Annotated in this window: 56 protein-coding genes (2 of these 56 running past the window's edge); 30 read left to right on the top strand and 26 right to left on the bottom strand. The window is 64.5% G+C overall.

Annotation, left to right across the window (positions count from 1 at the left end; all coding sequences use genetic code 11):
• The 5 genes from C8J33_RS20065 to C8J33_RS20045 form a co-directional block, all read left to right on the top strand.
• Positions 1-45 carry the final stretch of a rhomboid family intramembrane serine protease gene (locus tag C8J33_RS20065; RefSeq protein WP_132665124.1) on the top strand. The gene continues 744 nt to the left of window position 1, outside the view, so 45 of the gene's 789 nt are visible here — the last part of the coding sequence; the start codon falls outside the window, past its left edge; the stop codon is at positions 43-45.
• 271 nt (positions 46-316) lie between these two features.
• The gene (locus C8J33_RS20060) at positions 317-1,066 is read left to right on the top strand and encodes an electron transfer flavoprotein subunit beta/FixA family protein (protein ID WP_132665123.1); all 750 of its coding nucleotides are present in this window, start codon (positions 317-319) and stop codon (positions 1,064-1,066) included.
• Between the two features lie 155 nt (positions 1,067-1,221).
• On the top strand, positions 1,222-2,151 hold the full coding sequence (locus tag C8J33_RS20055) for an electron transfer flavoprotein subunit alpha/FixB family protein (protein ID WP_132665122.1): 930 nt from the start codon (positions 1,222-1,224) through the stop codon (positions 2,149-2,151).
• 173 nt (positions 2,152-2,324) lie between these two features.
• Positions 2,325-3,197: a 3-hydroxybutyryl-CoA dehydrogenase gene (locus C8J33_RS20050; protein ID WP_132665121.1), complete on the top strand. Its 873-nt coding sequence runs from the start codon at positions 2,325-2,327 to the stop codon at positions 3,195-3,197.
• A gap of 147 nt (positions 3,198-3,344) precedes the next feature.
• Complete coding sequence (locus C8J33_RS20045; RefSeq protein ID WP_132665120.1) at positions 3,345-4,661, top strand: hypothetical protein; 1,317 nt, start codon at positions 3,345-3,347, stop codon at positions 4,659-4,661.
• Here C8J33_RS20045 and tlpA read toward each other — a convergent pair.
• Positions 4,641-5,321, bottom strand: coding sequence for a thiol:disulfide interchange protein TlpA (gene tlpA / locus C8J33_RS20040; protein ID WP_132665119.1), 681 nt, complete (start codon positions 5,319-5,321; stop codon positions 4,641-4,643). The genes C8J33_RS20045 and tlpA overlap by 21 nt on opposite strands.
• A gap of 46 nt (positions 5,322-5,367) precedes the next feature.
• Between tlpA and argH the strand changes: the two genes are divergently transcribed.
• The 4 genes from argH to C8J33_RS20020 all read left to right on the top strand — a co-directional run bounded on the left by argH (position 5,368) and on the right by C8J33_RS20020 (position 11,399).
• On the top strand, positions 5,368-6,771 hold the full coding sequence (gene argH, locus C8J33_RS20035) for an argininosuccinate lyase (RefSeq protein WP_132665118.1): 1,404 nt from the start codon (positions 5,368-5,370) through the stop codon (positions 6,769-6,771).
• A gap of 142 nt (positions 6,772-6,913) precedes the next feature.
• On the top strand, positions 6,914-7,270 hold the full coding sequence (lptM, locus tag C8J33_RS27115; protein ID WP_165929845.1) for an LPS translocon maturation chaperone LptM: 357 nt from the start codon (positions 6,914-6,916) through the stop codon (positions 7,268-7,270).
• A 22-nt stretch (positions 7,271-7,292) separates the two neighbouring features.
• Positions 7,293-8,567, top strand: coding sequence for a diaminopimelate decarboxylase (gene lysA, locus C8J33_RS20025; protein WP_132665116.1), 1,275 nt, complete (start codon positions 7,293-7,295; stop codon positions 8,565-8,567).
• Positions 8,568-8,717: 150 nt separating this feature from the next.
• On the top strand, positions 8,718-11,399 hold the full coding sequence (locus C8J33_RS20020) for a TIGR02302 family protein (RefSeq protein WP_245507220.1): 2,682 nt from the start codon (positions 8,718-8,720) through the stop codon (positions 11,397-11,399).
• Positions 11,400-11,604: 205 nt separating this feature from the next.
• Here C8J33_RS20020 and C8J33_RS20015 read toward each other — a convergent pair whose 3' ends face one another.
• From C8J33_RS20015 to C8J33_RS20005, 3 genes are all read right to left on the bottom strand, one after another.
• On the bottom strand, positions 11,605-11,964 hold the full coding sequence (locus C8J33_RS20015) for a response regulator (protein WP_092935466.1): 360 nt from the start codon (positions 11,962-11,964) through the stop codon (positions 11,605-11,607).
• Positions 11,965-12,041: 77 nt separating this feature from the next.
• Positions 12,042-12,593 (bottom strand): hypoxanthine phosphoribosyltransferase, encoded by a 552-nt coding sequence (gene hpt, locus C8J33_RS20010; protein ID WP_110730094.1) that lies wholly within the window; start codon positions 12,591-12,593, stop codon positions 12,042-12,044.
• Positions 12,594-12,654: 61 nt separating this feature from the next.
• On the bottom strand, positions 12,655-13,266 hold the full coding sequence (locus C8J33_RS20005) for a hypothetical protein (protein ID WP_132665115.1): 612 nt from the start codon (positions 13,264-13,266) through the stop codon (positions 12,655-12,657).
• Between the two features lie 244 nt (positions 13,267-13,510).
• On the opposite strand from C8J33_RS20005, the gene ftsE reads away from it, so the two are divergent.
• From ftsE to C8J33_RS19985, 4 genes are all read left to right on the top strand, one after another.
• Positions 13,511-14,170 (top strand): cell division ATP-binding protein FtsE, encoded by a 660-nt coding sequence (gene ftsE, locus C8J33_RS20000; protein ID WP_092935472.1) that lies wholly within the window; start codon positions 13,511-13,513, stop codon positions 14,168-14,170.
• Positions 14,171-14,249: 79 nt separating this feature from the next.
• The gene (locus tag C8J33_RS19995; RefSeq protein ID WP_132448621.1) at positions 14,250-15,200 is read left to right on the top strand and encodes a cell division protein FtsX; all 951 of its coding nucleotides are present in this window, start codon (positions 14,250-14,252) and stop codon (positions 15,198-15,200) included.
• Between the two features lie 153 nt (positions 15,201-15,353).
• On the top strand, positions 15,354-16,073 hold the full coding sequence (locus C8J33_RS19990; RefSeq protein ID WP_132448418.1) for a YdcF family protein: 720 nt from the start codon (positions 15,354-15,356) through the stop codon (positions 16,071-16,073).
• Positions 16,074-16,287: 214 nt separating this feature from the next.
• Positions 16,288-17,088, top strand: a complete 801-nt coding sequence (locus C8J33_RS19985) for a lysophospholipid acyltransferase family protein (RefSeq protein WP_132448419.1) — start codon at positions 16,288-16,290, stop codon at positions 17,086-17,088.
• On the opposite strand, the gene C8J33_RS19980 is transcribed toward C8J33_RS19985, so the two are convergent.
• Positions 17,085-17,630 carry a gamma-glutamylcyclotransferase gene (locus C8J33_RS19980; protein WP_132448622.1) on the bottom strand — a complete coding sequence of 182 codons (546 nt, stop codon included), beginning with the start codon at positions 17,628-17,630 and terminating at the stop codon, positions 17,085-17,087. The genes C8J33_RS19985 and C8J33_RS19980 overlap by 4 nt on opposite strands.
• A gap of 258 nt (positions 17,631-17,888) precedes the next feature.
• On the opposite strand from C8J33_RS19980, the gene C8J33_RS19975 reads away from it, so the two are divergent.
• Positions 17,889-18,890, top strand: coding sequence for a DUF2125 domain-containing protein (locus tag C8J33_RS19975; protein ID WP_132665114.1), 1,002 nt, complete (start codon positions 17,889-17,891; stop codon positions 18,888-18,890).
• A gap of 26 nt (positions 18,891-18,916) precedes the next feature.
• Here the strand turns inward: C8J33_RS19975 and C8J33_RS19970 are convergent, their stop codons facing one another.
• The 3 genes from C8J33_RS19970 to C8J33_RS19960 form a co-directional block, all read right to left on the bottom strand.
• Positions 18,917-19,843, bottom strand: coding sequence for a prephenate/arogenate dehydrogenase family protein (locus C8J33_RS19970; RefSeq protein ID WP_132448421.1), 927 nt, complete (start codon positions 19,841-19,843; stop codon positions 18,917-18,919).
• 8 nt (positions 19,844-19,851) lie between these two features.
• Complete coding sequence (gene hisC / locus C8J33_RS19965) at positions 19,852-20,958, bottom strand: histidinol-phosphate transaminase (RefSeq protein ID WP_132665113.1); 1,107 nt, start codon at positions 20,956-20,958, stop codon at positions 19,852-19,854.
• A gap of 90 nt (positions 20,959-21,048) precedes the next feature.
• Positions 21,049-21,804, bottom strand: coding sequence for a class I SAM-dependent methyltransferase (locus C8J33_RS19960; protein ID WP_132665156.1), 756 nt, complete (start codon positions 21,802-21,804; stop codon positions 21,049-21,051).
• Between the two features lie 145 nt (positions 21,805-21,949).
• Here C8J33_RS19960 and gloB point away from each other — a divergent pair, with 145 nt between their 5' ends.
• On the top strand, positions 21,950-22,720 hold the full coding sequence (gloB, locus tag C8J33_RS19955) for a hydroxyacylglutathione hydrolase (RefSeq protein ID WP_132665112.1): 771 nt from the start codon (positions 21,950-21,952) through the stop codon (positions 22,718-22,720).
• Positions 22,720-23,172 carry a cupin domain-containing protein gene (locus tag C8J33_RS19950; RefSeq protein WP_132665111.1) on the top strand — a complete coding sequence of 151 codons (453 nt, stop codon included), beginning with the start codon at positions 22,720-22,722 and terminating at the stop codon, positions 23,170-23,172. Before gloB ends, C8J33_RS19950 begins: the two co-directional genes overlap by 1 nt.
• On the opposite strand, the gene C8J33_RS19945 is transcribed toward C8J33_RS19950, so the two are convergent.
• Positions 23,157-24,065, bottom strand: a complete 909-nt coding sequence (locus C8J33_RS19945; protein WP_132665110.1) for a DMT family transporter — start codon at positions 24,063-24,065, stop codon at positions 23,157-23,159. The two genes, C8J33_RS19950 and C8J33_RS19945, sit on opposite strands and share 16 nt — an antisense overlap.
• A gap of 52 nt (positions 24,066-24,117) precedes the next feature.
• A complete protein-coding gene (locus tag C8J33_RS19940; protein WP_110730083.1) occupies positions 24,118-24,897 on the bottom strand; it encodes a DUF3108 domain-containing protein in 780 nt (259 codons plus the stop codon).
• Between the two features lie 302 nt (positions 24,898-25,199).
• On the opposite strand from C8J33_RS19940, the gene rpmB reads away from it, so the two are divergent.
• A complete protein-coding gene (gene rpmB / locus C8J33_RS19935) occupies positions 25,200-25,496 on the top strand; it encodes a 50S ribosomal protein L28 (RefSeq protein ID WP_110730082.1) in 297 nt (98 codons plus the stop codon).
• Between the two features lie 150 nt (positions 25,497-25,646).
• Positions 25,647-26,288: a queuosine precursor transporter gene (locus tag C8J33_RS19930; protein WP_132448425.1), complete on the top strand. Its 642-nt coding sequence runs from the start codon at positions 25,647-25,649 to the stop codon at positions 26,286-26,288.
• Between the two features lie 202 nt (positions 26,289-26,490).
• Here C8J33_RS19930 and C8J33_RS19925 read toward each other — a convergent pair whose 3' ends face one another.
• The 4 genes from C8J33_RS19925 to C8J33_RS19910 form a co-directional block, all read right to left on the bottom strand.
• Positions 26,491-27,558: an esterase-like activity of phytase family protein gene (locus C8J33_RS19925; protein WP_132665109.1), complete on the bottom strand. Its 1,068-nt coding sequence runs from the start codon at positions 27,556-27,558 to the stop codon at positions 26,491-26,493.
• Entirely contained in the window at positions 27,512-29,410 is a 1,899-nt protein-coding gene (cobT, locus tag C8J33_RS19920) for a cobaltochelatase subunit CobT (RefSeq protein ID WP_110800702.1), read from the bottom strand. The genes C8J33_RS19925 and cobT overlap by 47 nt, the downstream gene beginning before the upstream one ends.
• A gap of 4 nt (positions 29,411-29,414) precedes the next feature.
• A complete protein-coding gene (gene cobS, locus C8J33_RS19915) occupies positions 29,415-30,410 on the bottom strand; it encodes a cobaltochelatase subunit CobS (protein ID WP_132665108.1) in 996 nt (331 codons plus the stop codon).
• A gap of 65 nt (positions 30,411-30,475) precedes the next feature.
• Positions 30,476-31,114: a J domain-containing protein gene (locus tag C8J33_RS19910; RefSeq protein WP_110800704.1), complete on the bottom strand. Its 639-nt coding sequence runs from the start codon at positions 31,112-31,114 to the stop codon at positions 30,476-30,478.
• A gap of 141 nt (positions 31,115-31,255) precedes the next feature.
• On the opposite strand from C8J33_RS19910, the gene C8J33_RS19905 reads away from it, so the two are divergent.
• The gene (locus C8J33_RS19905) at positions 31,256-31,537 is read left to right on the top strand and encodes a BolA family protein (RefSeq protein ID WP_110800705.1); all 282 of its coding nucleotides are present in this window, start codon (positions 31,256-31,258) and stop codon (positions 31,535-31,537) included.
• 13 nt (positions 31,538-31,550) lie between these two features.
• Here C8J33_RS19905 and C8J33_RS19900 read toward each other — a convergent pair whose 3' ends face one another.
• The 3 genes from C8J33_RS19900 to C8J33_RS19890 all read right to left on the bottom strand — a co-directional run bounded on the left by C8J33_RS19900 (position 31,551) and on the right by C8J33_RS19890 (position 34,634).
• Complete coding sequence (locus tag C8J33_RS19900) at positions 31,551-32,855, bottom strand: HlyC/CorC family transporter (RefSeq protein ID WP_132665107.1); 1,305 nt, start codon at positions 32,853-32,855, stop codon at positions 31,551-31,553.
• Complete coding sequence (gene aroB / locus C8J33_RS19895) at positions 32,852-33,985, bottom strand: 3-dehydroquinate synthase (RefSeq protein WP_132665106.1); 1,134 nt, start codon at positions 33,983-33,985, stop codon at positions 32,852-32,854. The genes C8J33_RS19900 and aroB overlap by 4 nt, the downstream gene beginning before the upstream one ends.
• Before the next feature lie 67 nt (positions 33,986-34,052).
• On the bottom strand, positions 34,053-34,634 hold the full coding sequence (locus C8J33_RS19890) for a shikimate kinase (protein ID WP_132448429.1): 582 nt from the start codon (positions 34,632-34,634) through the stop codon (positions 34,053-34,055).
• Between the two features lie 162 nt (positions 34,635-34,796).
• Here C8J33_RS19890 and C8J33_RS27110 point away from each other — a divergent pair, with 162 nt between their 5' ends.
• From C8J33_RS27110 to C8J33_RS19870, 5 genes are all read left to right on the top strand, one after another.
• Positions 34,797-34,958, top strand: coding sequence for a hypothetical protein (locus C8J33_RS27110; RefSeq protein ID WP_165910729.1), 162 nt, complete (start codon positions 34,797-34,799; stop codon positions 34,956-34,958).
• The gene (xerD, locus tag C8J33_RS19885) at positions 34,955-35,899 is read left to right on the top strand and encodes a site-specific tyrosine recombinase XerD (RefSeq protein ID WP_132665105.1); all 945 of its coding nucleotides are present in this window, start codon (positions 34,955-34,957) and stop codon (positions 35,897-35,899) included. Before C8J33_RS27110 ends, xerD begins: the two co-directional genes overlap by 4 nt.
• Positions 35,900-35,964: 65 nt before the next feature.
• Positions 35,965-36,918 (top strand): acetyl-CoA carboxylase carboxyltransferase subunit alpha, encoded by a 954-nt coding sequence (locus C8J33_RS19880; RefSeq protein WP_132665104.1) that lies wholly within the window; start codon positions 35,965-35,967, stop codon positions 36,916-36,918.
• Positions 36,919-37,138: 220 nt separating this feature from the next.
• Positions 37,139-38,689, top strand: coding sequence for a L,D-transpeptidase family protein (locus tag C8J33_RS19875; protein ID WP_132448432.1), 1,551 nt, complete (start codon positions 37,139-37,141; stop codon positions 38,687-38,689).
• Between the two features lie 16 nt (positions 38,690-38,705).
• Complete coding sequence (locus C8J33_RS19870) at positions 38,706-38,984, top strand: sulfurtransferase TusA family protein (RefSeq protein ID WP_132448433.1); 279 nt, start codon at positions 38,706-38,708, stop codon at positions 38,982-38,984.
• Positions 38,985-39,017: 33 nt separating this feature from the next.
• On the opposite strand, the gene C8J33_RS19865 is transcribed toward C8J33_RS19870, so the two are convergent.
• Positions 39,018-40,199: a CobW family GTP-binding protein gene (locus C8J33_RS19865; protein WP_132665103.1), complete on the bottom strand. Its 1,182-nt coding sequence runs from the start codon at positions 40,197-40,199 to the stop codon at positions 39,018-39,020.
• Between the two features lie 56 nt (positions 40,200-40,255).
• The gene (locus C8J33_RS19860) at positions 40,256-41,353 is read right to left on the bottom strand and encodes a D-alanyl-D-alanine carboxypeptidase family protein (RefSeq protein ID WP_110800928.1); all 1,098 of its coding nucleotides are present in this window, start codon (positions 41,351-41,353) and stop codon (positions 40,256-40,258) included.
• A gap of 146 nt (positions 41,354-41,499) precedes the next feature.
• Here C8J33_RS19860 and C8J33_RS19855 point away from each other — a divergent pair, with 146 nt between their 5' ends.
• The 3 genes from C8J33_RS19855 to C8J33_RS19845 all read left to right on the top strand — a co-directional run bounded on the left by C8J33_RS19855 (position 41,500) and on the right by C8J33_RS19845 (position 44,347).
• On the top strand, positions 41,500-42,663 hold the full coding sequence (locus C8J33_RS19855) for a M20 aminoacylase family protein (RefSeq protein ID WP_132448436.1): 1,164 nt from the start codon (positions 41,500-41,502) through the stop codon (positions 42,661-42,663).
• Positions 42,663-43,127 (top strand): Lrp/AsnC ligand binding domain-containing protein, encoded by a 465-nt coding sequence (locus C8J33_RS19850; RefSeq protein ID WP_092935505.1) that lies wholly within the window; start codon positions 42,663-42,665, stop codon positions 43,125-43,127. Before C8J33_RS19855 ends, C8J33_RS19850 begins: the two co-directional genes overlap by 1 nt.
• 119 nt (positions 43,128-43,246) lie before the next feature.
• Positions 43,247-44,347, top strand: coding sequence for a methyl-accepting chemotaxis protein (locus C8J33_RS19845; protein WP_132665102.1), 1,101 nt, complete (start codon positions 43,247-43,249; stop codon positions 44,345-44,347).
• A gap of 91 nt (positions 44,348-44,438) precedes the next feature.
• On the opposite strand, the gene C8J33_RS19840 is transcribed toward C8J33_RS19845, so the two are convergent.
• Complete coding sequence (locus C8J33_RS19840) at positions 44,439-45,479, bottom strand: NAD(P)-dependent alcohol dehydrogenase (RefSeq protein ID WP_110730066.1); 1,041 nt, start codon at positions 45,477-45,479, stop codon at positions 44,439-44,441.
• 304 nt (positions 45,480-45,783) lie between these two features.
• On the opposite strand from C8J33_RS19840, the gene C8J33_RS19835 reads away from it, so the two are divergent.
• Together C8J33_RS19835 and C8J33_RS19830 are read left to right on the top strand one after the other, a co-directional pair.
• Positions 45,784-46,758: an AraC family transcriptional regulator gene (locus C8J33_RS19835; RefSeq protein ID WP_132665101.1), complete on the top strand. Its 975-nt coding sequence runs from the start codon at positions 45,784-45,786 to the stop codon at positions 46,756-46,758.
• Between the two features lie 85 nt (positions 46,759-46,843).
• Positions 46,844-47,860: an Ldh family oxidoreductase gene (locus tag C8J33_RS19830; protein ID WP_132665100.1), complete on the top strand. Its 1,017-nt coding sequence runs from the start codon at positions 46,844-46,846 to the stop codon at positions 47,858-47,860.
• 28 nt (positions 47,861-47,888) lie between these two features.
• Here C8J33_RS19830 and C8J33_RS19825 read toward each other — a convergent pair whose 3' ends face one another.
• The 5 genes from C8J33_RS19825 to cyoA are packed head-to-tail and all read right to left on the bottom strand — an operon-like array spanning position 47,889 to position 53,056.
• Entirely contained in the window at positions 47,889-48,707 is an 819-nt protein-coding gene (locus C8J33_RS19825; protein WP_132665099.1) for an SURF1 family protein, read from the bottom strand.
• Complete coding sequence (gene cyoD, locus C8J33_RS19820; protein WP_110730062.1) at positions 48,697-49,110, bottom strand: cytochrome o ubiquinol oxidase subunit IV; 414 nt, start codon at positions 49,108-49,110, stop codon at positions 48,697-48,699. The genes C8J33_RS19825 and cyoD overlap by 11 nt, the downstream gene beginning before the upstream one ends.
• Positions 49,107-49,736: a cytochrome o ubiquinol oxidase subunit III gene (gene cyoC, locus C8J33_RS19815; RefSeq protein ID WP_110800717.1), complete on the bottom strand. Its 630-nt coding sequence runs from the start codon at positions 49,734-49,736 to the stop codon at positions 49,107-49,109. The genes cyoD and cyoC overlap by 4 nt, the downstream gene beginning before the upstream one ends.
• 2 nt (positions 49,737-49,738) lie before the next feature.
• Positions 49,739-51,739: a cytochrome o ubiquinol oxidase subunit I gene (cyoB, locus tag C8J33_RS19810; protein ID WP_132665098.1), complete on the bottom strand. Its 2,001-nt coding sequence runs from the start codon at positions 51,737-51,739 to the stop codon at positions 49,739-49,741.
• 48 nt (positions 51,740-51,787) lie between these two features.
• Entirely contained in the window at positions 51,788-53,056 is a 1,269-nt protein-coding gene (cyoA, locus tag C8J33_RS19805) for a ubiquinol oxidase subunit II (RefSeq protein WP_132665097.1), read from the bottom strand.
• 398 nt (positions 53,057-53,454) lie between these two features.
• Between cyoA and C8J33_RS19800 the strand changes: the two genes are divergently transcribed.
• Positions 53,455-54,783, top strand: coding sequence for an MFS transporter (locus C8J33_RS19800; protein ID WP_110800930.1), 1,329 nt, complete (start codon positions 53,455-53,457; stop codon positions 54,781-54,783).
• A 23-nt stretch (positions 54,784-54,806) separates the two neighbouring features.
• On the opposite strand, the gene hutC is transcribed toward C8J33_RS19800, so the two are convergent.
• Positions 54,807-55,442: the 3' portion of a histidine utilization repressor gene (gene hutC, locus C8J33_RS19795; RefSeq protein WP_132665096.1), read on the bottom strand. Its footprint extends 69 nt past the window's final position; only the last 636 of its 705 coding nucleotides appear in the window; its start codon lies beyond the right edge, outside the window; the stop codon is at positions 54,807-54,809.

Here is a 55,442-nt window from a genome sequence, read left to right as displayed (position 1 = left end):
TCAACGCCGCAGGGCGGAACGGGGCCCTGGGGCACGCGACCGTGAACGGAAACCGGACACATCTCCACGAGAATTTTCGCAGGAACTATTGACGTGCACGTAAAGGTCAGTAATTTACGCGTCGGGACCGGGAGCGCATTCAGGCAAGATTGTATTTGTGGAAAAAACGCGTATCGATGTCGCCAATCGACTGACGGGGCGGCAAGGGAATATGCGATCCCATGATGCAGGACGTCTGAAAAGCTTGCGGCTTTAAGACCGGCGTCGAAAGCGCCCCGCTGACATCCACTGCCGAGATTCGATGAAGGAAGGCTCCATGAAAATTCTTGTCACCGTGAAGCGCGTCGTTGACTACAACGTCAAGATCCGCGTCAAGCCGGACGGTTCCGGCGTCGAGCTTGCCAATGTGAAGATGTCGATGAACCCCTTCGACGAGATCTCCGTGGAAGAAGCGCTGCGGCTGAAGGAAGCGGGCAAGGCGACGGAAGTGGTCGTCGTCTCGATCGGCCCGGCCAAGGCCGAGGAAACCCTACGCACCGGCCTCGCCATGGGTGCGGACCGCGCAATTCTTGTCGAGACCGATGCCGCCGTCGAGCCGCTGGCAGTCGCCAAGATCATCAAGGGCGTCGTGGACGCCGAACAGCCGTCCCTCGTCATCGTCGGCAAGCAGGCGATCGACGACGACTCGAACCAGACGGGCCAGATGCTGTCGGCGCTGCTCGGCTGGAGCCAGGGCACCTTCGCCTCCAAGGTCGAACTGGGTGCCGACAAGGCAACCGTGACCCGCGAAGTGGATGGCGGCCTTCAGACGATCGACATCAAGCTTCCCGCCGTCGTCACGACGGACCTGCGCCTCAACGAGCCGCGCTACGCCTCGCTGCCCAACATCATGAAGGCGAAGAAGAAGCCGCTCGACAAGAAGACGCCTGCCGATTTCGGCGTCGACACCACGCCGCGCCTGACCGTGCTGAAGACCGAAGAGCCCGCCGGCCGCAAGGCTGGGATCAAGGTCGGTTCGGTCGCCGAACTCGTCGACAAGCTGAAGAACGAAGCCGGCGTGCTCTAAGCCTCGGGCGAAGCTCCGCCGCCGGTCCGCAGAGGCCGGGCGGCGGCCTTCGATCCAGACGCCCTTGCACGTGATGTGCTGCCGGATGCCCCGTCGAGATCGACAGGATGGTGCCGCAGCGAAGACAGATTGAGACTTTGAGGAGAACATACGACATGGCCATTCTTCTTCTGGCAGATCATGACGGTCAGACCGTTTCGGACGCCACCGCCCGTACCATCAGTGCCGCAACCGCGATCGGCGGCGACATTCACGTTCTGGTCGCCGGCACTGGCGCGGATGCCGCAGCGGCGAGCGCTGCGGCGCTCTCCGGCGTATCCAAGGTTCTGCTCGCCGATGATGCGGGCCTTGCCAACAACCTCGCCGAGCCGCTGGCAGCCCTGCTCGTGTCGCTTGCCGGCAGCTATGACGTGCTGATCGCGCCGGCCACCTCCGTCGGCAAGAACGTCATGCCGCGCGTCGCAGCCCTGCTCGATGTTGCGCAGATCTCGGAAATCACCGAAGTCGTTTCGGCCGACACGTTCAAGCGTCCGATCTATGCCGGCAACGCCATCCAGACCGTACAGTCTGGCGATGCCAAGAAGGTCATCACCGTGCGCACCTCGACGTTTGCGCCCGCCGCCGCCGGCGGTTCGGCACCGGTCGAGCCCGTGTCCGCGGCAGCCGATCCCGGCCTGTCCACCTTCGTCGGCGATGCCCTGTCCTCGTCCGACCGTCCGGAACTGACCTCGGCGAAGATCATCGTCTCCGGTGGTCGCGCTCTCGGTTCGGCGGAGAAGTTTCAGGAAGTCATCCTACCGCTCGCCGACAAGCTCGGTGCCGCCGTTGGCGCAAGCCGTGCCGCGGTCGATGCCGGATACGCTCCGAACGACTGGCAGGTCGGCCAGACCGGCAAGGTCGTCGCCCCGCAGCTCTACATCGCCTGCGGCATCTCCGGCGCCATCCAGCACCTCGCCGGCATGAAGGACTCGAAGGTCATCGTCGCCATCAACAAGGACGAGGACGCCCCGATCTTCCAGGTCGCCGATTACGGCCTCGTCGGCGACATCTTCACGATCCTGCCGGAACTCGAAAAGGCTCTGTGAGTCAGCCACACCGATAATTGAACGGCCGCATCCCCCCGATGCGGCCGTTTTGCATTCGAAGACGCGCAAAGAGCGACGGAAAGCACTGGCAAAAACGACGGCCAGCCGGTATCACTTTCATACAGGCCTTCAGCGGTCCTGAACGTCGGCTGCGATTGGGGAACATCGGCTTGATGATCAAGAATGTCGGAATCGTCGGTGCGGGACAAATGGGCTGCGGCATCGCGCAGGTCGCCGCGATGGCAGGGTACAAGGTACACCTCTACGACATTGCGCCCGACCGCATCGAGGCCGGCCTTGCCACGATCAACGGCAACATGGCCCGCCAGGTCTCTTCCGGAAAACTGACCGAGGATGAGCGCAAGAAGGCGCTGACGCTGATCAAGGGCTCCTCGGACCTGACAGATCTTTCGCCGGCCGACCTCGTGATCGAGGCCGCTACAGAAGACGAGAGCATCAAGCGCAAGATCTACGTCGCCGTCTGTCCGGTGCTCAAGCCGGACGCGATCCTTGCCACCAACACCTCCTCCCTTTCGATCACCCGCCTCGCCTCCGCCACGGACCGCCCCGAGCGCTTCATGGGCATCCACTTCATGAACCCGGTTCCGGTCATGAAGCTCGTGGAACTGGTGCGCGGCATTGCAACCGAGGAGGGCACGTTCGCCTCGGCCCGCCAGTTCGTCACGGCCCTCGACAAGACCATCACGGTTGCAGAGGATTTCCCGGCCTTCATCGTCAACCGCATCCTCCTGCCGATGATCAACGAGGCGATCTACACGCTCTATGAAGGTGTCGGCACCGTCGATGCCATCGACACCGCCATGAAGCTCGGCGCGAACCACCCCATGGGCCCGCTGCAACTCGCCGACTTCATCGGCCTCGACACCTGCCTGTCGATCATGCAGGTCTTGCATGACGGCCTTGCCGACAGCAAATACCGCCCCTGCCCGCTTCTCGTGAAATATGTCGAGGCCGGTTGGCTCGGCCGGAAGTCCGGTCGCGGATTCTATGACTATCGCGGAGAAATCCCGGTTCCGACACGTTAAAACCACTTCAAATTGTATTGACGATTAGGAATATTGAATGCAATCCTGAGTTCGCCTGCTTTACGGCACGGAGTTCTCATGACTGCAAAAACCAGCGCGCGGAACGTAAGCCTGAGAATCCCGTCCTCTCGTCGAGCGAGCGTACGGTTGATCGGCACCCTCGTCGTCGTCCCCAATATCGTCTTCCTGCTCGCGATGCCCTTCTACGTGGCCGTCCGGACGATCTCCCCGCTTTTCTATGTGCTCGCCGGAACGGCTGCCTACTTTCTTCCCGGCTGGGCGGCCTACCCGGTCTTCGTGCTCGCCGCGCTTCTCGATATGGCCCTCGTCGCCATGGTCGCCTTCAATCTGCCGATGGGCGATGCCATCGACACGCTCGGTTTTCTCGCCACCATCGATGTCGCAGCATCCGCCTTCTATGTCGCGCTCATCCTGACGATGGTCGGCATGGCGCTTCTTACAGCCTGGCTGGTCAACAGATTTCGCTCCGATGTGCCGCTTGCCTCCCCCACGGCTGTGGCCTTTGCCGCGCTCTCTGTTGTCGGGCTCGATAGCGCCGTCAACCAGCCCTTCGCGACGGCAAAACCACCTTTCGACAGCGCCATCCTCCAGAACGACCTGACGGCAGCAAGGATCGCTGCATCGGGGCACAACATGCTGTTCATCGTCGTCGAGGGCCTCGGTGCCTTCGCCGATCCGCAGGATCGGGCGCTTCTAAGCCAGATCCTGCAGAAGGAAACCCTCGGCGGGCGCTATCAGCTTACCAGCGGCACGACACGCTATTCAGGCTCCACCACGGGCGCCGCCGCACGGGAGCTTTGCGGACATTGGGGCAGCTGGCTCGATTTTCTTGGCGACCAGCCCTTCGACTGCCTGCCGCGTCGCCTGAGCGAAAAGGGTCTGAGCACGCAGTCCTTCCACGGCTATTCCCGCGACATGTTCCTGCGCCATCACTGGTATCCGCAGATCGGCTTCCAACGCAGCACCTTCCTGGAGGACATGGCGGCAGACGTGCCGAGCCCCACGCCATCGCGCTGCGGCAATGTCTTCAAGGGGCTCTGCGACACGGAAATCGCCGGCGTCGTGGATGCCGCGCTCAAGGCCGATCCGGACACGCAGAAATTCGTCTATTTCCTGACGCTGAACACGCATATTCCCTACCAGCCCTCCGCCAGCGACAGGCTCGGCTGTGCCACCATGGCGCCGGCCATCGACAACCGCACGGTGTGCGACCTGACAAACCTGTGGAGCGACCTCTTCCGCTCGGTGGCCGTCATCGCGCGCGATCCGGATCTGCCGCCGACCGACATCCTCATCGTCGGCGATCATCAGACGCCGCTCTGGGAGCGCGCCGCGCGCCGACATTTCAAGCCCGGTCTTGTGGACTGGTACCTGCTACGAAGCAGTTCGCAGGGAGTGGCCGCGGCAACGACCCCGCCTGCCTCAGGAGCCGGCGCCCGCTGACGCGGCAGCGCGCACCAGCGCCCGCCCCTCCTCACCATCCCAGGCCGCCGGGCCGTTCATCGCCGAGAGCAGGCAGCCCTTGTCGTCGAGCAGCACGGTGACCGGCAGACCGAAGGCGAGCCCCTCCTTCTTCAGAGCGTTGAAGACGCCCATGGAGGCATCGCGATAGGGTTTCAGCGCCGTGACACCGGTCTCCGACAGGAACGCTTTCGGCTTCTCGTCGCTGCCGGTATCGATGTTGACGGCGACCACCTCGAAGCGGTCGTTCCCCTCGGCCCTCTCCAGCCTGTCGAGCGCCGGCATCTCCTCGCGGCAGGGCACGCACCACGTGGCCCAGAGATTGAGCAGCACCGCTCGACCTTTGAAATCGGCAAGCGTCAGGTCCTTGCCGCCACTGTCTTTGAACGTCAGCCCCTCCAGAAGCCGCGGCCGGTCGGCGGGCGCCATGGCAGCGACCTGACCCTTCATCAGCGGCGTCAGACCGGCGATCTTCGGCGCTGCCGCCGCGCATTGCCCGGCGTCATGTTGGGAAGCGACCTCCGGAGCATTGCCAGACCCGCTGTGCCTGACGTATACCGCAGCCGCACCGGCGATCAGGCCCAGAAGGGCTGCAAGCGCCACGAGCCGCAGGGCGGAGCGGGGTTTTCCCGGGTCTGTCATGTCGGTTTTCAAGACTGGTACCTTTTTTCAGGAACGGATATCTGCGATGGCCGACGGCGCTTCCGAGACGAAAACCTCCAACCAGATGTGGGGCGGTCGTTTCGCGTCCGGACCCGATGCCATCATGGAGGAGATAAACGCCTCCATCGGCTTCGACAAGAAGCTCTATGCCCAGGATATCCGCGGCTCCAAGGTCCATGCCGAAATGCTGGCGCATCAGGGCATCATTTCCGTCGCCGACAAGGATGCCATTCTCGGTGGCCTCGACACGATCCGGTCGGAGATCGAAGCCGGTACCTTCGAATTCTCCCGCCGTCTCGAAGATATCCACATGAACGTTGAATCGCGGCTGGCGACGCTGATCGGCCCTGCGGCCGGCCGGCTGCACACCGCACGCTCGCGCAACGACCAGGTCGCGCTGGACTTCCGCCTCTGGGTCAAGGAAGAGCTGCAGCGGGTCGAGACCGCCCTGACGCGCCTGATCGCCGCCTTCCTCGATCGCGCCGAGGAACATGCCGATACGGTCATGCCCGGCTTCACCCACCTTCAGACGGCCCAGCCGGTGACCTTCGGCCATCATTGCATGGCCTATGTCGAAATGTTCGGCCGCGACCGCGCCCGCGTGCGGCACGCCATCGAGCACATGGACGAAAGCCCGATCGGCGCGGCAGCACTGGCCGGCACGGGCTTTCCGATCGACCGCCACATGACGGCGAAGGCGCTCGGCTTCTCCGGCCCGACACGCAATTCCATCGACACCGTCTCCGACCGCGATTTCGCACTGGAATTTCTGTCGATCGCGGCGATCTCCGCCACCCATCTGTCGCGCCTTGCCGAAGAGATCGTCATCTGGTCGACGCCGCAATTCGGCTTCGTCCGCCTGTCGGATGCCTTTTCCACGGGCTCGTCCATCATGCCGCAGAAGAAGAACCCGGATGCCGCCGAACTGGTGCGCGCCAAGACCGGCCGCATCAACGGCTCGCTGATCGCACTCCTCACCATCATGAAGGGCCTGCCGCTCGCCTATTCCAAGGACATGCAGGAAGACAAGGAACAGGTCTTCGACAGCGCGGAAAGCCTGGAGCTGGGCCTCGCCGCCATGACCGGCATGGTCCGCGACATGACCATCAACACCGACCGCATGAAAAAGGCGGCCGGTTCCGGCTTCTCCACCGCAACCGACCTTGCCGACTGGCTGGTCCGCGAAGCCGGCCTCCCCTTCCGCGATGCACACCATGTGACGGGCCGCGCCGTGGCGCTGGCCGAGAGCAAGGGCTGCGACCTCGGCGAACTCAGCCTCGAAGACCTCCAGGCCATCCACGAGGCGATCACCGACAAGGTCTTCGATGTCCTCACCGTCGAGGCCTCCGTTGCCAGCCGCACCTCCTTCGGCGGCACGGCACCGGCCGAAGTCCGCCGCCAGATCGCCTGGTGGCGCGCGCGCAACTGAGGCGATCCTGCCCACAGCCCCCAGCCCCCAGACCCGGGGAAACCCATCATTTTTCCCGGGCGATCCATCAGAATTTCGAACGTGCGCGGTCCTTGAAAAACAGCTAAGAGGAACCGCCTGCCTTCGCAAAGGACCCGCGACGATGACATTCCGGACTGCCGCCCTGACGGCGCTGCTTCTGACGGCAACGGTGCTGACGGCCTCGGGCTGCGGCCGCAAGGGGGATCTCGAGCGTCCGAGCGTCGCCCGCGCGCAGGCTGCGAAAGAGGCCGGGAACACAACCCGTACGCCTTCGGCCACCCCGTCCAGCCTCGTACGGCCGGCAAGCGGCGCCGCACCGGCCAGTTCCGCCGTGACCGGCAACGCATCCAGCCAGACGACGGCCGTCACGCAGATGAACGTCGTTCCCGGGTCGGACAACGCGGCCGCCCGCAGCGGCCGCATCGGCGACCAGACCGACGTTCCCGAGCGCCCCTTCCTTCTCGATCCGCTGCTCTGACAGCCATCTCAAGGCCCATCCCGTGAATCATTTCGAATATCGCGACGGCGTTCTGCATGCGGAAGACGTGCCGGTCACCGACATCGCCCGCGCCGTCGGCACACCCTTCTACTGCTATTCCACAGCGACGCTGGAGCGGCATTACACCGTCTTTTCGAAGGCCTTCGAGGGCATCGACGCCCTCGTCTGCTATGCGATGAAAGCGAACTCCAACCAGGCCGTGCTGAAGACGCTCGGCCGCCTCGGCGCCGGAATCGACGTCGTCTCCGGCGGCGAACTCGCGCGCGCGCTGGCGGCCGGCATTCCGGCCGAGCGCATCATGTTCTCCGGCGTCGGCAAGACGGCCGGCGAGATGGATCTGGCGCTGGAAGCCGGCATCTACTGCTTCAACGTCGAGTCCGAGCCGGAGCTCGAAGTGCTCAACGCCCGTGCCGTGCGGCTCAACCGTCAGGCACACGTCTCCTTCCGCATCAATCCGGATGTGGACGCCAAGACCCATGCCAAGATCTCGACCGGCAAGAAGGAAAACAAGTTCGGCATCGGCTTCGAGCGCGCCCGCGCCGTCTACGCCCATGCCGCCACGCTTCCCGGCATCAAGGTCACCGGCATCGACATGCATATCGGCAGCCAGATTACCGATCTGCAGCCGTTCGAGGATGCCTTCAAGGTGCTGCGCGACCTGGTGGAGACGCTGCGCGCCGATGGCCATGTCATCGACCATGTCGATGTCGGCGGCGGCCTCGGCGTGCCCTACAAGGAAGACAACAATCCCCCGCCTTTGCCGGACGCCTATGCGGCGATCGTCAAGGAGCAGCTCGCCGGCCTGAACTGCCGCATCGTCATGGAGCCCGGCCGCCTGATCGTCGGCAATGCCGGCATTCTGGTGACAGAAACGATCTATGTGAAGGATGGCGGGTCAAAGACATTCGTCGTCGTCGATGCCGCGATGAACGACCTCATCCGCCCGACCCTCTATGAGGCCTATCACGAGATCCGCCCGGTGCGGATCTCCGCCGCCAATGCACCACGTATCCGGGCGGACGTGGTCGGCCCGGTCTGCGAGACCGGCGATTATCTGGGGCTCGACCGCGAAATGGCCATGCCCCGCGCCGGCGATCTGTTCGCCGTCAGCACGGCCGGCGCTTACGGCGCCGTTCAGGCAGGCACCTACAATTCACGGCTTCTGGTTCCCGAAGTTCTTGTCAAGGGCAACCGCTTCCACGTCGTGCGGCCCCGCACCACCATCGAAGACCTGATTGGCCTCGACAGCCTGCCGGACTGGCTTTCGGAAGACTGAGCGCCTCCGGCACGCGGGTGGGAACGTTCACGATTGCGTTCTCGCCCTCGTCTTCGCCACAAACAATGGTATCCTTGCCGGCAAACAGGCGTCAGACGCGCGCGGGAATCGCGTGACGACAGGCCCTGACCCATGAGCAGGACGGTACGGATGGCAGAATTCCGGCGGCAGACGAGTGCGGACAATAAAGACGGCGTGTCCGGCATGGCGCGCGCATTGGCGCGCAAGCGCGGCTTTGCACGGCTCGTCATCATTGCCGAGCGCTTAGCGCCCCGCGCACTTCCCCCCCTCGCAGTGGCCTCCGTCTTCCTGTCGGCAGCCTGGTTCGGCCTCTTCTGCGCCGTGCCGCCGCTGGTGCATGCCGGCCTGCTTCTCGCCTTCGTCCTCGCCTTCATCGCGGCCCTCGTGCCGGTGTTCCGCGTCCGCCTGCCCGATACGCATGAGGCCGACCGGCTGCTCGAAGAGCGCAACGCCCTGCCGCATCAGGCCATCGGCGTACAGGACGACAAGCCGGCGACCGGCGGCGCCTTCGGGCAGGCGCTCTGGCTCGAACACCAGAGCCGCATGGCCCGGATGATCGGTGCGCTCGAAACCGGCCTCCCAAGGCCGGATATCGCCCGTCATGACGGCTTCGGCCTGCGCGCCCTGCCGGTCCTCCTCGTCGCCATCGCCTTCGCCTACTCCTATTCCAACCGCGCCGGGCTGATATCCGATGCCTTCCGTATTCCCGAGAACATCGTGGCGCCGCTGGACGTGCGCATCGACGCGTGGGTCACCCCGCCCGCCTATACCGGCCGCGCACCGGTCTTTCTCACCGGCCGGCAGGACCAGCCGCGAGCAGGCACGGAGCCTCAGGCCACCGAGGCGAGCCTGTTCCGCATACCGCAGTTCAGCGACGTCACCGTGCGCGTCACGAGCGCGGGTACGGCCACCGACACCACTGTGACCTTCCTCGACAAGGGCGCGACCGCGGCAACGCCGATCCCGCCGCAAAAGCCGGAAAAGGCACCCGGGCAGGAGGCTGCGGCCGGCAATGCGGCGCCAGCTCCTGAAGCCGCGGCAAACGCGCCGGTCGACAACAGCACCCATCTCTACAAGATCACCCGCGACGGCACGCTGACGGTCGGCAAGGAGACATGGCAGTTCGCCGTCATTCCCGATGCCGTCCCGGACATCGCCTTCGACGGCACCCCGCGCGCCACGGTCAACGCCGCGCTGGAGATCCCCTTCCTTGCGAAAGACGATTACGGCCTCAGCGAAGCCTTCGCCGAGATCTTGCCGACCGAAGCAGCGCCGGCCGAAGCGACGCCGCTTTATCCCGCGCCCGAATATCGCCTGGACCTGCCCCGTCGCAACGCCAAGGACGCCAAGGCGACCGCCAGCCGGAACCTGTCGGAACATCCGCTGGCCGGCAAGCGCGTGCGCATCACACTGGTTGCCCGCGACGCCGCCGGGCAGGAAGGCCGCAGTGTGCCGCAGGAGATGATCCTGCCCGCCCGCCGCTTCACCCAGCCGCTCGCCGGCGCCGTCGCCGAGGAGCGCCAGGTCATGGCGCTGAACAGCAAGGACCTGCCGCGCGCGATCGAGCTCAACGACGCGCTGAACATCCGCCCGGAAGACAACATCCCCAACCTCACCCATTTCCTTCTGCTGCAATCCGCCAAGGGCCGGATGGAGCTCGCGCGCGACGACGAGATGATGCGCGGCACCGCCGATTATCTCTGGGAGGTCGCGCTCGGCATCGAGGACGGCAACCTGTCGCTGGCCGAACGCAATCTGCGCGAGGCCCAGCAGAAACTGTCGGACGCTCTGGAACGCAACGCCTCTGACGAGGAGATCGCCAAGGCGATGCAGGAGCTGCGCGAGGCGATGAAGGAATTCATGCAGGCTCTTGCCGAACAGGCGATGAAGAACCCGCAAATGGCCGCGCGGCCCAACATGGAGAACATGCTGAGCAGCAAGGATCTGGACAAGATGATGGACCAGATCGAGAACCTTGCGAAATCCGGCTCGAAGGATCAGGCGCGCCAGATGCTGTCGGAAATGCAGCGCATGATGAACAATCTCCAGGCCGGCCGGACGCCGCAGGATATGCAGCAGGGCCAGGACAATAGCGAAATGCGCCAGCAGATGGACAAGCTCGGCCAACTGATGCAGGAGCAGCAGCGGCTGATGGAACAGACCTTCAAGCACGATCAGGCCCTGCGCAACCGTATGCAGATGGGTGATCCGTTGACGGACGAGAACCTGTTCGAGCAGCAGCCCGGAGAGCAGAACCAGCAGCAGGGGCAGCAGGAGCAACAGGGCAACGATCCGACCGGGCAGATGACCGAGGAGCAGCTGCGTCAGGCGCTGAAGGATCTTCAGGGCCAGCAACAGGCCCTGGAAAAGCAGCTCGGCGAGTTGCAGAAGGGCCTTGAGGGCATGGGCATCAAGCCCGGCAAGGGCTTTGGCCAGGCCGGTCGCGAGATGAAGGGCGCCTCGGGCCAGCTCGGCGAAGGTCAGGGCGAACAGGCCGTCGGCAGCCAGGGCCGCGCGCTGCAGGCGCTTCGTGAAGGCGCGCAGGACATGATGAACCAGATGAGCCAGGGTCAGGGACAAGGGCAAGGTCCCGGCCAGGGCATCCCCCAATACGGCCAGAACGGCCGCGACCCCCTTGGCCGCCGCCAGCAGAACCCCGGCCCCGACTTCGGCGACCAGGTGAAGGTGCCCGACGAGATCGACACCCAGCGCGCCCGCGAAATCCTCGACGAAATCCGCCGTCGCCTGGGCAACAACGTTTCGCCGGAGGTGGAACGGCAGTATCTAGAGCGGTTGCTGGATATCCGATGAGGTGTTTGGGGTTGCGGCTGCCCCTCATCCGGCTGCCGCCACCTTCTCCCCGCACGCGGGGCGAAGGGAGATGTAGCACCCGATCGCTCTAAAAACGGAACTTAGAGGTGGTCAAACGATCACCACGAGTCCCTTCTCCCCGCTTGGCGGGAGAAGGTGGCGGCAGCCGGATGAGGGGCCGCCACAACCTCAGCGTCAAACAATCTTAAGCCGCCAAAGCCCCCGCAACCGCCTTGCGAATATCCGGCAGGCTGAACGGCTTGGCGACGACATCGATGATCTTGTCCGCGAGGTCGTCGGCGCGTTCGCGCTGTTCGGCATAGCCGGTCATCAGCAGGATCTTTAGCTTGGGAAAAGCGGCTGCGGCTTCGTGCGCAAGGGCGATGCCGTCCATGACGGGCATGCGGATGTCGGAGAGCAGGAGGTCGAACGGGGCGCCATGCAGGTGCTCGAGTCCCTCGGCGCCATCGCCGGCCTGCACCACGTCATGCCCATCCATCTGCAACGCGCGCGCAACGAAGCGGCGAAGAGAATCCTCGTCCTCGGTGATCAGGATCTTTGCCATCATGGCCTCCTACGGTTCGGAAGCCTACAAAGCGCAGAGTTTCCTTTGAAAACCGTAAAGAGCGGACATCCCGTGCGTCAAACCTTGTCGGCGTCCCCGGTGACCACGCCGACGAAGGGCAGCTCACGGAAGGCATAGGCGACGTCCATGCCGTAGCCGACGACGAAATAATCGGGGCATTCGAAACCGACGAAATCCGCCTCGAAATCGACCTCGCGCTTCACCTTCTTGTCGAGGAGAACGGCGATCGACACCGATTTCGCGCCACGCTCCAGCATCAGGTCGCGTGCAAAGCGCAGGGTCCGCCCGGATTCCAAAATATCGTCGATCAGGAGCACATCGCGGTCACGCGGGTCGCTGTCGATATCCTTGATGATCTTCACGCCGCGCGACACCGTGCCCGTGCCGTAGCTCGACAAAGTGATGAACTCGACTTCCGGCGCAAGCCCCGCATGATGCATGGCGCGGATGAGGTCGGCCGCGAAGATGAAGGAGCCCTTGAGCACCGAGATGACCAGCAGGTCGTCGTTGCGGCCCTTGACGATTTCGGCCGCCATCTCCGTGTTGCGCGTCGCAATCACGTCCGGCGAAAACAGCGTCTCGATCATCTTTCCGCGAACGACGGGCATGGCAATGGCTCCAGGCGACGGGACGCCGTGCGGCATCCCCCAAAGCTTGGCGTTAGCACAGTCAGCGCGGCGAAGCACCCGCTATGCCAAAGGAAATTTGCACGATCGGCGCCGATCCACCGGCATGCGGCAGGCGTGCGGAAAAGGCGCGGCTTTCGCCCGGAGCCAGCATGCGGCTGCCGGCAAGCTGCCCCTCGGCCGTCATGCGTCGGCCGGAGGTTGCGACATCGACCTTGATATCCGGGATCTCGCGGGGTGCGGATGTCGCGTTGACCACCGTGCCGTAGACGGCGACGACCTTCAGGCCGCTCGCATCCTGAAGCTCCGTGCGCACATCGCCAAAGCCGAGCGCCGGTGCGGCTTGCGGCGCGGTCGGCGCAAGCGTGATGGCAAGGCCGAAGGCAGCCGCGCACAGCCCGATCGTCAGGCCTGCGAAAATGCGCGGCGAGATGGCTTGCAATGTCCGCTCGACCGACCTCAGGAAACCAGGCCGATGCCCGACGGGCCGGGCTGGAATTGGCGAACGCGGTGCGGCACGGGAAAGCGGCATCACTTCGAAAACGGCATCGACCGCATCGGTCTGCCGCAGCACGCGCGGTGCAGGACGCGCCGCACGGGTCCGTTCCGGCGGCAGGAGATCGATCCTTCGCGAAGCGCTCGAAAAGCCGGCCATGCGTCGTCCTCCGCCATGTGTTCGCCCGAAGACGAAGAAAATCCTTTCCGAAAGGTAAAGAGGAAGGGTTAACAGAACGGAAACGTTCCCGCACAACGCCCTCGCGAGAGGTTCCGAAGCCGTTACGGCCCTTAAAGCGACGTTTTTGCATGTGACGTTAAAGGGAATATTAACCAGTGTTTAACCATGCTGATCGGATCGCGCCCGCGCTTGGCGGTAGAGCGTCCATCTCAGAGGCTGGAAGTTGATTCACTTCGAAAACGTCGGATTGCGCTACGGCATGGGACCGGAAATTCTCCGCGACCTGACCTTCGACATCCCGCGCAAGTCCTTCCAGTTCCTCACCGGCCCCTCGGGCGCCGGCAAGACGACGCTGCTGCGCCTTCTGTTCCTATCCCTGCAGCCGACGCGCGGCCTGATCCGCATGTTCGACCGCAACATCACCGCCATCCCGCGCGACGAACTGCCCATGCTGCGCCGCCGCGTCGGCATCGTCTTCCAGGACTTTCGCCTGCTCGATCACCTCACGACCTACGAAAACGTCGCTTTGCCGCTGCGCGTCAGGGGCAAGGACGAATCGTCCTACCGCTCCGACGTGCTGGAGCTTCTCGGTTGGGTCGGCCTCGGCGAGCGAATCAATGTCCTGCCGCCGGTTCTCTCGGGCGGTGAAAAACAGCGTGCCGCCATCGCCCGCGCGCTGATCGACCGGCCGGAGATCCTGCTGGCCGACGAGCCGACCGGCAATGTCGACCCGCCGATGGCACGCCGCCTGCTCAACCTGTTCATGGAGCTCAACCGCCTCGGCACCGCCGTCGTCATCGCGACGCACGATCTCTCGCTGATGGATCAGGTGGAAGCGCGCCGCATGATCCTGTCGCAAGGGCGGCTCGACATCTATGACTGACGCCCGCAAAAAGCCGCCCGCGGCAATAAAGACCCCCGCCCGCAGCACGCCGCCGGAAACGGAAGGGCGCAAGGCGCCCATGCGCGTCCGCCCGATGGCGCCCATCGTTCCCCCGGTCAACGTCTCGGGCAATGCGCTGATGCTGGTCATCGCCATCATGTCCTTCCTCGCCTGCCTGACGCTCGGTGCGGTCTCCATGGTGCGCTCGACGGCCGAGAGCTGGCAGAGCGAGATCTCCCGCGAGGTGACGATCCAGATCCGGCCCGAGGAGGGGCTCGACATGGAAAAGGCCCTGCGCGATGCCCGCGACATCGCCCTCACCTTCGACGGCACCGTCAACGGCAATATCGTCGACCGCATGGCGACCGCCCGTCTTCTTGAACCCTGGCTCGGCGAAGGCCTCGATATCGACGAACTGCCCGTACCCCGCCTCGTCATCATCACCATCGACGAGCGCAACCCGCCGGATTTCACCGGAATGCGGGCGCGCCTGACAGGCGAAATCCCGCAGGCGACGCTCGACGATCACCGCACATGGGTTGACCGGCTGGTGGCGATGGCGCACACGACGGCGCTGATCGGCACGGGTGTGCTCACCCTCGTCTTCTCCGCCATGGTCCTCACCGTCATCTTCGCCACGCGCGGTACGCTGTCGGGCAACCGCCATATCGTCGAGGTGCTGCACTTCGTCGGCGCGGAGGCGGGCTTCGTCGCATCCGAATTCCAGAAGCATTTCCTCAAGATCAGCTTCAAGGGCGCCGGCGCCGGCGGTCTGCTGGCGGCTTTGTCGTTTGCCGTGGCCGGCTGGTGGCAGTCCCGCTCGCTCGCCACGCCCCAGAGCGATCAGGCGACGGCGCTGTTCGGCACCTTCACCATCGGTTACACGGGCTATCTCGGCATCGCCGCCATCATGCTCGTCATCGCGCTTCTCACCACGCTGACGGCGCGCTTCACCGTCATGCGCACCATCTACGAAATCGACCGCATCCGCTCCGACCCGGCACGGGCCGATCTCATCCCGAATTCCTGACAAGCCCATGCGCGCGCCCTCTCCCTCTTCCGTTTTCCTCGCTCCGGCCGCTCAAGCCATCGTTAAGGCGCAAAGCTGGTTCACCGCTCGCACAACATCGCAACACCCGTCCCGTCGAGCCGCAGACATCCGGCGTGACGGTGGAAGAACATCATGATGGCGGACGAAACCTCCGAGGCGGAGACTTCCGGCGAAACCGAGCGCAAGCGCCTTGCGCGGCGAACGCGCCGGCATGTCAGCTTCCGGCGGCAGCTCGTCCGCCTGACCTTCTATGTCATGCTGGTGGTTGCCGGCTGCGGCACCGCCAGCCTTCTCTATTTTGCCGATCAGGTCGCCTCGCTTCAGCCGCCGGTCGATCCCAAGGCCGATGCGATCGTCGTGCTGACCGGCGGGTTCCAGCGCATCGACCAGGCGGTCGATCTGCTGAAGGCTGGGGCCGGCCAGCGCCTGCTGATTTCCGGCGTGCACCCCACCACCACCAGCAGTCAGATCCGCCGCAACACCCAGAGCTCGGCCGATCTCTTTCGCTGCTGCGTCGATATCGGTCACGACGCCATCGACACGATCGGCAATGCCCACGAGACCGCGAACTGGATCCGCAACAACGGCTACAAGAGCATTCTGGTCGTCACCAACAATTACCACATGCCCCGCAGCCTGCTGGAGCTTCGCCGCGCCAATCCCGGCATCGCCTTCGTGCCCTATCCGGTCGTCAATTCCGACCTGAAAAGCACGAACTGGATGGCCAACCCCATGGTGCTGAAGTCGATCCTCACCGAATATGCGAAGCTGACCGTGGCGTCGCTGCGCGATCTCCTGGGCACGCCAACGGATAGCGGCTTGCGGACGGAACGCGCCCAGAGCGCCCAATAGAGCATTTCCAGCCGGAGCGGAATCGCTCCGGCGTCGGACAATACGGCAAAAACAGCAGCCTGGAGCATTTCTGGTGTACCTGCGTTCACCGAAAATGCTCCAGGCATGAGCGCCGTCGCGCGCGAGATCCCGGTTTTCGTCGCGGCTTTATTGGTGTAGGCACCCGGCAGGGCACGCTCGATCCGTGCTGCCGCTCGCTCTTCGAAAGCCGCCCATGATTCGTCTTCGCTCGGTCCTCTTCAACGTCGTCTTCTACGCCAACCTCATCATGCGCATGGTCTTGCTGACGCCGATCTATTTTATCGTGTCGCGCAAGACGTCCTGGTTCGTGCCAAAAAACTGGGCGCGCAGCAATCATTGGCTGATGCGGGTGATCGTCGGCACGACCTTCGAGATCGAGGGTCTCGACAATATTCCGAAGGATGGCGTCTATATCCTCGCGCCGAAGCACCAGTCCTTCTGGGACGTCTATGCCCTGCTGCCGTGGCTCTCCGACCCGTTCTTCATCCTCAAGCGCGAGCTGATGCGCATTCCGCTGTTCGGCTGGTATGTCGCCAAGCAGCGCATGGTGCCGGTGGACCGCAGCGCCCGCGGTCGGGCGATGGCGGCTGTCATGAAGCGCGCCAAGGCGGAAATCGCCACCGGCCGGCAATTGATCATCTATCCCGAAGGCACGCGGCGGTCGCCAGGTGCCCCGCCCGACTACAAATACGGCATCGCCCGTCTCTATCGGGATTTGCAGGTGCCCGTCGTGCCCGTGGCGATGCATCCCGGTCTCTTCTGGCCCCGCAGCACGACGCTGCGCTTCCCCGGCCATTTCAAAGTCCGCATCCTGCCCCCGATCGGCCCCGGATTGGACGCCGATACTTTCCTGAAAACGCTCATTGCGGTGACGGAAACGGCAAGCGACGAACTGCTGGTCGAGACCGTGCGCAACAACCCGCATCTCCCCCTGCCGGACACCGCGCGCACACGGCTTGCCGAACTCGGCGTAACCGTGCCGGAGAAACGCTAGCGTTTGGCAAGCAGGACCTGCACGCCGCGGCCGACCTCTTCCAGCCAGTGATCGCGGATGCCCATCGCGCGCAGATGTTCGAGCGTGTTCATGACGTAATCGACATTCTCGCCCGAGCGACCGCGCGCATGGGCGACGACCAGCGCCGCCTCGTCGGCCTGGAGGGCGCCCGCATATTGCAGGTGGGCCCGGTCGATGACATAGGCGACCGCCATGACCGTTCGCCCGTCGGCGAGCCGCAGCGGCAGCATGCGCTCCTTATAGACATGCGTCACCAGTTCGCGCTCGCGCAGATAGGCGATGACAGCCTCGTGGTCCTCCGGTGCGATGCGGAACGCCATGCCGAGGCAGGAGCCGCCAAGATCGAGGCCGAGCACGAGGCCGGGGCTTTCGGCCGTGCCGCGATGCACATGGGAGCGCACGCACAGCGCCCGGCGATAACCGAACACGCGCGCTCGGGCCTGCTCGACGAAGGCAAAGCCCGGATTCCACATCAACGAGCCATAGCCGAACACCCACACGTCGTCCGAATCCGTTAGCACAAGGTCCGTCACAGAAGGTCCATCCCATCGTCACATGCCGGACAATGTCTGCCGGTCCTGCCCTCCTACTGCAAAATAGCGGCCAGCGGAACGAGCCTACAAGGATCCGGCTATTTTTCCGAACGCATTCCGATCAGTGATGTTATGCGCTAGAAGACCCGCAAGACGCAGCCCTTGGAGGGGTGCCGGCGGTGCCAGAGAGCGCCGTCCACCGCGCCGATCCCTCACCGCATCCAGACCCGCCGACCGGAGACCCGCATGACACAGACAGCACCGCCGGCCGCAGGTATCCGTATCAAGCGTCTCGGCATCGGCATCGTGATCTTCCTCGCGGTCTATAGCGGCATCTGGTTTCTCGCTGCCCACCAGATCGAAACGCGGCTCGCAAGCTTCCTCACCAGCCGCTCCGGCAGCGCCACCGCCCGCTGCGACGGCCTGACCGTACGCGGCTTCCCCTTCCGCATCGGGCTGTTCTGCGATGCCGTGAAGGTCGATGATACTCAGCTCGGCGCTTCCGGCTCCGCGGGTGCTCTCCGGTCCGCAGCACAGGTCTACTGGCCCGGCCACGCCGTCATCGAGGTGGATGGCCCGGCCGAGCTGCGCTTTTCCCCCGGCATCGCGACATCCATGGACTGGCAAGCCCTCAGGGCGAGCATTCAGGCAACATTGTCGGGCCTCAGCCGCACATCCATCGTCTCCGAACGCCTGACCGGCACGCTGGTGCCCACGCTGGGCGAAGACGTGCTCGGCTTTGCCACCAGCCATACGGAACTGCATCTGCGCCAGAACGCGGCGGATCTCGATGCCGCCGTCTCCATCACAGGCCTCGACCTGAAGCCCGGCAACGGCGCAAGCCTGCTGCCGCTGATGAATGCCGCGATCGACCTCACGGTCAAGGACCGCGCGACGGTGCTCGATCGTGGCGGCCTCTCGCGCCATGCGCTGCGCAACAGTGCGGGCGAGGTGCGCAACCTCACGCTCGACCTTGGGAACGGCATGGTAACGACGGCAAACGGCCCGTTCACCATCGATGATCAGGGGCTGATCTCCGGCGCCTTCAAGGTGACGATGCAGGACGTCCAGGCGTGGCGCACGGCTCTGGCGACAGCGTTCCCGGAGAGCGAGAACATGCTGGACAACGCCGCCAACATGCTGACGGCACTCGCCGCAGGCGGCAACGACACCACCGTCACGCTCAATGTGCGCGACGGCACCGCCTTCCTCGCCTTCATCCCGATCGGCGTGCTGCCGCAGCTCTAATCCAAGCCTTCAAGATATGGCGAACGTCAGGACTTCGCGTCCAGCGCATGGCGGCCGAAGTCCACCATGTCGGTGTCCTGACCGGCCTGGATGATCGAGCGGCGGATCGCGCGGGTGCGGGTGAAGAGGTCGAACAGCTTGTCGCCATCGCCCCAGCGGATCGCCCGCTGCAGATAGGCGAGATCCTCGGAAAACCGCGACAGCATTTCGAGAATCGCGTCCTTGTTGTGCAGGCAGACGTCGCGCCACATGGTCGGATCTGACGCCGCCAGACGCGTGAAATCGCGGAAGCCCGAGGCCGAATATTTAATGACCTCGGATTCCGTCACCGTCTCCAGATCGTCCGCCGTGCCGACGATATTGTAGGCGATGATGTGCGGCAGGTGGGAAACAATGGCCAGCACCTTGTCGTGGTGTTCCGGGTCCATCTCCTCGACATCCGAGCCAAGCGCCTCCCAGAAGGCCCGAAGCTGCCCCTTGGCGGTCTCGTCTGTGCCGGCCGGCGGCGTCAGGATGCACCAGCGGCTTTTGAACAGTCCGACGAAGCCCGCATCCGGGCCGGAATATTCCGTTCCCGCGATGGGGTGGCCGGGAATGAAGTGGACGCTCGCCGGCAGGTGCGGCGCCATCTGCGCGATGACGGAGCCCTTGGTGGAGCCGACATCCGTGACGATGGCCCCGGCCTTCAGATGCGGCGCGATCGCCTGCGCGACAGTGCCGGACGCGCCGACCGGCACGGAGACGATGACGAGATCCGCATCCTCCACCGCCTCGCCGGGCGAGAGCACATAGCGATCACCGAGGCCGAGCAGTTCCGCCCGGTCGAGCGTCTCGCGGCTGCGGGTCGAGATCGTCACCGCGGCTGCAAGCCCCTTGTCACGGATCTCCCGCGCGATGGAGGAGCCGATGAGGCCGATACCGATCAGCGCGACCTTTTCGAAGAGCTTGGCCATATCAGGTCTCAGTTCTTCCCGAGGAATTCGGCAAGGGCGGCAAGAACGCCTTCGTTCGCCTCCTCCGTGCCGATCGACAGGCGCAGTGCATTGGGGAACCCGTAGCCGCGCACCGCCCGCAGAATGAAGCCGCGGCTGGTCAGAAACGCATCCGCATCCTCCGCCCGCTTGCCGGCAACATCGGGGAAGTGGAACAGCACGAAATTCGCAACCGACGGCGTGACCTTAAGACCGAGCGCCGTCAGCCTCTCGCTCACCTTCGCCACCCATTCCGCGTTGAAATCGACGGCTGCGGCCGTGAACGCCTGGTCGCGAACGGCAGCGGCACCGGCCGCAATCGCCGGCGCATTCAGGTTGAACGGCCCACGGCTGCGGTTCAGCGCATCGATGACGGCGGCCGGCGCATAGATCCAGCCGACGCGAAGGGCGGCCAGACCATAGACCTTGGAGAAGGTGCGCGTCATCACGACGTTCTGGTTGGACGAGACCAGCTCGATCCCCGCCTCGTAGTCGTTGCGCCGCACATATTCCGCATAAGCCGCGTCCAGCACGAGCAGCACATGCTTCGGCAGGCCGGCCTGCAGGCGGCGCACGTCTTCGACGGGCACGAAGGTGCCCGTGGGATTGCCAGGATTGGCGATGAACACGAGCTTCGTCTTCTCGGTCACGGCGGCGAGGATCGCATCGACATCGACGCGGCAATCCCGCTCCTTCACCGTCACGGGCACGCCGCCGGCCGCCATGATCTGGATCCTGTAGACGAGAAAGCCATGCTCGGTGATAACGGCCTCGTCGCCGGGAGCGAGATAGGTGTGCGCCAGCAGCCCCAGAAGCTCGTCCGAGCCGTTGCCGCACATCAGGTTGGCCGGGTTCAGCGCGTAGACTTCGGCGATCGCGTTGCGAAGCTCGATCGCCTGGCCGTCCGGATAACGCTCCAGCTGGCCGGCCGCCTGGCGAAAGGCCTCCAGAGCCTTGGGGCTCGCGCCTAGCGGCGTCTCGTTGGAGGACAGCTTGTAGACCTTGGCCACGCCCGGAGCGTGTTCCTTGCCCGGCACATAGGCGGCGATGTCGAGAATGCCGGGGCGCGGGGTCGGAGCGTTCGGGAGGGAGCTCATGGTCTGGCTTTCGCTGGTGTCTCGGATGGCTTTGCCATTACCGCCCCGCCGCCCCCTTGTCGAGGGCTTAGGCCAGAAGAGAAAGCCCCCTCACCGTGCCGGTGGCTGGCCGTCGCGCGTGGTCGGCACCCCTTGCGGCGCGAGCACGGGTACGAACACCCGGCGCGACGCCCGTGCCGCCACCGGCAGCCCTTGATAAAGCCGCTTCTGCGCCTCCACGATGATGACGCCTGAAAACACCGGCCAGAGCGCCCGCCCGATCTTTTCGAAGGCGCGCCCGAGCTTCAGCACGGTCTTCGTGGTCGATGGCGGGAAGAACAACGCCTCGCAGGAGGCGCCGGGCGTGAAATTCGTCTCCCGCAGCAGCGCCGTCAGCTGCCCGCGCGAATAGGGCCGGCCGGAGCCGAACGGCGTATGGTCCATGCGCGCCCAGACGCCCTGCCGGTTGGGAACCACGATGACGAGACGCCCGCCGGGCGCGAGCACCCGCCAGATCTCCTTCATGGTTTCGCGCGGGTTCTCGGCGAACTCCAGCGAATGGACCATGAGAATGCGGTCGATCGAGCTGTCGGGCAGCGGCAGTTCCTCGTCGAACACCAGCGCCGTCGAGGACAGCTCGGCAACCGGCCAGTTCACCGCCCCCTGCCCCGCCGGCATGAAAGCGAAGGTCCGCTCCGTGTCAGTGCGAAAGCGCTCCAGATAGGGCAGGACATAGCCGAGCCCGACCAGCCGCTCTTCCGGCAACCGCGCCCAGATAGAGGCGAGCGCCATGGAGATCGCCTGCTCGGTAAAGCGCCCGAGCCGCGAATGGTAGAACTGACGAAGATCGACGATATCGGCGTGCATAACCAAAGGGTAGTGCGTGGCCCGGAGAAAGGGAACCGGTGCGGCGCCGATTTTCGCGCCCGCATGCTGTCGCTGGACTTCCCCTCCGCCGCCTTTACATTCCCTTTGCGATTCCCACGTCCCAGATCTCCCCGAGGACCTCATCATGCCAGCACTCGATCTCGACCTGTTCCTCTGCCGGACCGACAATTTCGGTGCTCTCCTCCACGACCCCGAAAGCGGTGAGACAGCCTCGATCGACGCGCCCGAGGAACAGCCGATCCTCGACGCGCTGGAACGCCGCAGCTGGACGCTGACGCACATCTTCACCACCCACCACCACAGCGACCATGTGGAGGCGAACCTTGCCTTGAAGACCCGTTACGACGCGACCATCATCGGCCCGGATCGTGAGGCGTCGCGCATTCCCGGTATCGACATGACCATCGGCGACGGCGGCGATTTCACCTTCGCCGGCCACAAGGTCCGCGTCATCGGCACGCCCGGCCACACCGCCGGCCATATCTGCTACCACCTGCCCGACGACCGCCTGCTCTTTGCCGCCGACACGCTCTTTGCCCTCGGCTGCGGCCGCCTGTTCGAAGGCTCGCCGGCCGACATGTGGGCCTCGCTGCAGAAGCTGATGGCGCTGCCGGATGACACACAGGTCTATTTCGGCCACGAATACACTCTGTCGAACGCCCGCTTCGCCGTGACGGTCGATCCCGACAATGCCGAACTGAAGGCCCGTGCCGCCGAGATCGAAGCCCTGCGCGAACGCGGCGGGTTCACGGCACCGACGACGCTGGGCCTGGAGAAACGCACCAACCCCTTCCTGCGTCCGGCCGACCCCGGCATCCGCGCCCATCTCGGCATGCCCTCCGCCAGCGACGGCGAGGTCTTCGCCGAGATCCGCAAGCGCAAGGACAATTTCTGATGGCTGCGCACGGTGAGACACAGGACGCGCAGTCGATCGTCTCCGCACTCGGCATGATCCGGCATCCGGAAGGTGGCTGGTATGCCGAGACCTTTCGCGACGACGCAGGTGGCACACGCGGGCATTCCACGGCGATCTATTATCTGCTGGAAGCGGGCGAGCGGTCGCACTGGCACCGCGTCCGCGACGCCGCCGAGGTCTGGCACCATTATGCCGGCGCGGCCCTGACCCTCCGGATTGCGGCACCGGGCGAGCCCGCCTCGATCATCGTCCTCGGCACGGATCTGGAAAACGGCGAACGCCCGCAAGGCGTGGTGCCCGCAGGCAGCTGGCAGTCAGCCGAATCACGCGGCGCGTGGACCCTCGTCGGCTGCACCGTCGCGCCCGGCTTCGACTTCAGCGTCTTCGAAATGGCGTCGCCCGGCTGGGAACCGCCTCAAGCCACCGGCTGAACCCGGTCTTCGGCCGGGGCCTGCACCTTGCGCGATGAGAAGATCACGTCGCGCGCGGCCAGCAGCGCACCGCCCGTCACCAGCAGGCAGGCCAGCGCGATGCTAAGCGACGGCTCGGCAAAGCCGAACAGCATGAGCGTCAGCGTGGAGAGCACCGGCGCCGAGTAGCTTGCAACGCCGAGCAGCTGTATATTGCCGTTCTTCACGCCGTAATCCCAGGCATAGAAGGCTGCACCCACCGGCAGGAGGCCAAGGCCCGCGACCGCCAGCCACTGCGTGCCGGTGTCCGGCCACACGGTCGTCTCCAGTGCGAGATGGCAGAGGAGCGAGAGCACCGAGGTCGCAAGGCAGAAGCCGGTCACGACATCGGTCGATACCGCCTCGAACCGTCGCGTCATCAGGGAATAGATGGCCCAGGTGAAGGCGCAGCAAAGTGCCGCCCCATAGCCGAGCGTATAGGCGCTATCGAATGCAACGCCATTGCGCGCGACGATCATGGCCGTGCCCGCGAGACCGCAGAGAGCGCCCGCCACATGATACCACCGCAGCCGCTCGCCCGGCAGCAGCGCCGAGCCCACCACGATCAGCAGCGGCCAGAGATAGGCGATCAGCCCAGCTTCGACGGCCGGCGCGTTGCGCAGCGCCGTGAAATAGAGCGCGTGATAGCCGAACAGCCCGACGATGCCGACCACCCAGACCCGTGGCGGTTGCCGCAACAGCGCCAGCCGCTCCGGCCTGAGCGCCAGCACCACGAGGCCTGGAAGGCTGCCGATGGCAAAGCAGATTGCCGAAAGCTGGAAGGGCGGCATGGTGCCGGACGCGGCCGTGAAGAGCGCCAGCAGCGCCCACATAAGAATAGCGGAAAATCCGATCAACGTCGCTCTGGTCTGCATCCGCCCACTCTCCGATTGCAGCGGGCGGCGATGCGGCGAGACCCTGAACGGATCACCCCTTGAAGCGCGTGGCCCACACGGTCACCGGACCGTACTTCGTCGGGATCCGGACATAGACCGGAGCATATACCTGTACGCTATCCGACTTTGCAAACCAGATCTCCATGCTGTCGAGCTTGCGCAGGTAATCGACGTCCTCGCGGCCCTTGCGGTAGCCCGATTTCGGCACGAACTGGATGCCGCAGACGATGACGTCGCCGCTGAAACCCTCGGTCTTGAACGGCTTTGTGCCCTTGGCGCTCAGCTTCAGATCCATGCGCGATTCGCCGTCGAACACCGGCAGCGTCTTCGGGCACACCTTGGCGCTGGCCGGAAAGATCAGCCCCGACAGCGGATCGACCACGCCGCGCATGTCGTCCTTGGTCACCGGCACCCAGTTCTTCGGTGGCCTCTTGCGCTGCGGCGTCAGCGTCGCGGAGGTTACATTGCCCTTGTCGAAGGCGATGTCGATCGCGCGCTTCTTCTTGCCGGTCTGGTAGCGGACGGAATAGTCGGTGGCGACGAGCTTGTCGCTCTCGATCGTACCGGAGACCTCCGTGCGCCCGCTCGTGCTCGACAGGATATCGGCGAGCCCCGCCGAACTCAGCGTTCCCGAGATCGTGTAGCGCCGATCCTCGAGCTTGGTGTGAAACGAGGCTTTCGCGATCGGCAGGCCGGCGAGCGAGATGGTATAATCCGTGTCGTGCACGACATCCGCCGGTCGCGCCGCATTCGTGGGAACTGTCACCAGGGACATTGCGGCGAGAGCCGCAAGACCGACACGCAGGGCCATGCCGAGAACCTTTCCGAAAGAGATCGGGAGAAAAACAGAGAGATAGGAAGCGTTTGCGGCATTTCTACGCCCGTGGTATCGAGCCCGCGCCCGAGCCTGGTCCCGAGCTGGTATCGGCCGCCATCCCGCCGCTTTTCCACCGCCCGGCCCGGACTTTCCGGGAAAATCCGGTGTTTTGTCTTGACGCGCGGCGCGCCGCTGACTATAGAACCGCAACTTTCCAATCATGACCGGTGGGAATGCTGCTTGGGCTTGTGGCCCGCAAACGCATTGAACGCAGGCGAAAAGAAATAGGTGATTCCATGTCCCGTAGTTGCGAATTGACCGGCAAGGGCGTCCAGTCGGGCAACAATGTGAGCCACGCGAACAACAAGACCAAGCGCAAGTTCCTGCCGAACCTCTGCCAGGTCACGCTGATCTCGGACTCGCTCAACCAGCGCTTCCGTCTTCGCGTTTCGGCTGCGGCTCTCCGCACGGTCGAGCATCGCGGCGGTCTCGACGCGTTCCTGCTGAAGGCTAGCGAACTGGACCTGTCGCAGCGCGCACGCCTGCTGCGTCGCCAGATCGTCAAGAAGACTGCAGAAGCCATCGCTGCCTGATCGGCACGAAGGTGTACGCATTGCGGATCACGGCCTGCCTTCACGGGCGGGCCTTTTCCATGAGCGTCTGATCGATATGTCATAGGGATAGGCCGCCGTTCGGGCAGCACGTCCTCTCCTCCAACTGGTGGCATCACCCAGGATAAAAAAATGCTGAACACACGCCTGTTCGCAACCTACGTTGCCTTCATGACCCTCGTGGTCGTCGCCTCCAATTTTCTGGTGCAGTTCCCCCTGCCCGGCTCCATCGCCGGCATGCAGCTGGGCGATCTTCTCACCTGGGGCGCCTTCACCTATCCCGCCGCCTTTCTGGTGACCGACCTTACCAACCGCCAGTTCGGCCCGAAGATCGCGCGCCGCGTCGTCGTCTGCGGCTTTGCGGTCGCCGTCGTGATCTCCATCATGGTCGCCACGCCGCGCATCGCGATCGCCTCCGGTTCGGCCTTCCTGTTCGGACAGCTTCTGGATATCTCCGTCTTCAACCGCCTGCGCCGTCAACGCTGGTGGCGCGCGCCGCTCGCCGGCTCGCTGTTCGGCTCGGCGCTCGACACGGCCATCTTCTTCTCCCTCGCCTTCGCGCCTATCTTCGCCTTCATCGGCCCGAACGATCCCTTCGCGCTGGCATCCTCCCCGATCCTCGGCATCCTCACCACGGAGGCCCCCCGCTGGATCTCCTGGACGCTGGGCGACCTCGTCGTCAAGATCCTCGTCGGCCTCGTCCTCCTGCTGCCCTACGGCGCCTTGATGACCGTGCTGAAGCCGATGCCGGGGGCACCCGGCGCGCGCGTCTGAGGTTAGCGGACGTCGCAGCCCCTCATCCGGCTGCCACCACCTTCTCCCCGCGCGCGGGGCGAAGGGACATGCGGCGAACGCTCGCTTCTTCGTGACGGTTGTGGTTGGGAACGACGAGTCTCTTCTCCCCGCAGGCGGGGAGAAGATGCCGGCAGGCAGATGAGGGGCAGCGCGCAGCGCATCGCAGCGCAACACCCACCCATCACGGCAGAAGCTTGAACTCCAGCATCAGCGACCGCTCGAGAATCGAATGGTTGTCGTCGGAGACGAGGATGAGGTGGGTGTCGCCATTGGGTTGGACGACCACATCGAGCCCCTCCATATTGTCGATCTGGTAGCCGAGGTCGGCGGAGATCAGCACCTCGCCATCAACGACGGCGCCGGGGCGGATGTCGTCGGCCTTGATGCGGCGGATTTCCATGCCGAGGCCGGCGGCGAAGCTGAAGCGGCGTTCGAGTAGCAGAAGATCGCCGTTCGGCAGGAACGCGCCGTCGGTCACAGCGAAAGGATCCTTCTGCACGACGCCGAACACGCCCTTGCGCGGACCTTCGAGCACGGCGGCGAGGAGGTGGTCGTCCTTGTCGAACGACAACTCCGCGACGATGACGGGCGCACCGGCGAGCGGACTGTCTTGTGGTGATACCGCCACCATCTCGAGGCTGCGATTGCGTTTCAGCCTGTCTCGTGGAAGCAGGATCGGCAAGGTCTTAAGCGGTCGGGACTGCGTGAAGCCGGGGTCGGGATAGATGTCCACCCGCGCGTCGCCTTCGAAGCTGACGAGCACCTGCCCGTCCCGCAATGCGACCCCTTCGGAGTCCATGCGCGCCTTGGCGCTCTCGGTGCGGCCCTGCCGGTCCTTCATCGATGTAACGGTGACATCGCCAAGACCGGACAGCCGTCCGCCGGGATCCCGCTCGATGCGGCCTTCCAGCCAGTGGGCCGTATCGAGTACGCCGACGAAATGCGCGCCGTCGGGGCGAAAACGGATCGACGAAAAGGCCCCGAACAGCGCGTTATCGGAGGTGAGGTCGAGACCGCCCATGAACTCCAGCTTGCCGAACACCCGCTGGTCGGAGCCGAACCGGAACGTCTCGATCTTCTTCGAGAAGATCGTCATCGTCTCGGTCACCGGCCGATCCGGCTCCGGCTTTGCCGCCTGCGCGGGTAAGGCGCAGAGCCCAGCCAGGAGCACGAGCCGAAGGCAGGCAGCCTTCAAGACCGGCTCAGCCCGCACGTCGGGCTGCGCGTCGTCCGCGTCCGTTCTCGTCATCGAACAACGAGGCGAGCTGCTCGGTCATCGCGCCGGCCAGTTCGTCGGCATCCACGATGGTGACCGCACGGCGGTAATAGCGCGTCACGTCATGGCCGATGCCGATCGCCAGAAGTTCGACCGGCGAGCGGGTCTCGATCTGCTCGATCACGGCGCGAAGATGCCGCTCCAGATAATTGCCCGGATTGACCGACAGCGTTGAATCATCGACCGGCGCGCCGTCCGAGATCATCATCAGGATGCGCCGTTGCTCGGGTCGCGCCAGCAAACGGTTATGCGCCCAGATAAGTGCCTCGCCGTCGATGTTTTCCTTCAACAGGCCTTCCCGCATCATCAGGCCGAGATTGCGCCGTGCCCGGCGCCAAGGCGCGTCGGCCGATTTGTAGATGATATGGCGCAGATCGTTGAGCCGGCCCGGCGCCTGCGGCTTGCCGCTCGCCAGCCACTTCTCGCGCGCCAGACCGCCCTTCCACGCCTTCGTGGTGAAGCCGAGGATCTCGACCTTCACGCCGCAGCGTTCCAGCGTCCGCGCCAGGATGTCGGCGCAGGTCGCGGCGACCGTGATCGGCCGGCCGCGCATGGAGCCGGAATTGTCGATCAGCAGCGTCACCACCGTATCGCGGAAGTTCGTGTCCTTCTCCCGCTTGAAGGATAGCGGCTGCATCGGGTCGATGATGAGGCGCGTCAGCCGTGCCGGATCGAGATAGCCCTCTTCGAGATCGAACTCCCAGGAGCGGTTCTGCTGCGCCATCAGGCGGCGCTGCAGCCTGTTGGCAAGGCGGCCGACGGCCCCCTGAAGATGTGAGAGCTGCTTGTCGAGAAAGGCGCGCAACCGGTCGAGCTCGGCCTCGTCGCAAAGCTCTTCCGAGGTGATGGTCTCGTCGAATTCCTCTGTGAAGACGGAATAATCGACCTTCTCGTTGAAGTCGTCGAACGGGCTGTTTGGCCGCTTAACCTCGCCCGGCGTCTCGCTGTCCTCGTCGCCGTCATCCGACATTTCCTCGTCGGAAATCTCGGCGCCGTCCATGTCGCCGTCATCCATCTGCTCTTCGGCAGATTCGTTTTCCTCCGACGGCGCGGCATCCGATCCCGCATCCTCCTCGGACGTGGACTCGTCCTGCTCCTGGCTGCGCGGCTGGTCCTCGTCCGTCTGCGTTTCCTGGTCGTCCGGCTCGGCTTCCTCGTCCGTATATTTCTCCGCCACATCCATGGAAGCGAGCATGTTGCGCACGACGCGGGCGAAGGCCTGCTGGTCGTTGACGGCGCCTGAGAGGTTTTCCATCTCCCGACCCGCCTTCTCCTCGATGAAGGAACGCCAGAGATCGAGCACCTTGCCGGCCGATTCCGGCGGCTTGCGCCCGGTCAGCCGCTCGCGCACGATCAGCGCCACGGCCTCCTCGATCGGCGCATCCGACTGCTTGTCGATCGCACCGAAATTGGCGCGGGCATATTTCTCGTCCAGCATGGAGGAGATGTTCTCCGCCACGCCGTCCATGCGCATCGAGCCGATCGCCTCGCAGCGTGCCTGCTCGACGGCATCGAAGATGACACGAGCGTCCGCGCCCTGCGGCGACATGGTCGCGTGGATGCGGTCGTTATGGCACGCCTTGCGCAGCGCCATGCTGTCGCCGATGCCGCGCGTCACCGACAGTTCCTGCCGCGTCGGGCGGCGGGAAATGTCCGGCAGGCGCATGCGGTCGCCGGTGAGGCCGGGCCGCTCGTTGGCGAACACGACCTCGATCTCCGAATCACCGGCGATCGAGCGGATGCAGCCGGTCAGCGCGCGGCGGAACGGTTCGACATCCACCTGGACGCCGGGTTTCGGTCTCGTATTGTCGCCGCGCCCTGCCATGCGATCAGGCCGTCGCTTCGAGGACGATGTTGGCGGCACTTTCCTTCAGCTCGACGCCGAAGGCCCGCTGGTAATGCTCGGCCACCAGCGCCCGCTCCAGTTCGTCGCACTTGTTGAGGAACGTCACCCGGAAGGCGAACGCGATATCACCGAAGATATGCGCATTCTCGGCCCAGGTGATGACGGTGCGCGGGCTCATGACGGTCGACAGGTCGCCATTGATGAAGGCGGCGCGGGTGAGATCGGCGACGCGCACCATCTTCGACACGGTGTCGCGGCCGCGCTTCTCGGCAAAGCCCTTCACCTTGGCAGCGACGATATCGACTTCGTTGTCGTGCGGCAGGTAGTTGAGCGTGGTGACGATCGACCAGCGGTCCATCTGCGCCTGGTTGATCTGCTGCGTGCCGTGATAGAGGCCGGTCGTGTCGCCGAGGCCGACCGTGTTGGCGGTCGCAAACAGGCGGAAGGCGGGGTGCGGCCTGATGACGCGGCTCTGGTCGAGCAGGGTCAGGCGGCCGGAGGATTCGAGCACGCGCTGAATGACGAACATCACGTCCGGACGACCGGCATCGTATTCGTCGAACACCAGAGCGACATTGTGCTGGTAGGCCCAGGGCAGGATGCCGTCCTTGAACTCGGTGATCTGCATACCGTCCTTGACGACGATCGCATCCTTGCCGACGAGGTCGATACGGCTGACATGGCTGTCGAGGTTGACGCGCACGCAGGGCCAGTTCAGCCGCGCGGCGACCTGCTCGATATGCGTGGATTTGCCGGTGCCGTGATAGCCCGAAACCATGACGCGACGGTTGTGCGCAAAGCCTGCGAGGATCGCAAGCGTCGTTTCCCGGTCGAAGAGATAGTCGGGATCGTTGTCCGGCACATAGGCATCGCCCTTGGAATAGGCCGGCACGCGCAGGTCGCTGTCGATGCCGAAGACCTCACGGACGGATACGGTCGTATCGGGAAGATTGGAAATATCGAGGTCTACCTTGCTCATCATGTCTCCGGCGGCCGCGCTTCGCGCCAGGCCTCATATCGCATTGCAGTGTGACGGGAATCTTCCTAGCAGAAGCCTGCCTGTTTTAACAATTGGTAGGCCTGAATGACCTCGCGAAAACGGTCTTCCGATCCGCGATCTCCGCCATTGGCATCGGGATGGTGCTTTTTCACGAGGTCCTTGTAGGCGGCCTTGATGTCCGTGCTGGTCGCCGTGGCCGGCAGGCCGAGCGTGTCGAACGCCTTCGTCTCCAGCGTCTTCAGCTTGCGCTGGCGCGGCTCGGGCTGCGCCCGGCGCGCCCGCGCCTCGTGCAGGAAGCCGAACGGGTCGCTCATCCGCGCCTTGGCGCCCGCCGAGCCGGACCGCGTCTGGCCCTGCTCCGGCGCGTTCTTCGCGCTGCGGTTCACCCCCAGCGTCCAGGTCGGTCGATGCCCCGTCAGCGCCTCCTTCTGGTAGCGCGCGATCTCGTTGTCCGAGAGGCCGGAAAAGTAGTTGTAGCCCTTGTTGTATTCCTTCACGTGCTCGAAGCAGAACATGAAATACTGGTTCTCGGCATTGCGCCCGACCGGGGCGCGATGCCCGCCATTTTCCTCGCAGCCGTCCCACTGGCACATCGGAGCCACGGGCTCCGGTTTCCGGGTGGTCCCGCGCCTCTTCGTCCGGATGGTATCGAAGTATTTTGAGTCGAGTTTCATGGGACACATTATGGTGCGATGCAGGAGTCACAACAAGAATTGACAAATGCGAATGTTGCAGGCTTTTTGAGGGTGATTTGCCGGCAGTGCGACAGAGGTCCGACCGCCGCGTCCACCTCGTGTCACAAGCCGGAAAAACAGGGCAGAACCATGTCGTTAGAGCAGCGTATCACAACAAGGCTCACCGAGGCTTTCGCGCCTTCCCGGCTTGCCGTGATCAACGAAAGCCACCTGCATGCCGGCCATCACGCCGATTTCAACGGCACCGGCGAGACCCACATGCGCGTGCGCATCGTGGCAGGCGCCTTCACCGGCATGTCCCGCATCGCCCGCCACCGCGCGATCAACGACCTCCTGAAGCCGGAACTCGACGCCGGCCTGCACGCCCTTGCCGTGGAGCCCGCAGCCCCCGGCGAAGAGACGCGCTGGTAGGTCGGCCAGAAGATCAACTTGCGGGCGTATCCTCGGCCGGGCGGATGCGCAGCTTGGTGATGCGGTTCTTGACCCGTTTCATCACGATGAAGCGCTTGCCGTAAAAGGTGAAGGCCTGCCGCTCGTCCGGGATCGTGCGGGACTCGTGGATCACCAGGCCGGCAATGGTCGTCGCCTCGCCATCGGGCAGCGACCAGTCGAGCGCCCGGTTCAGGTCGCGGATCGGCACCCCGCCATCCACCACAAGCGATCCGTCGGCCTGCGGGTAAACGCCGCGAACATCGGGATCGTGCTCGTCGGCGATATCCCCGACGATCTCCTCCAGAATATCCTCCAGCGTCACCAGCCCGCGCACCTCGCCATATTCATCGACGACGATGGCGAAATGGCTCTTGCGACGCAGGAAGGCGCTGAGCTGATTTGCAAGGTTCGTTGCATCCGGCACGTACCACGGCTTCTGCGCGATTTTGACGATATCCACCGTGTCTGCTTGAGCGTCGGGCTCGGCCAGCGCCCGCAGGAGATCCTTGGCGTGGAGCACGCCGATGATGTTGTCGGCCGCGCCGCGCCACACCGGCATGCGGGTATAGGGGCTATCGAGCACGGCCTTGACGTTGACGGCCGGGGGGTCGTCGGCATTCAGCGCTCGCATCGCCATCCGGTGCACCATGATGTCGGACACTTCGAGCTCGTCGAGATCGAGCACGCCGCTGACCCGGTCGCGGTCCGCCTTGACCACGGCGCCTTCCCGGTGAAGGAAATCCACGGCCCCACGCAGCTCCTCATGCGCCGTCAGCATCGGCGCCTCGCGCGACAGCTTGAAGCCGAAGGCCTGCATGATCGCCCGGACCATCGCATTGATGAGGCTCGACAGCGGCCCGACGACCGCGACGACCACGCGCACCGGCCGCGCGACGCCGACCGCAAAGTGCTCCGGCGCCGCATTCGCCCAACTGCGCGGCAGCACATCGGCAAACACCACGAGCAGGATCGTCATCGCGATCGTCGCATAGGCGACGCCCGGCGCGCCGAAGGCCGAGAGAAACAGGCCTGTGGCGACCGAGGTCGCGAGAACGCGCACAAGATTGCTGCCGAGCAGTAGAGCGCCGATCACCCGGTCGCGTCGCTCGATGAGCCGATCGACCACGCCGGCGCGCGCCTCGCCCTGGACGTCCAGCGTGTGAAGGCGCGTGCGCGACACGGCCGTGAGCGCCGTTTCGGAGCCGGACAGGAACGCCGCAAGCACGATCATCAACAGGATCGCCAGCACGGCCGGCCCGTGGGCGATCAGGAGGGCGATCAGCGCCTCCATGGTCATGCCGCGCGATCGGGATGGTTTTCGGCAAGGAACGACAGCACGGCCGAGGTCGGCACATCGTCGGCGACGAAGGCTTCGCCGAGGCCGCGTGTGAGGATGAAGGTCAGCTTGCCGCCCTTCACCTTCTTGTCCTGCGCGATGGCATCCATCAGCACCTCCGCCGGCGGCAGCTGCCCGGGGATCTCGCTCATCCGCGTCGGCAAGCCGACGGTGCGCAGATGCGCCTCCACCCGCGCGGTGACGTCGGGGCTCGCAAGGTTCATCCGGGCGGAGAAGGCATGCGCAAGCACCATGCCGATCGCCACACCTTCGCCATGCACCAGCCGGGCGCCGTCATAGGCGGTGGCCGCTTCCAGCGCGTGGCCGAAGGTGTGCCCGAGATTGAGCAGCGCTCGGCGGCCGTTCTCGCGCTCGTCGGCCACGACCACATCGGCCTTCGCCTGGCAGCTGAGCGCGATCGCCTCGATGCGCGCCGCACCGCCGGCAAAGACCGCCTGCCAGTTGGCCTCCAGCCAGGCGAAGAAGTCCGGCTTGTCGATCAGCCCGTATTTCGCCACCTCGGCATAGCCAGCGCGGAACTCGCGCGGCGACAGCGTGTCGAGCACGTCGGTATCGGCCAGCACCAGATCCGGCTGGTGGAAGACGCCGATGAGATTCTTGCCATGCGGCGAGTTGATGCCGGTCTTGCCGCCGACGGAGCTGTCCACCTGCGCGAGAAGCGAGGTCGGGATCTGGATGAAGCGCGAGCCGCGCCGCGCGATGCCCGCGGCAAAGCCCGTGAGGTCGCCGATGACGCCGCCGCCAAGCGCGATGACCGCATCGTTGCGCTCGATGCGCGCCCCGAGGATCGTCTCGCAGACGGGAACGAGATGCTCGAAGCTCTTGGTCTTCTCCCCGGCCGGCAGGATCGCGGACACGGCCTCGATCCCCGCCTGCGCTAGGCTCTCCATCAGCGGCTGGAGATAGAGCGGCGCGACATTCTCGTCCGTCACTACAGCCATTCGCCGGCCCGTCAGCCTGGCTGCGATCTCCTGTGCGGCCGAGCCGATCAGGCCGGGGCCGATCAGGATGTCATAGGCACGGTCGCCGAGCGGAACATGGATCTTGCGCACGGTCGGGGTTTCGCTCATCGCTCGGCTCACTTCAGTTGCTGGTGTCTGACGACTGTTCTTCGGCGGCGCTATTTCTTCGGCTGCCCTATTTTTTCGGAGGCATGGCGGCGATGGCTTCCAGCACCTCCTCCACGATGCGCTCCTTCTTGACGTCGCGCGAGAGCACGCTGACATCCGCCTCGGCATAGATCGGATATCGCTCGATCATCAGCTTTTCGAGCGTACCCTTGGGGTCGTCGTTTTTCAGGAGAGGTCGTCCCTCGCGCTTGTTGACACGTTCCCACAGGACGTCGAGTTCGGCGTTCAGCCACACGGAAACGCCGCTCTTTTGAATGTTCCGGCGCGTCTGCGGGTTGATATAGGCGCCGCCGCCGGTGGAGACGATGCGGGCGCCCGATTGCAGCAGCCGCTTGATCACCCGCGTTTCCAGCGCCCGGAATTCCGTTTCGCCATAGGCGGCAAAGAGTTCGGCAACGGTCATGCGCGAGACGCGCTCGATTTCATGATCGGAATCGACGAAGGGCAGCGACAGCGCCTGCGCCGTCAGCCGACCGATGGCCGACTTGCCGGCCCCCATCAGCCCGACGAAGACGAGGTTGCGCCGGCCGAGCACGGCTCTCGCCCGCTTGACCAGCGTTTCCGAAACCGGCTCGACCACGTCGCTCATCACCGCAAGACTTTCCCCATTTCCCTGTTCTATCGACAAAACAGGGGGGAGCGTCAAGTCGCGCAAGGGTGCCTCGCGTCTTTCATATCCCCGGGGCAGCCCCGCTCCCGCTTGCGATCCGGCGGAGGCGGCGCCATATAGTTCGTTGCCTCGGAGACGGTCATGCCCACCCTTGTACGGTTTATCATCATCTGCCTCATCATCACCGGCGCCGTCTATGGAACCATGCTGGCCCTCGTCACCTTCGTCGATCCGGCCGAGCGCGACGTGACGATCCGCATACCGCCCGAACGGCTTGATCCCGAAAGATTGGCTCCGAAATAATGGATCTGTCGTCCGCACACCTCGAATCCTTTCTGGAAATGATGAGCGTCGAGCGCGGTGCGGCCGTCAACACGCTCTCCTCCTATCAGCGCGATCTCGAAGACATCCTGTCCTTTCTGAAAGCGCGTGGCGTGAAGGCGACCGAAGCGGAGCCGGACGATTTTCGCGCCTATTTCGCAGACTTCGCGGCGCAGAGCTTCAAGGCCTCCTCGCAGGCCCGCCGCCTGTCGGCGCTCCGCCAGTTCTACAAATTCCTCTATGCCGAGGGCATCCGCACCGACGACCCGACCGGCGTCCTGGATGCGCCGAAGAAGGGCCGCCCGCTGCCCAAGACCATGAGCGTCGACGATGTGACGCGCCTCATCACCCAGGCCGAGGCGGAGGCCGTGGCCGAGCCGCGGCTGGAGCGCCTGCGCATGGCCGCCCTGATCGAGCTTCTCTATGCGACCGGTATGCGCGTCAGCGAGCTCGTTTCCCTGCCCGCCTCGGTTCTCGCCCGCGACGGCCGTTTCCTCATCGTACGCGGCAAGGGCAATAAGGAGCGCATGGTGCCCCTGTCGCGCAGCGCGATTGCGGCCATGCAGCGCTATGGCGCGCGGATGCAGGCGGAAACAGCGGCGAAGGGTGGCGAGGACAGCCCCTGGCTTTTTCCCTCCAGTTCGGAATCCGGCTATCTCCCCCGGCAGGTCTTTGCGCGCGACCTCAAGGGCCTGGCCGGACGGGCCGGCGTCCGCGTCGCCTCGATTTCGCCGCATGTGCTGCGCCATGCCTTTGCCAGCCATCTCTTGGCCAATGGTGCGGATCTTCGCGCCGTGCAGGAACTGCTGGGCCATTCGGACATTTCGACCACACAAATCTACACGCATGTGCTCGAGGAAAGGCTGCACGATCTTGTGCAAAACCATCACCCTCTTGCCAAACAGGCCAAAAAACAGGATTAGGACGCTCGCCTCCCGTTCTGGAATGCCACGGGAGACCCGCGTCGAAACGATCGGAACCGCATCTCATGCATCACTATCTCGATTTCGAAAAGCCGATCTCGGACCTCGAAGGCAAGATTCACGAGCTGAAGAAGATCGCCGGCGAGGACGAGAGCATCGACACGAGCGACGAGGTCGAACGTCTCGAAGTCCGCGCCCGCGAGGCAACCGTCGAGATCTATTCCAAGCTGACGCCCTGGCAGAAGACGCAGGTCGCGCGCCATCCGCAGCGCCCGCACTTCCAGGAATATGCCGCCGGCCTCTTCACAGATTTCACGCCGCTGGCCGGTGACCGGAAGTTCGCCGAGGACGCCGCCATTCAGGCCGGCCTCGCCCGCTTCCGCGGCATTCCGGTGGCCGTCATCGGCCAGGAAAAGGGCAACGACACCAAGTCGCGTATCAAGCACAATTTCGGCAGCGCCCGGCCGGAAGGCTACCGCAAGGCCATCCGCGTCATGGAAATGGCCGACCGCTTCGGCCTGCCGCTGATCACGCTGATCGACACGGCCGGCGCCTATCCGGGCATCGGCGCGGAAGAGCGCGGCCAGGCGGAAGCCATCGCCCGCTCCACAGAAATGTGTCTCAACCTCAAGGTTCCGATCATTTCCGTCGTGCTCGGCGAAGGCGGATCCGGCGGCGCGATCGCGATCGCCACCGGCAACCGCGTCTACATGCTGGAGCATGCGATCTATTCGGTCATCTCGCCGGAAGGCGCCGCCTCGATCCTCTGGCGCGATTCGACGCGTGCCAAGGAAGCCGCGACCAACATGAAGATCACGGCCGAGGACCTGAAGGGCTTCGGCATCATCGACGGCATCATCGAGGAGCCGGTCGGCGGCGCACACCGCGATGCCGATCTCGCCATCGACCGCACCGGCGGCATCATCGCCGACGCCTTGAAGGATCTCTCCAGCCGCAAGGGCGAGGAGCTGCGCAAGGAGCGCCGCGAGAAGTATCTGAGCATCGGCCGCTCGCTCTAAATACGACCGGGCTTTCCCAAGGTCTGAGGGCAGGATGCGAGACGATTGCGCCCTGCCCCATCTCGGCCATGATTGTCGGGCCTTGGTGGTGCCACCGGCGCGCGATCTCCGGAGAGCGGTGCGGTTAACAATTTGTGAAGCATAAAACCGTATTGATTCTGTCAGACTCCGCCGTTAGGGAAGAGTCGCGTCCGACTTTACTATCGATGGGCTCTTGCCGATGCGTCTGACACATATCCTCGCCGCCGCCGTCATGGGCCTGTTTCTTGCAGGCTGCACTACGGAAGAAGTCGTCGATAGCGTCGATGTCGACCTGAAGAAAGTCACCAGCAAAACCGGTTACGAACTGTCCGGCAAGATCGTGCAGAAGATGCAGGCGATGAGCATGGCGAAGACCTCGCCGATCATGCTGCGCATCTTCAAGGAGGAAGGCGCGCTCGAGGTCTGGAAGGCCAACACCGGCAATCGCTTCGAAAAGCTGCGCGAATACAAAATCTGCGCCTGGTCCGGCAAGCTCGGCCCCAAGGTGAAGGAAGGCGACCGGCAGGCGCCCGAGGGGTATTATCCCCTCGCCCCCGGCCAGCTGAACCCGAATTCCAGCTATTACCTCGCCATCAACACCGGCTTCCCCAACCAGTTCGACCGCGCCAACGGCCGCTTCGGCACCAATCTGATGATCCACGGCGCCTGCTCGTCCTCGGGTTGCTACTCGATGACCGACGAGCAGATGCAGGAAATCTTCGCGCTCGCCCGCGACGCCTTCAAGGGCGGCCAGTCGACCATCCAGCTGCAGGCGCTGCCCTTCCGCATGACCGCGGAAAACATGGCGCGGCACCGCAACAGCCCGCATTACGACTTCTGGAAGAACCTGAAGGAAGGGTACGACCAGTTCGAGATCACCAAGCGCCCGCCGGAATTTGCGATCTGCGACCGGAAATACGTCTTCAACAAGAGCGTTGCCGGCAAGATGAACCCGACGGGCCAGTGCCCGGCGCTCTCCACGCCGCCCTCCATGGAAATGGCGCTGGCGAACTACAACAAGAAATACGATGCCGACTACGGCACGGCCCTCAAGAAGCTCGACGGCCTCGTCTGGTACGAGCCGAGCGAAGCCGAGCGCAAGGCCGTGGTCGCCAAGCAGCGCGCCGGCCGCGAGCTGGCCTATGCCCCGACGGGCACCTCGCTCGATGCCGGCAAGCTGATGAAGGTCGCCGACCTCGAAAAGCAGGAAGCCCACCGCGCCGAGCTCGAAGAGGCCAAGAAAGCCATCGAAATCCAGACGGCGGCCCTCGAACAGAGCACCCGCAACGGCAAGAGCGTGCCGATCCCGCAGGAAAACCCGCTGCCGCGCCCGGTCGCCCAGATCGCCTCCGCCTCGCCGGCCCCCGGCCAGGGCGGTTTCTGGGGCAACCTGTTCAAGAAGCCCGCGCCCATCACAGCCACCGATCCCGCCGCCGGCCCGCTCCTCGGCGAACCGCAGACCGCCAGCGCCGACACGACAGGCCAGAGCCAGACGGCAAGCCGGATCGCATCCGTCAAGACGAGCCGCGACATCACGGCCGGTGTTCCGGTGAACGTGGAAACACGCAAGGTCAGCGTCAAGCCGGGCCACAAGGGCACGCAGGCGGCCCCCATAGATCAGACGACCGGCGCGCAAACCTCTGCCGCCGACGCGACAGGTGCGCAGGCCTCCGGCGAGATGCCGGTACCGCAGGCGCTGGCCGAGCAGCAGCCTGACGGCAGGAAAAAGCCGTTCTGGAAGCTCTGGTAGAGGCCGGAGAGGGCCGATGACATCGGATACGAGCCCGATATCACCCGCTCACGATCCTGCGGAACCGGCGCTCCATCTCGACCTCAAAGGCCTGAAGTGCCCCCTTCCCGTCATTCGTACCCGCAAGCGGCTGGCATCGCTCGCCCCCGGCACACGGATCCTGGTGGAAACCACCGACCCCCTCGCCGTCATCGATATCCCGCATTTCTGCGCCGAGGACGGCCACCGCCTCGAAAGCTGGCACGCGACGGACCGCGGCCACAGCTTCCTGATCCGCAAGGGCAAAACCATCTGATGGAAATGTCCCGGTCTGAGACCGGGGTTCACTTCACATCCGCAAACCCGGCACCGCCAGCGGATTGTCGGACAGCGCCTGCCGGTCCGGCCGGTCGATGGCGAGCTTGCCGGTGAAGGCGTCGAACAGGTCGCGCACGAAGCTTTCCTCCAGCCCCTTGGTGATCAGCACCATGCGTGTGCGCCGGTCATCCGGGTCCGGCCAGGCCGCCAGCCGCTCCGGAGGGTGAAAAATCTGCTGGACGCCATGCAGCACCAGTGGCCGGTCCGGCCGCTCCGCCGTGCAGACGATCGCCTTCATGCGCAAAAGCTTCTCGCCATGCGCCGAGCGGATGAGGTCCACGAACATATCGAGCGCCATCGCGGAGATCGGCCGGTCGTGCACGATGCTGAACGAGCGGATATCGTCGCCGTGGCGGTTGGCATCGTGGTGATGATGATGCCCATGGTGGTCGTGATGATGGTCGTGATGGTCATGGTCGTGGTGCCCATGGCTCTCCTCATGCGCATGGTGCCCATGATCATGATCGTGATCGTTCTGCGCCTCGTCCTGAAGCCAACGGCCGACATCGGCGATCTTGGTCGCAGGGTCGTAAAGCCCGCAGGCGAACAGCGCTGCACGGCCCGTTTCCTCAAGGTCGCCGTCGATGACGGGCGCCCGTGGGTTGAGGTCTGCAAGGCGCGCCTTGAGCGCCGCCACGGTCTCGGGAGAGGCGAGCGTCGCCTTGGTCAGCACCAGCCGGTCGGCCACCGCCACCTGCTTCACCGCCTCGACATGATGGTCGAGCGTGGAGAGGCCGTTGACGGCGTCCACCACAGTCACCATGCCATCGAGCCTGTAGCTCTGTTGCAGCGTCGGATGTCCCATGACCGACTGCATGACGGGTGCCGGATCGGCAAGGCCGGTCGTTTCGATAACGACGCGCTTTAGCGGCCGTATCTTGCCCGTCTGCATCCGGTCCATCAGGTCGGCCAGCGTATCCACCAGCTCGCCACGCACCGTGCAGCAGAGACACCCGTCCGCAAGCTCGATCACGCCGTCGCCGGAGGACTCGACCAGCAGATGGTCGAGCGACACGTCGCCGAACTCGTTGATGATGACGGCGGTGTCCGTGAGGTCGGGATCCTTCAGCAGACGGTTGAGAAGCGTCGTCTTGCCGGCACCGAGAAAGCCGGTGAGGATCGAGACCGGCACCGGATCGAAACGGGTGATCATGTCGTTCGCTTTCGAGGGCACGCCCGCGATACGGGGTGCGTCAGGGAGAAGAATCTTTAGAACACAGGCCGCGGCACGGGCACCGGCACATTGGCGACATCGCCCTGGGCCTCGCTCGTCTGCCCGTCAACATCCGCAGCCTTGGCACCCTGACCGGGGATCAGCTGCGCCGAGACGAAATTGAGCGGCCGGTTAATCTCATGGATAAAGGGCGACAGCAGCTTCTGGCGTCCCGCCTCGTCGCGACCTTCGCTGCGCACCTTGGCGGCCTGCGCCGAGCAGATCTGCTTGGAGATATCGGCCGTCACGTCGCGCGTCTCGCCATAGGCGGCGATCTGCCCCAAGCCCGGCTTGCCCGCAGGGCTTGCCGTCAGCGCCATCTGCATCAGCCGGGCGGATTCGTCCGCCCGTCCGCCGAGGCTGTCGGCGCCGAGCACGACGGAAACGACGCTGCGGCCGTTGCGGGTGGCCGAGGACACCTGATTGAAGCCCGAGGCGCAGATGAAGCCGGTCTTCATGCCGTCGGCGCCGTCGAAGCGGCCGATCAGCATGTTGTAGTTCGGATAGCTCTTCTTGCCTGTCGTGAAGCCCTCATAAGCGAAATAGGCCGAGTATTCCGGAAACTCGCGTTTGATGGTGAGGGCGAGCACGGCGAGGTCCCGCGCGGTCGTATACTGTCCGGGCTCGGGAAGGCCGTTGGGGTTGACGAAGTTCGACGACGTCATGCCGATCCGCTTCGCCTCGGCATTCATCATGGCGACGAAGCCGGGTTCCGAGCCGCCGACCGCTTCGCCGATGGCAACCGCGATGTCGTTTGCCGACTTGATGAGCATCATCTTCAGCGCGCTGTCGAGCGTCATCGACGCGCCGGGCTTCAGGTACATCTTGCTCGGTTGCTCGGAGGCCGCATGCTTGGACATGACGATCGGCGTTTCCAGCGTCATCCGCCCGGCTTTGAGCGCGCGGAAGGTCGTATAGGCCGTCATCAGCTTGGTCAGCGATGCGGGATACCAGCGCTGGAAGATGTCCTCCTGCTCGTAGACCTTCAGCGTCGCCACATCCACCACCAGCTTGGGGTTGGCAAGCGCCGGTGCGGCGGACGTGAGCGCCAGGACGCCGGCGATGGCCCCAACGAATAGCTGGGAACCGGACATGCGAATCTTCATAGTCACCACAGTTCAACCTCGAAATTTTCGGGCATTGCCTCGTGTCGAGGCGCTATTTAACCTATATGGCAGGGGCAAGGCAAAGACCTTTGCCATGCGATTGCGTGCCGCCACCACGACCGACAGGATAGATCATGCCGATTCTCAACCGTGCAGCCGAACTCCAGGACGAAGTCACCGCGTGGCGCCGCCATATCCACAGTCGGCCCGAACTTCTGTTCGCCGTGGAAAATACGGCATCCTTCGTGGAAAACAAACTCCGGGAATTCGGCGTTGACGAGATCGTGACCGGCATCGGCCGCACCGGCGTCGTCGGCCTCATCCGTGGACGGCTTGGCGATGGCACCACCATCGGCCTGCGCGCCGACATGGACGCCCTGCCCATGACGGAATCGACCGGCAAGCCCTATGCCTCCACCACCCCCGGCAAGATGCACGCCTGCGGCCATGATGGCCACACGGCCATGCTGCTCGGTGCCGCCAAGTATCTCGCGGAAACCCGTAACTTCAAGGGTGCGGTCGCCGTCATCTTCCAGCCGGCCGAAGAGGGCGGCGGCGGCGGCAACGAGATGGTCAAGGACGGCATGATGGAGCGCTTCGGCATCTCCGAGGTCTACGGCCTGCACAATATGCCCGGCATGCCGCTCGGCCATTTCGCCTCCCGTGTCGGCCCCATCATGGCGTCCACCGACGAGTTCTCGATCACCATCGAAGGCCGCGGCGGTCATGCGGCCCAGCCGCACAAGACCATAGACCCGATCGTGCTCGGCGCCCAGATCGTCACCGCCCTGCAGACCATCGCCTCGCGCACCGCCGATCCGCTGTCGGCCGTCGTCGTCTCCGTCACCAAGTTCAATGCGGGCTTCGCCCACAACGTCATCCCCGAACAGGCGCTGCTGGCCGGCACCGTGCGTACGCTGATGGCCGAAAACCGCGATATGGCCGAGCGCCGCATCAACGAGATCTGCACGCATCTGGCGGCCGCCTATGGCGCCACCGCCCGCGTCCGCTACGCCCGCAACTATCCCGTCACCGTCAACCACGCCACGGAGACCGGCCATGTGCTCGAAGCCGCAACGGACGTCGCAGGCGCCGCGCAGGTGGTGGGCAATGTCGATCCGATGATGGGCGGCGAGGATTTTTCCTACATGCTCCTCGCCCGCCCCGGCGCCTTCGTCTTCATGGGCAATGGCGACAGCGCCGGGCTGCACAATCCCGGCTACGACTTCAACGACGAGGCCATCCCCCACGGCATCTCCTACTGGGTGCGCCTTGCCGAAAGCCGCCTGGGCGCCTGATGAGCGGCATCGACAGGATCGACCGCAAGATCCTCAGCATTCTCCAGGCCGACGGGCGGATCACCAATCTGGAACTGTCCGAGCGCGTCGGCCTGTCGCCGACCGCGACCAGCGAACGCATGCGCCGGCTGCTGAAGGAGGGCTATGTCTCGGGCTTCGGCGCACGCCTCGATCCCCAGCGCCTCGGCTTCGGCCTTCTCGTCTTCATCGAGGTCATGCTGGACAAGACGACACCGGAAGTCTTCGACACCTTCGCCGATGCCATCCGCAAAGCCCCGTCCGTCATCGAGTGCCACATGGTCGCCGGCGGCTTCGACTATCTCGTCAAGACCCGCTTCGAGGACATGAGCGCCTACCGCAACTTCCTCGGCCAGTTCCTCTGGACGTTGCAGGGCGTCAAGGAGACCCGAACCTACGCCGTCATGGAAGAAATCAAGAACGACGGCCCTCTACCGCTTCTTTAGCGGCCTTTGCCGCCCGCCCGGCGCCCTCGCGCAATACCCGCACAAGTTTCACAGTCATACATATGAGGAGCGACTAATAGTGCGGAGCCATGATCGGTTCCAGGCAGAGGGCCAGAGCGATGATCGAAGCTGAGAGGACGGATGCACCTGCCGTGCGCGCAACGCCACGCGCCATGCGTGCCGTCACCGAGCGTATCGGCAACGACCTGGAAAGCTTCCGGCGAGAGAACGACGATATCGTCCGGCACATCCGCCTGCTCGGCATCAATGCCAGCATCGAGGCCGCCCGCGCCGGAGATATCGGCAAGGGCTTTGCCGTCGTCGCGAACGAAGTGCAGCGGCTGGCCGGAGCCTCGGCCGCCATCGCCGCGAAATTCCAGCAGGAAGTGCTGGAGCGCGTCAACCTCGGGCGCTCCCTGTCGGACGCGCTGGTGCACGAGATGGAGGGCGTGCGCCTCGTCGATCTCGCCCAGACGCTCATCCAGCTGATCGTGCGAAACCTGTTCGAGCGGACGGCAGACGTGCGCTGGTGGGCGACGGACACGGCACTCTGGGAAGCCCTCGAAAACCCCGATCGCGACCGGCAGGCCTTCGCCGCCAAGCGCTTAGGGGTCATCAACCGGTTCTACACGGTCTATCTCGATCTCGTGATGGTGGACAAAACCGGGCGCGCGGTCGCCTCGGCCAATCCGAATTTCCAGAAGACGATCATGGGCCGCGACCTCTCCGGCGAACCCTGGGTCAAGGCGGCGATGAAGACGGGGTCAGGCGACGACTATATCGTCGATGTGGTCAAGCCGAGCCCCCTGCATGGCAATGCCGATGCGCTCGTCTACGCCACCGGCATCCGCCAGGGCGGCGTCTCCACGGCACCGCTGGTCGGCGCGCTCGGCGTCTATTTCGACTGGGCGAACCAAGGCCAGTCCATCGTCCACAAGGAAGCCAACATCGCGCCGGCTGACGTGGACCGCACCACCGTGCTGCTGCTCGACGGACAGGGCATGGTGATCGCCGCCTCGCGCCCGGCCCTCGTTTATACCAGCTTCGTCCTGACGCCGCCGGAAGGCATGAAGCGTGGCAGCTACTATATGAGCGACGGAACGCTGGTCGCCTTCGCCCCGACACTCGGCTACGAGGATTATGACGGCCTCGGCTGGTGCGGCGTCGTCATCCAGCGACCCGAGCGCGAAGCCGACATCCGCCAGCGCCTGTCGCTCTGAGAGAACACCCCTCATGACAAAGGGGCCGCCGCTGCCGGCCGCCCCTTTCGTTTTGCATTGTGCGTCGATCCTCAGATCGTCGCGGCGTCGATTAGATCGTCGCGGCGTCGATGACGAAGCGGTAGCGCACGTCGCTCTTCAGCACGCGCTCATAGGCCTCGTTGACCTGATCCATGCGGATCAACTCGATTTCGGAAACGATGCCGTGCTTGCCGCAGAAGTCGAGCATTTCTTGCGTTTCCTTGATCGAGCCGATCATGGAGCCGGACAGCGAGCGACGCCCGCCGATCAGCGAGAAGGCGTGGATCGGCGATGGCTTTTCCGGTACGCCGACCACAACCATGGAGCCGTCGAGCTTGAGAAGGCTCAGGTAGGGGTTCAGATCCATCGTCACGCCGACGGTGCTGATGATCAGGTCGAACGTGCCCGCCAGCGTTTCGAACGTCGTCGGATCGTTGGTCGCATAGTAATGCGTCGCCCCGAGCTTCAGGCCGTCTTCCTTCTTGGAAAGCGACTGGCTGAGCACGGTGATTTCGGCGCCAAGTGCGGCACCGATCTTCACGCCCATATGGCCGAGACCGCCCATACCGACGATGGCGACCTTCTTGCCGGGGCCGGCCTTCCAGTGCATCAGCGGCGAATAGAGCGTGATGCCGGCGCAGAGCAGCGGCGCGGTGGCGGCGAAGTCGAGCGTGTCGGGAATGGAAAGCGCATAGCCTTCCTTGACGACGATGCTGTCGGAATAGCCGCCATAGGTCGGCGTCGTGCCATCGGCCTCGACGTCATTGTACGTCTGGACGAGACCGGGCATGTAGTGTTCGAGGTCGAGATCGCGCGTGGCGCAGGTCGTGCAGGAATTGACGAAGCAGCCGACGCCGGCCTTGTCGCCCACCTTGAATTTGGTCACGCCGGAGCCGACGGCGGAGACGATGCCGACGATCTCATGGCCGGGAACCATGGGAAATTTGGAGTTGCCCCACTCGTTGCGGGCCTGGTGGATGTCCGAGTGGCAGATCCCGGAATACTTGATGTCGATGACGATATCGTCTTCGTTGGGCGCACGACGCTCGAAGGTGAAGGGTTCGAGCGGCTTCGACGCGTCCGTCGCCGCATATCCTTTTGCGAAAGCCATGGGTGGTTTCCTTCTGTCTGCAAATCTGGACCGGTCGAGACATCGCCGGTGCCTGCACTATGCAAGTTGCGACCAACATAGGCATGCGCCATTCCTGCAAATTTCTTGCACGATCCTGCAAATGGTCTTCAAAGGCTTTGTGGCCGTCGCGCATCCGGCCTATCTCGAAACCATCATCACGACGCAACGTGGGAGAGCGTGCGTCTGGACGCCTGACCGCCCGGCATTCAGCCGTTGTCGCGCTCGAGGTTTTCGCGTTAGAACCGTGTCGTCCGGCGTCCCCGTTTCAGGAAAGGCCTGCCTCATGTTCGATCCCTCCGCCGCCCGCCGCCAGCCTTTCGTCGAGATCATTGCCCGTTTCGCCAGAGAGGATGGCGACCACGCGACATCCGTGCCGGGCCTGACGGTGCACCGGCGCTCCGAGCAGGCCGTTCCCTCCTGCGCCGCCTATCGGCCGAGCTTCGCGCTGATCGCACAGGGCGTGAAGAAGGTGACGCTCGGCCACGAGACCTACATCTATGGCGGCTCGGACTATCTGCTGACCTCGTTCGACCTGCCGGTGACGAGCCAGATCGTCCAGGCCTCGCCCGAAAGCCCCTATCTCGGCATGGTCTTCGAGATCGACGTCGCAAAGATCCCGCCGCTTCTCGCTTTGCTCGACCGTCCCGCCGTCACGGCGCAAGTGCGGGAACCGGCGGGCGCATCCTCCGAGCCACCCGAGCAGCGCGGCATGTCGGTCGCGGCGCTGACGCCCGAACTCGAGGACGCGGCCCTCCGGCTCCTGCGCCTGCTCGACCGCCCCGGCGACATCCCCGCTTTGCTGCCGCTGATCGAGCAGGAGCTGATCTTCCGTCTCTTGACCGGCCCGCATGCGGCGCGCCTGCGCCAGATGACGATGGTCGAAAGCCAGTCGCACCAGATCGGCCGCGCCTGTGCCTGGCTGAAGGAGCACTACGCCCTGCCGCTGCGCATCGAGGATCTCGCCCGGCGCGTCAGCATGAGCGTCTCGTCGCTGCACCACCACTTCAAGGCCATCACCGCCATGAGCCCGATGCAGTACCAGAAGCAGCTTCGCCTGCAGGAGGCCCGCCGGTTGATGGTGGAAGACATGCTGGATGCCGGCAGCGCCGGGCATCAGGTGGGCTATGAGAGCCCCTCGCAGTTCAGCCGCGAATATGCCCGCCAGTTCGGCGCGCCGCCCTTGCGCGATGCCGGCCGCACCCGACGCTCGCTTCTCGGCCGCCTGGCCGGCGAGCCGGAAATGCTGAGCGAGGGTTGAGCCGTCCATCGATAGCCGGCGAATCCTGTATTCCAGCCCCTGCCGGAAACCTTGCCAATACACCCTGCCCCGAACCGGAGTTCCCATGACCGAAACCGTCCGACTGCCCCTCGACGAGGCCCGCGCCCTGACCGTGAAGGCCCTCTCCCGTGCCGGCCTCTCGCCCGAGCATTGCGCGGCGCTGGCCGATACCGTCATGGCTGGCCAGATCGACGAGTGCCACTCGCACGGGCTCTACCGCGTGCTCGGCTGCGTCCGCTCGATCCGCGAGGGCAAGGTGAACGCGACGGCCGTGCCGGAGGTCATCGACCAGGCGCCGGGCATCGTCAGGGTCGATGCGAAACATGGCTTCTCGCCGCTCGCCTTCCGGCTCGGCCTGCCGCTTCTGCAGGAGAAGGCGCGGACACAGGGTGTCGCCGCGCTTGCCATCAACAATTGCTTCCACTTCTCCGCCCTCTGGCCCGAAGTCGAGCGCATCGCGGCTGCCGGCCTTGCGGCCCTTGCCATGACGCCGAGCCACAGCTGGGTCGCCCCCGCCGGCGGTACGAAGCCGGTCTTCGGCACCAACCCCATCGCCTTCTCCTGGCCACGCCCCGGCCCGTTCCCCTTCGTGTTCGACTTTGCGACCAGCGCTGCCGCGCGCGGCGAGATCGAACTGCACCGGCGCGCCGGCAAGGCAATCCCGGAAGGCTGGGCGATCGACAGTGACGGTGTGCCGACGACGGATGCCGAAGCCGCGATGGCCGGCGCCATGCTCACCTTTGGCGGCCACAAGGGCTCGGCCCTTGCCGCCATGGTCGAGCTGATGGCCGGACCACTGATCGGCGACCTTACAAGCCGCGAATCCCAGATCTTCGACGCCGGCCTCGGGGCCGCACCCTGCCACGGCGAACTGCTGCTCGCCTTCGATCCCAATCTCCTCTCTGGCGGACGCGCGACGGAGAATGCAGAGCGGGCGGAAGCCCTGTTCGATGCCATCATCGGCCAGGGGGCGCGCCTGCCCTCGCAGCGCCGCTATGCAGCAAGGCAACGCAGCGAGGCGGCCGGCAGCATCGAGATTCCAAGGCCCCTGCATAACGACCTCCTGGCGCTTCTCGCCTGAGGCAGGTTCGCACGGGACTTGACGACGCTCAAGCCTCGGGATCGACCGAGGCACGCGCCCATTCCCGGCGCCCGATGACCAGCATCGCACCGATCAGCATGGCCGCGAGCGCGAACCATGTCAGGGCATAGACGAGGTGGTTGTTTGGAAAGACGATGCGCGTCAGGCCGCCCACCGGAAGGCCGCCGAGGTTTTCCGTGCCGTCAGCGTCGATGAAATAGGGCGCCGCTTGTTGCAGGCCGCGGGCCGTGGTGATAGCGGCGACATCGCGGGAGTACCAGCGATCCCCTGACGGATCGTTTTCGCGCAGGAAGCCACCGCCCGGCTCCGAGAGCCTAAGAAGGCCGACGATACGGGTCGAATCAGAAACATTCCCAGCGCTTCGCGTCGCAGGGTCCCGCCGGTCGGGCGGCACAAAGCCGCGATTGACGAGGACGCTGGTGCCGTCGTCCCGCACCAGCGGCGTCATGACCCAGAAGCCCGGGCCCCGCTCGGTCGTCGCCTGCACCAGCGTTTCCGCCTCATGCCGAAACTTGCCGTTGACGCTGATATGGCGGTATTCGTCGTTACCGGGCGTGATGGAAGACCACTGGTCGGCACGCGGTGCCTCGACCGGTGCGGCATGGACCCGCGCATCCACGCGCTCGATCAGATCGAGCTTCCAGAACAGGCGCTGCACCTGCCAGATGCCGAGCGCCAGAAGAACGACCGTGACGAATGTCGCGACCGCCCCGAGCACGACGAGCCCCTTCCGGGAGCCGCGCTTGCCCGGCTCACGATCATCGGACGCCGCCTTCGTCGGTGATCCGGCGGCCGTGTCCAGCCGCCGGGGTGTATCAGGGGACATTGCGCATCATATCCGGCGTCATGGTCATCATGTTGGTGTTCAGATGATGCATGACCCAGAGCGAACCGGACAGCGCGATGACGATCAGCACGAGCGTGAAGATCAGCGCCATCATGGTCCAGCCGCCTTCGGACTTGGTGTTCATGTGCAGGAAGTAGATCATGTGCACGACGATCTGCACGACCGCGAACAGCATGACGAGACCGGCGGTGACGGCCTTGTTCTCGAACACCTCGCCCATGACCAGCCAGAACGGGATGGCCGTGAGGATGACCGACAGCACGAAGCCGGTCATGTAGCTCTTGAAGGAACCATGCGACGCCTCATGACCGTGGCTATGGCCATGATGGGCTTCGTGCGCGTCCTCGTGTCCGCCAGTGTTGACAGGGGCGTGGGTGCTCATCCGAGAACTCCGATCAGGTAGACAATCGAGAAGACGCCGATCCAGACGACGTCGAGGAAGTGCCAGAACATCGACAGGCACATCAGGCGGCGACGATTTTCCGGGATCAACCCTTTCATCGACACCTGCACCATCAGCGTGATCAGCCAGATGATGCCGAAGGTGACGTGCAGACCGTGGGTACCGACCAGCACGAAGAAGGCCGACAGGAACGCGCTGCGGCCGGGGCCGGCGCCTTCATGGATCAGGTGCACGAACTCGTAGATTTCGAGCCCGATGAAGATCGCGCCGAAGATGCCGGTGATCCCGAGCCAGAAGAGCGTCTCGGTCTTCGCCTTGCGCTCCATCTGCAGCATCGCGAAGCCGTAGGTGATCGACGACAGGAGCAGCATGGAGGTGTTGATCGCCACCAGCGGCAGGTCGAACAGATCGGCCGGCGACGGGCCGGCCGCATAGGAGCGGCCAAGCACGGCATAGGTGGCGAACAGGATCGCGAAGATCAGGCAGTCGCTCATCAGGTACAGCCAGAAGCCGAGGCCCGTGCTGTTTTCCGGATGATGGTCTTCCGTCAGGTAGAAGACCGGCTTTTCGCCGTCGGCGAGAGGGGCGTGTGTCGGTGCGCTCATGATCAGGCCTGCCCGGAGAGCCGCCGTGTGCGCTCCCCTTCCGTTGCGATGACGTCATCCGCCGGAATGTAGAAATCGCGGTTGTAGTTGAAGGTATGTCCGATGGAGACCGCGATGATGCCGATGAAGGACACGATGGCGAGCCACCAGATGTACCAGATGACGGCGAAGGCGAAGGCGACGCTTAAGCCGCTGAGGATAACCCCCGTGCCGGTGTTCTTCGGCATGTGGATCGGCTTGAAGCCACCCAGCGGACGCTCGTAACCGCGGTTCTTCATGTCGTACCACGAGTCGTGATCGTGAATGACCGGCGTGAAGGCGAAGTTGTAATCCGGCGGCGGCGACGACGTCGACCATTCCAGCGTCCGGCCGTTCCAGGGATCGCCCGTGAGGTCGCGCAACTGCTCGCGCTGCAGGAAGCTGACGACCAGCTGGATGATGAACGAGGCGATGCCGAGCGCGATCAGGACGGCGCCGAAGGCCGCGATGATGAACCAGATCTGCAGCGACGGGTCCTCGAACTGGCTGAGGCGGCGCGTGACGCCCATCAGGCCGAGCACGTAGAGTGGCATGAAGGCGAAGTAGAAGCCGACCAGCCAGAACCAGAAGCTCATCTTGCCCCAGAAGTCGTTCAGGCGATAGCCGAAGGCTTTCGGGAACCAGTAGGTGACGCCGGCCATGACGCCGAAGACCACGCCGCCGATGATGACGTTATGGAAGTGGGCGATGAGGAACAGCGAGTTGTGCAGCACGAAGTCGGCCGGGGGTACGGCGAGCAGAACGCCCGTCATGCCGCCGATGACGAAGGTCACCATGAAGCCGATCGTCCAGAGCATGGGGACTTCGAACCGGATGCGGCCACGATACATCGTGAACAGCCAGTTGAAGATCTTGGCGCCCGTCGGGATCGAGATAATCATCGTGGTGATGCCGAAGAAGGCGTTGACGCTGGCGCCCGAACCCATCGTGAAGAAGTGGTGCAGCCAGACGAGGTAGGACAGGATCGTGATGACGACCGTGGCGTAGACCATCGAGGCATAGCCGAACAGGCGCTTGCCGCTGAAGGTGGCGACGATTTCCGAGAAGATGCCGAACGCCGGCAGGATCAGAATGTAGACTTCCGGGTGACCCCAGATCCAGATGAGGTTCACATACATCATCGGGTTGCCGCCGAGATCGTTCGTGAAGAAGTGCGTACCAACGTAGCGGTCGAGCGACAGCAGCGCGAGCGTTGCGGTCAGGATCGGGAAGGAGGCGACGATCAGAACGTTTGTACAGAGCGAGGTCCAGGTGAAGATCGGCATCTTCATCATGGTCATGCCGGGCGCACGCATCTTCACGATGGTCGCGATCAGGTTGATACCCGACAGCGTCGTGCCGACACCCGCCACCTGCAGGCCCCAGATATAATAATCGACCCCCACGCCCGGGCTGTAGTCCGCGCCCGACAGCGGCGGATAGGCCAGCCAGCCGGTACGGGCGAATTCGCCGACGAAGAGCGAGATCATGATGATCGCAGCACCGGCCGCCGTCATCCAGAACGAGAAATTGTTCAGGAACGGGAACGACACGTCGCGGGCGCCGATCTGCAGCGGCACGACGAAGTTCATCAGGCCCGTGACGAACGGCATGGCCATGAAGAAGATCATGATGACGCCGTGCGCGGTGAACACCTGGTCGTAATGGTGCGGCGGCAGGAAGCCCTCATTGCCGTTGAAGGCGATGGCCTGCTGCGTGCGCATCATCAGAGCGTCGGCGAAGCCGCGCAGAAGCATGATCAGCGCGAGGATCACATACATGATCCCGATCTTCTTGTGGTCGACGCTCGTCAGCCACTCGTTCCAGAGATAACCCCAGAGCTTGAAGTAGGTGAGAGCGCCGACGACGGCGATGCCGCCGAGGACGACGCCGATGAAGGTGAGCACGAGGATCGGCTCGTGGTACGGAAAGGCTTCCAAGGTCAATCGTCCGAAGACGAGGCTGGAAATGTCCTGATTAAACATGGTGACCCCAGTTCTTGCAGTCGCAAGCGGTGCGGAAAAGCGCCGCGATCATTTCGAGTTGTTCAGCTGTTCGGGCGCAATCGAGCCCTTGTCGGGCGTCGCCGAGCCACTGTCGGGGGCTGGAGCGCCCCCATTTTCCTGGCCACCCATCTGGTGCCCGTTCATGTCGTGCCCGTTCATGTTCTGCATATCGTGCTGCATCGGCTGTGCGCCGTCAGCGGGCTGGCCTTCGGCCGGCGCGGCACCGTGCTGGCCGTGATCGTTGCCGCCTTCCGGCGCACCCTCCGAGCGGGCCGGCTGGCCGGTGGCGGGGAAGGTTGCAGCGCTCGTGCCTTCGCCGGTGCCGGCATGGCGGTTGTCGTATTGCAGGCGCTCGCGGTTGCCTTCGCTATCCTCGCCGCCGCCGCCCATCATGTCGACATGCATCATCTCGTTCATGCACATCTTGCCGGGCTGGGCGCACATGTTGAGGACCGCCTCGTAGAGACCGTTCTCGACGCCGCCATAGTAGCGAACCGGCTCCCGCTCGCTCGGCTTTTCGAGCTTCAGATAGGTGTCACGATTGAGCATCGTGCCCTGCTGCTTGACCTTGGCGACCCAGCCGTCGAAGCCGGCCTGGTCGAGGCCATGGAACTTGAAACGCATGTGCGAGAAGCCGGCGCCGCTATAGTTTGCGGAGAAGCCCTCGAACTCGCCTGGCGCATTGATGACGGCGTGAAGCCGCGTCTGCATGCCCGGCATGGCGTAGATCTGGCCGGCCAGCGCCGGGATGTAGAAGGAGTTCATGACCGAGGAGGCCGTGATCTTGAAGTTGATCGGCACATCGACGGGTGCCGCCAGTTCGTTCACCGTGGCGATGCCGTATTCCGGGTAGAAGAACAGCCACTTCCAGTCGAGCGCCACGACCTCGACGGTCAGCGGCTTCATGTCGGCGGTCACCGGCCGTTCCGCATCCAGCCGGTCGAGCGGCCGGTACGGATCGAGCTTGTGCGTGCTGATCCAGGTGACGGCGCCGAGCGCGACGATAATGGCGAGCGGTGCCGACCAGATCACGACTTCCAGGCGCGTGGAGTGATGCCATTCGGGATCGTAGACGGCGTCCGTATTCGCACGGCGATAGTGCCAGGCGAAATAGAAGATCAGGACGATCACCGGAATGATGATCAGGAGCATGAGGAAGGTGGAGACCAGGATAAGGTCGCGCTGCTGCGTTGCGATGTCGCCCGAGGGGGACATCACCACCATGTTGCAGCCGGCAAGCCCCGCCAGGAGCGGCAGCATGAGGATGCGACAAGCGTGTCGATAGAGGTTCGCCATGGTCCAATGCTCTTTTCGTTATCTTTGCCCTGCGAGTAATACCCTGCGACCACGAACGATATGAGGTGTTTGGTCGCACCGCAGCAAAAATGATGCCCTGCGGCAAAATTCACCGCCGCGTCGATAGACCTCTCGGGTTCGGTCCACCATTCGCGACAGAACGTCGTCCACAGACTTCATATCGTCAGCCCGCTGACATGCGAGATATAGGTCTTGATGAGAAAGTCGAGCCTTCCCCTTGAAATGACCGCGTCCTTACACGGGTCATACCGTCGCAGGGTAGAATTTCTCACCCCTGCCACTTGATAACCCGGCCCGTTTGATCAACATCGTTCAAAAGACGGCACGCGTTGAACCGCGCGGCTAGCGAAAGGCATGGAGGCATCCCGATGACAACGATAGCAGAGACGTCCGGCGGACCCTCATCCTCGGCCCTGGAGCGCGACGCGCGGCAGATCCACGGCGACGCACCCGTATCCCCGGGCTCGATTGCGCTCGGCGTGATCATCGGCCGCATGTCGGAGTTCTTCGACTTCTTCGTGTTCGGCCTCGCCTCCGTCCTCGTATTCCCGAAGCTCGTCTTCTCGTTCGAGCCGGACCCGTTGACGGCGACGCTCTATTCTTTCGGGATCTTCTCGCTCGCCTTCGTCGCGCGCCCCATCGGCTCCGTCGTCTTCATGGCGATCGACCGTGCCTACGGACGCGGCACCAAGCTCACCATCGCTTTGTTCCTGCTCGGTATCTCCACGGTCTGCATGGGCTTCCTGCCCAGCTATCAGGATGCCGGCGTCTGGTCGATCTACCTGCTCGCCATCTTCCGCATCGGCCAGGGCCTTGCGCTCGGTGGCGCCTGGGACGGCCTTGCCTCCCTGCTCGCGCTGAACGCGCCGGAGAAGCACCGCGGCTGGTACGCGATGATCCCGCAGCTCGGCGCGCCGATCGGCTTTGCGCTCGCCAGCATCCTGTTCGGTTTCTTCGTCGCCAATACCTCCGAAGCCGACTTCCTCTCCTGGGGCTGGCGCTACCCGTTCTTCGTCGCCTTCGCGATCAACGTCGTCGCCCTGTTCGCGCGCCTGCGTCTCGTCATGACCAAGGATTTCGGCGACCTCTTGGAGCGTCACGAGCTTGAAGCCGTACCCTTCACGGACCTGATCCGCACCCATGGCCGCGACATCCTGATCGGCGCCTTCGCGCCGCTGGCCAGCTTTGCCATGTTCCACGTCGTCACGATCTTCCCGCTGGCCTGGACGAACCTCAACAGCGACCAGTCGATCGGCTCGTTCATGCTGGTGCAGGTTGCGGGTGCGGGCCTCGGCATTCTCACGGTCATCGCTTCGGGCCTGCTTGCCGACCGCATCGGCCGCCGCAGCCAGCTCGTCGTCGGCGCCATCATCATCGCCATCTTCAGCTTCATCGGCCCGATCCTGCTGGGCTCCGGCCAGACCGGCATCTCGTCCTTCGTCATCGCCGGCTTCGGCGTGCTCGGCCTCTCCTTCGGCCAGGCGGCGGGTTCGGTGTCCTCGCGGTTCACGCAGGGCTATCGCTACTCGGGCGCGGCCTTCACCTCCGACCTCGCCTGGTTCCTCGGCGCCGGTTTCGCGCCGCTGATCACGCTCGGCCTGTCGAGCAAGTTCGGCCTGCCCTTCGTCGGTTACTACCTGCTGTCGGGCGCGATCTGCACCATGCTGGCCCTGTTCCTCAACAAGCGCCTGCTCGCTCGGGAATAGTTGCCGAAACGACTTGGCCAAAACTACTTGGATGGATGAAACACCCCGGCGAACTGGTAACGGTCGCCGGGGTGCGTTATTTCGACGAAGGTCACCGTCCGGCCGTTCTGCCAGGTCTGGCGGGTCAGGAGCAGGCAGGCGGCGTGTCGCTCGATCGTCAGCAGCTTCGCGGTTGCCGCATCCGCCGCAACTGCGCGAATGATGTGTTTCGCCTCCGACCACGGCACCTGATCCAGAAGCCAGCTCCCCGGCGGGCTCGTCTCGAAGGTCTCGTCCCGCGCCTGCGGCACCGCATCGAGCAGGATCATTCGCTTCTCCAGCGCATTGGGCCTTCCATCCACGATGTGCAGACATTCCACCCGCAGCACCTCCGCTCCCGCCGTCTCTTCGATGACAGCCGCATCCACCGCCGACAGCCGCTCGATCCGCCGCGACAGGATGCGGTGGCTATAGGCGTGGCCCGCCACTTTCGCTTCCGTGCCGATGTCGGAAATATCCATCACCGTCCGGTCGATCTGCGGCGAGGCGACGAAAGACCCAGCCCTGCGGCGGCGCACGATCATGCCGCGCGCGGCCAGCGCCGAGAGCGCCTTGCTCACCGTCATCCGGGAGCAGCCATAGGTCACTTCCAGCTCATGCTCGGCCGGAATGCGCTGCCC

This window comes from Rhizobium sp. PP-CC-3G-465 (assembly GCF_004343445.1).
Lineage (GTDB): Bacteria > Pseudomonadota > Alphaproteobacteria > Rhizobiales > Rhizobiaceae > Ferranicluibacter > Ferranicluibacter rubi.
Note: the sequence above shows the minus strand (reverse complement) of the source record. Positions and strands in the feature narration are given on the sequence as shown.

Coding starts and splice junctions, on each gene's coding strand:
- C8J33_RS20060 (WP_132665123.1), top strand. CDS start 317: ATGAAAATTCTTGTCACCGTGAAGCGCGTCGTTGACTACAACGTCAAG.
- C8J33_RS20055 (WP_132665122.1), top strand. CDS start 1,222: ATGGCCATTCTTCTTCTGGCAGATCATGACGGTCAGACCGTTTCGGAC.
- C8J33_RS20050 (WP_132665121.1), top strand. CDS start 2,325: ATGATCAAGAATGTCGGAATCGTCGGTGCGGGACAAATGGGCTGCGGC.
- tlpA (WP_132665119.1), bottom strand. CDS start 5,321: ATGACAGACCCGGGAAAACCCCGCTCCGCCCTGCGGCTCGTGGCGCTT.
- argH (WP_132665118.1), top strand. CDS start 5,368: ATGGCCGACGGCGCTTCCGAGACGAAAACCTCCAACCAGATGTGGGGC.
- lptM (WP_165929845.1), top strand. CDS start 6,914: ATGACATTCCGGACTGCCGCCCTGACGGCGCTGCTTCTGACGGCAACG.
- C8J33_RS20020 (WP_245507220.1), top strand. CDS start 8,718: ATGGCAGAATTCCGGCGGCAGACGAGTGCGGACAATAAAGACGGCGTG.
- C8J33_RS20015 (WP_092935466.1), bottom strand. CDS start 11,964: ATGGCAAAGATCCTGATCACCGAGGACGAGGATTCTCTTCGCCGCTTC.
- hpt (WP_110730094.1), bottom strand. CDS start 12,593: ATGCCCGTCGTTCGCGGAAAGATGATCGAGACGCTGTTTTCGCCGGAC.
- C8J33_RS20005 (WP_132665115.1), bottom strand. CDS start 13,266: ATGGCCGGCTTTTCGAGCGCTTCGCGAAGGATCGATCTCCTGCCGCCG.
- C8J33_RS19995 (WP_132448621.1), top strand. CDS start 14,250: ATGCGCGTCCGCCCGATGGCGCCCATCGTTCCCCCGGTCAACGTCTCG.
- C8J33_RS19990 (WP_132448418.1), top strand. CDS start 15,354: ATGATGGCGGACGAAACCTCCGAGGCGGAGACTTCCGGCGAAACCGAG.
- C8J33_RS19985 (WP_132448419.1), top strand. CDS start 16,288: ATGATTCGTCTTCGCTCGGTCCTCTTCAACGTCGTCTTCTACGCCAAC.
- C8J33_RS19975 (WP_132665114.1), top strand. CDS start 17,889: ATGACACAGACAGCACCGCCGGCCGCAGGTATCCGTATCAAGCGTCTC.
- C8J33_RS19970 (WP_132448421.1), bottom strand. CDS start 19,843: ATGGCCAAGCTCTTCGAAAAGGTCGCGCTGATCGGTATCGGCCTCATC.
- hisC (WP_132665113.1), bottom strand. CDS start 20,958: ATGAGCTCCCTCCCGAACGCTCCGACCCCGCGCCCCGGCATTCTCGAC.
- C8J33_RS19960 (WP_132665156.1), bottom strand. CDS start 21,804: ATGCACGCCGATATCGTCGATCTTCGTCAGTTCTACCATTCGCGGCTC.
- gloB (WP_132665112.1), top strand. CDS start 21,950: ATGCCAGCACTCGATCTCGACCTGTTCCTCTGCCGGACCGACAATTTC.
- C8J33_RS19950 (WP_132665111.1), top strand. CDS start 22,720: ATGGCTGCGCACGGTGAGACACAGGACGCGCAGTCGATCGTCTCCGCA.
- C8J33_RS19945 (WP_132665110.1), bottom strand. CDS start 24,065: ATGCAGACCAGAGCGACGTTGATCGGATTTTCCGCTATTCTTATGTGG.
- C8J33_RS19940 (WP_110730083.1), bottom strand. CDS start 24,897: ATGGCCCTGCGTGTCGGTCTTGCGGCTCTCGCCGCAATGTCCCTGGTG.
- rpmB (WP_110730082.1), top strand. CDS start 25,200: ATGTCCCGTAGTTGCGAATTGACCGGCAAGGGCGTCCAGTCGGGCAAC.
- C8J33_RS19930 (WP_132448425.1), top strand. CDS start 25,647: ATGCTGAACACACGCCTGTTCGCAACCTACGTTGCCTTCATGACCCTC.
- C8J33_RS19925 (WP_132665109.1), bottom strand. CDS start 27,558: ATGACGAGAACGGACGCGGACGACGCGCAGCCCGACGTGCGGGCTGAG.
- cobT (WP_110800702.1), bottom strand. CDS start 29,410: ATGGCAGGGCGCGGCGACAATACGAGACCGAAACCCGGCGTCCAGGTG.
- cobS (WP_132665108.1), bottom strand. CDS start 30,410: ATGAGCAAGGTAGACCTCGATATTTCCAATCTTCCCGATACGACCGTA.
- C8J33_RS19910 (WP_110800704.1), bottom strand. CDS start 31,114: ATGTGTCCCATGAAACTCGACTCAAAATACTTCGATACCATCCGGACG.
- C8J33_RS19905 (WP_110800705.1), top strand. CDS start 31,256: ATGTCGTTAGAGCAGCGTATCACAACAAGGCTCACCGAGGCTTTCGCG.
- C8J33_RS19900 (WP_132665107.1), bottom strand. CDS start 32,855: ATGACCATGGAGGCGCTGATCGCCCTCCTGATCGCCCACGGGCCGGCC.
- aroB (WP_132665106.1), bottom strand. CDS start 33,985: ATGAGCGAAACCCCGACCGTGCGCAAGATCCATGTTCCGCTCGGCGAC.
- C8J33_RS19890 (WP_132448429.1), bottom strand. CDS start 34,634: ATGAGCGACGTGGTCGAGCCGGTTTCGGAAACGCTGGTCAAGCGGGCG.
- C8J33_RS27110 (WP_165910729.1), top strand. CDS start 34,797: ATGCCCACCCTTGTACGGTTTATCATCATCTGCCTCATCATCACCGGC.
- C8J33_RS19880 (WP_132665104.1), top strand. CDS start 35,965: ATGCATCACTATCTCGATTTCGAAAAGCCGATCTCGGACCTCGAAGGC.
- C8J33_RS19875 (WP_132448432.1), top strand. CDS start 37,139: ATGCGTCTGACACATATCCTCGCCGCCGCCGTCATGGGCCTGTTTCTT.
- C8J33_RS19870 (WP_132448433.1), top strand. CDS start 38,706: ATGACATCGGATACGAGCCCGATATCACCCGCTCACGATCCTGCGGAA.
- C8J33_RS19865 (WP_132665103.1), bottom strand. CDS start 40,199: ATGATCACCCGTTTCGATCCGGTGCCGGTCTCGATCCTCACCGGCTTT.
- C8J33_RS19860 (WP_110800928.1), bottom strand. CDS start 41,353: ATGTCCGGTTCCCAGCTATTCGTTGGGGCCATCGCCGGCGTCCTGGCG.
- C8J33_RS19855 (WP_132448436.1), top strand. CDS start 41,500: ATGCCGATTCTCAACCGTGCAGCCGAACTCCAGGACGAAGTCACCGCG.
- C8J33_RS19850 (WP_092935505.1), top strand. CDS start 42,663: ATGAGCGGCATCGACAGGATCGACCGCAAGATCCTCAGCATTCTCCAG.
- C8J33_RS19845 (WP_132665102.1), top strand. CDS start 43,247: ATGATCGAAGCTGAGAGGACGGATGCACCTGCCGTGCGCGCAACGCCA.
- C8J33_RS19840 (WP_110730066.1), bottom strand. CDS start 45,479: ATGGCTTTCGCAAAAGGATATGCGGCGACGGACGCGTCGAAGCCGCTC.
- C8J33_RS19835 (WP_132665101.1), top strand. CDS start 45,784: ATGTTCGATCCCTCCGCCGCCCGCCGCCAGCCTTTCGTCGAGATCATT.
- C8J33_RS19830 (WP_132665100.1), top strand. CDS start 46,844: ATGACCGAAACCGTCCGACTGCCCCTCGACGAGGCCCGCGCCCTGACC.
- C8J33_RS19825 (WP_132665099.1), bottom strand. CDS start 48,707: ATGTCCCCTGATACACCCCGGCGGCTGGACACGGCCGCCGGATCACCG.
- cyoD (WP_110730062.1), bottom strand. CDS start 49,110: ATGAGCACCCACGCCCCTGTCAACACTGGCGGACACGAGGACGCGCAC.
- cyoC (WP_110800717.1), bottom strand. CDS start 49,736: ATGAGCGCACCGACACACGCCCCTCTCGCCGACGGCGAAAAGCCGGTC.
- cyoB (WP_132665098.1), bottom strand. CDS start 51,739: ATGTTTAATCAGGACATTTCCAGCCTCGTCTTCGGACGATTGACCTTG.
- cyoA (WP_132665097.1), bottom strand. CDS start 53,056: ATGGCGAACCTCTATCGACACGCTTGTCGCATCCTCATGCTGCCGCTC.